Source organism: Allomuricauda sp. R78024 (assembly GCF_044596045.1).
GTDB lineage: Bacteria > Bacteroidota > Bacteroidia > Flavobacteriales > Flavobacteriaceae > Flagellimonas.
Genome location: NZ_CP138995.1, coordinates 3018568 through 3076238 on the forward strand (window position 1 = coordinate 3018568; position 57671 = coordinate 3076238).

Here is a 57671-nt window from a genome sequence, read left to right on the forward strand (position 1 = left end):
CGGCCAGTGCTGCGAACTTTTTAGGGTATTGTGTGGCCAATTCCCAAGACGCACTTCCTCCCCTACTTAAGCCGCTTAGGTAAATTCGTTTTTTATCAACGTTGTTGGTTTCTACAATAGAATCTAGCAGTTTCATAATTGCCTCAGTATTCCACCACTTTCTCCTGTAAGGATTTTGGGGCGCTAGTACTAAAAAGGGGAACTGTTTCCCTTCGACCAAAAGTTTTGGAGGACCGTTCTTTTTTATTTCTTCGAGCTCAGCGCCCGACTCGCCTCCGCCATGTAAGAAAAGCAATAGCCCAAATCCTTCTTCTTTATCTGATTCATAACCTTCGGGATAGTATAAATAATACTTTAGGTTTTCAGTTGTCACGGTTTGCAGCTCATCCTCAATAAGTTGGGACTGTGCTGAACAAGATTCAAAGAGAAATAAAGTACAACAGAAAAGGGCTTTTAGCAAAAAATAGGGCTTTTTCATGTCCTAAGTTACAAAAGTTTGTCTGCTATTTCTCTCCAAGAATTTGCGCGGTCAAATCCTTGGGTGTTAACATTGTGTGGGGATGTAAATATGATGGTCTTGCCTTTAAAACTATCCAAATTATAACTGCGGTCATCAATGAGTACGTCTCCTTTTAAAATATGCTTATCTCCGCATAGTATTCTTTTTTGCCAAGGGATAAAGGGAAAGAACTCATCCAGCCAATCAGACTTTTCCCTGAGCGAGTTTGGAAATTGAGTGGCAGCTGAGGCGATATAAACTTCATGTTTTTTGCTTAGTTCCGCCATTACTTCTTGACTGTCTGGAATGACTTTAAGGTCTTGAAAAAAACCTATTTGCCATGCATGATTTTTAATACTTTTCTGATGTGCTTCTGGTACACATTGCCATGCCTCTTTACCGAGGCATTCTTCTATTCTAAGTGCTGCGTTGAACTCTTTGTTATACAATTCTATATGTGCTCCATACGTATCAGCAAGCACTTCGTCCATATCTACAAATAAGGTCATTTAAAAAATTTTAAGTTCCGAAGGAATGAAAAATGAATGTATTTACAAACTGTAAAAGGAAAAGATAATTGTAAGTTAATCTTTAATCATAACGAAATGAGGGCCTGTCTTTTAATAAGACGATGAATTTCCCAGAATCTTTTTTGTTGAATCTCGTTCTATTAAACTGGTTTTTACAAGTTTTGTGGTGTAGGGCATATCTCCTTCTTTCTCAATACGATCAATAAGTATATTTGCCGCTTGTTCACCTATATACTGACCATGTTGACTTACCATAGTCAAGGCTGGTGAAACATACTTTGAGAGACGTCCATTGGTAAATCCAACAATAGATATTTCTTTAGGTACTTCAATGCCTTTAGATTTTAAAATATTAAGGGTATTCACCGCGGTAATTTCATCCAAGGCTATTATTGCATCAATTTCTTTATTATCCAACAGTAAGGATATCAATAATTGTAAATCGTCATTTTTTCTTACCTCAACAATAAGTCTTTCATCATATTCTACACCATTTTCCTTGAGTGCTTTCTTGTAACCATCAACTCTCAATTTTCCAACACTAGAATTATATATAGCAGAAACTATTACAATTCTTTTACATCCCGTTTTTAACAAATGCTTAGTTGTCTTATAACCTGCTTCAAAATCATCAACAACGACCTTATCGCAATCTACCTCTTCTGAAACTCTATCAAACATCACTAGAGGAATTTGATTCTCAATCAAATTTTGAAGGTGTTCGACATTTCCTTTGGCCTGTGTTTCTTCAGATAAAGATAGAATAAGGCCTTCTACTGTTCCTGTACTCAACAACTCTACTGTCTTTAGTTCTTTCAAGTAAGATTCATCCGAAATACAACTTATAATGCTGTAGCCTCTAGAATTTGCCGTCTTTTCAATTCCGTAAAAAACTTGTGTGAAAAAATAATTAAGAATATTGGGCACTATTACCCCAATGGTCTTTGTGCTTTTTTTTAGCAAACTAAGGGCAACATGATTTGGTCTGTAATGGTGTTCTTTGGCATATTTCTGAATTTTTTCCTTTAGCTCCTTACTGATTTCATGACTGTCATTGACAGCTTTTGAAACCGTAGAAATGGATACTCCAAAATTGGCTGCAATATCTTTTAAAGCTATCTTTTTCATAATTATTTATTGTTATACAATTTATCGTATAACTCTTCTGAAGACAGAATAAAAGGTGCTCTTGAGGTTCGCTCTCTCCACCTTCTACTTATAGTGTCACTTAATTGCAGGCGAGCATCAATTTTTTTAAAAGTTGGGTTTTGGAGCCACATAGGGTGGGAATCCCAATGGCAGTTAATATAATGCACAGCCTTTACCACGTCAAGATTAGTATTAATAGTATTGAAAAAAGGTAAAAACCACTCATCCCATGCCATTTGAGCCTGGCTAGGGTTTGACAATTGCATTTCTTTAGTGATTCCTTGGTTTTCTTTTGGGTCCCAGACTAAATCAGAAGATGTTGGTGTAGCTTCGGCTATAAATACTGGCTTCCCTTTAAATCTTGCAAATTCAATCATTTTTTGCTTTTTCCATCCATTGAAAAAAGAGAATCCCAACCAATCTACATAATCATCACCAGGGTACCATTTTTCCAAATGTTTCTGGTCTGGCGCCATGGTCCCGGCGGATTGCCATACATATGCAGTATTGTTAACTCCTCTTGCTCTTAATTTGTCAACAATATGCTTGTAAGCCGCAATGATGGACTTTCTATCATAATGGTTCCAAGGGCCGTCAAATTCGTAAGCGATACGCAAGAATACTGGTCTATTCCCTAAAGAAATTAAAAAATCTCCAAGTTTATCAATATACTTATCATGGGTGCCGTCCGCTACCCTTTTTTCATGGTTCACAAATTGCAGACCAATGGCTAAAGCCATATTGGAATAATCAGGGTCAGTATGCTGTAACATGGCATTATAGTCATTATCCCCCCAATCATGCGTTTCCCAAAGTCCATCCAATCCACGTTGTCTTCGGTAAAAAGAATATTCTCCTGGGTTTATATTTGTGTAAGTAGTCCAACCTGCAGGTTTATCAAAATGGTCCAAATATCCATCATTATATTTCTCTAGCCCCCCAACAGCCTCCAGTTCTTGACCAACAAATAGCAGAACTCCTTCTTTTGGTTCAAATTTGGCCAACTTACGTTTTCCAATTTCCGCAGGAGTCACAGAAATTTCTTGCTGTTTGATGGGCTTGCAGGTGACCATCAGAAAAAGAACCAAAATGGATATAAGTGTATTTTTCATAATTCGTTTTATCCAGTGAAGTATGATAAAACCAAAACGACTATCACAATCAAAAATACTGAAAGTATAATGTCAATAGTTGATATACTTTCTTTGTTCAATTGTTTGTCTTGGGCGCTTAACGTGCCAAAAGAAAGCCCTTTAATAAGCGAGTAATCCGGTGGATTGGTAGCAAGACTAACACTGATACAGATAACAACCGAAAGGATAAACATAAAGATGGCCATATGCGCAAAATTGAGGGTTGCAAAAGTTAAAAGGGCACCTGATAAATCAGTTTGGTATATTTCTGCTAAAATCCTTAGTGCAGCCATCAATAATCCTGAGAACAGGGTTACAATCGCAGCTTTTGAATTTACCCTCTTCCATATCACTCCCAACAAGAAAACTGCTGTTATGGGAGGAGCTATATACGATTGAACACTCTGTAAATATTGGTACAATACCCCGCCCCCTATTTTTTCCATGATTGGAATCCAAATAATACCAAGAACCACCACAATAGAGGTTGCAATTTTACCAACATTCAAAAGCTTTTTCTCCTCGGTTAACGGTTTTAATTTTTTATAGATATCTATAGTGAAAATTGTAGAACAAGAGTTAAAAACCGATGCTAATGAACTCATTAAGGCAGCCATTAACCCTCCAGCAACCAATCCTTTTAAGCCAACAGGTAAAAGTGTTTTTACCAATACCGGGAATACTTCATCACTTTTCTCATAGGTAAGTACTCCTTGCTTGGCGAGGGCAAAAGCTATGATACCTGGTATTAAAAAGATGAAAATGGGCAGTAGTTTCAAATAGGCACCAAAAATGGCACCACGCCTACCGATTTTAATATTATTCGCCGCTAAGGTTCTTTGAACTATATATTGATCAGTACACCAATACCAAACCCCCACAATTGTTCCTCCTATGAGCATCCCTGTCCATGGAAAATCTGGATCCGATATTGGGCGCCACATATTAAAATGTTCACTACCGGCAACAAGTCGGAGTTCTTCCCAACCCCCTACTTTCTCTAACCCTAGGTAGGTTATAATCAAAGAGCCAGCAATCAGAATTATTGTTTGTAATGTTTCGGTATAAATAACTGCTTTCATTCCTCCAATAACAGTATACGCTCCTGTAAAAATCACAATACCTATTGCTCCATACCAAAAAGGAATTCCTAACAATTCCGAGACCACGATTCCACCTGCATAAATGGTTACGGAAACCTTGGTGATGACATAACCCACCAATGAGAATACCGAAAGAAACCATCTAGATCGGCTATCAAAACGTTTCTCTAAAAATTCGGGCATAGTAAAGGCCTTACTTCTAAAATAGAAAGGAAGGAACAACCAACCCAAAAGCAATACAATCCAAGCATGCAGCTCGTAATGTGCCATTGGCATGCCAGATTCCGCACCTGTACCTGCAAGCCCTACAACATGTTCAGAACCAATATTAGAAGCAAAAATGGAAGCACCGATGACAAACCAGCCAACATTTCTGCCGGCTAAAAAATAGTCTTCTGTATTCTTGTTCTTTTGAAGTACCACCCAAACAGCTACCCCAATAAGGGCTGCAAGATATGCACCCAAAACCCACCAATCAGCTGTTTCTAGTATTGATTCCATGTTTAAGGTTTATGAATATTGGTTTAAAATATTCTCAAACAATTCTTGTTTTCCACTGATTTGTTTTGGTTCACCATTTTTACCTGCATACTCATACAAATCCGTTAGTGATAATTTTCCCTGAGCAAATTCTGAACCTTTTCCCTTTGTAAACGAGGAATATCTATTATCTAACAAAGACTGATAAGGTGAATTTTCCAATACGGCATTCGCAATTAAAAGTGCTCTTGCAAATGTATCTGCGCCGCCAATATGTGCATGAAAAATGTCTTCTAAATCTGTTGAATTTCGTCTTGTCTTAGCATCAAAATTTACACCACCTCCTTGCAGCCCTCCAGATTTCAGAAAAACAAGCATGGCTTCAGCAGTTTCCATAACATTATTCGGGAATTGATCCGTGTCCCAGCCATTTTGATAATCCCCTCTATTAGCATCAATACTTCCGAGCATACCTGCATTAGCTGCTACCTGAAGTTCATGCTGGAAAGTATGTTGTGCAAGGGTGGCATGATTTACCTCGATGTTTAGTTTGAAATCATTTTCGAGCCCATACGCTCTAAGCGAATTGATTGAAGTCGCAGCATCAAAATCATATTGATGTTTTGTAGGTTCCATAGGTTTTGGTTCCACAAAAAACACTCCCTTAAACCCTTGGCTTCTGGCATAATCTTTTGCCATGTTCAAGAAACGTCCGATATTGTCTTGCTCCAATTTCATGTCGGTGTTCAAGAGAGACATATAGCCTTCCCGCCCTCCCCAGAAAACATAATTTTCTCCTCCAAGGGCAATTGTGGCATCCAAGGCAATTTTAATTTGTGCACCTGCTCTTGCCACCACATCAAAATTTGGATTGGAAGCCGCGCCGTTCATATATCTAGGATTAGAAAAGCAATTAGCAGTTCCCCAGAGTAATTTAACTCCTGAGACTTCCTGTTTTTGTTTGAGGTATTCCACGGTTTTTTGAACCCTCTTTTCAGATTCTGCAAGTGTAGCTCCTTCATCTACGAGGTCATGATCATGGAAACAATAATAATCAAAACCCATTTTCGTAATAAACTCAAAAGCGGCATCAGCCTTATCTTCTGCAGCTTTTATAGGGTCAGAAGCTGTTGACCAAGGAAAAACCTTAGTTCCAGGACCAAAAGGATCTCCGCCAGTACCGCATAAGGTGTGCCAATACGCTACCGCAAATTTGAAATGCTCACGCATGGTTTTACCAGCTACAACTTGGTCTGGATTATAAAATTTAAATGCCATGGGGTTATCAGAGTTCTTGCCCTCATATTTTATTTCTCCTATCCCTTTGAAAAATTCCTTATCTCCTAAAAGTGCCATTCTAAATACTATTTGTTTATTATTAATCCGAGTTCTTTTTTCCAGTCATTATATGCCTTCTGGTATTGTTCTCTATCCTTAAAAGGCATATAGGTCATTACATGGTCGTTTTTCATTAAAGATGAAAAAGTATCATATCCATTTGATGCTATTGTACATGCTCTAGCCGCTCCAACCGCGCCAGTGGTATTATATATTTCAATTTCTTGTTGAATTAGGGTAGCAATGGTATTTGCAAATATTTCAGAACGGAACAGATTATCATTTCCAGCCCTGATTACTTTAGCTTCAATACCATCAGATTTCATAAGCTCAATACCATAGACAAATGAGAAGGCTATGCCCTCCAATGCCGCCCTACATATATGTGCTTTTGAATGTCTATTTAGATTAAGGTTGACGATTCTGGTTCCAATGTCTTGGTTTAAGAGCATTCGTTCGGCTCCGTTACCAAATGGAATAAGGCAAACACCATCAGATCCAATTTCAATTTCAGAAGCCAACATATTCATTTCTTCATAAGAAGTCACTGCCAAGTTATTTAATAACCATCTATACTGAATTCCTGCGCCGTTGATACAAAGTAGTTTACCAATATTCTTTGCAATGTTTTTTTGATAGTTGACATGCGCAAAGTTGTTCACGCGAGAACTCTCTTTGACTGAAAGGTTATTGGTTATGGCATATACTACTCCAGATGTGCCTCCTGTTGCTGCCACTTCACCTGGATGGAACACATTTAATGAAAGGGCATTGTTGGGTTGGTCTCCTGCTCTATACAAAATCGGGGTCCCTTCTAACAATCCGCTTTCTTCAGCACCTTTTGCCGAAACTCTTCCTTGATTGCCAAAAGTATCAACAACCTCTGGAACTAAACTCTGTGGTATTTGAAAGTGATTTAATATATCTTCTGAAATAGCATCCTTTTTAAAATCCCAAAAAATACCTTCTGATAATCCTGAGATAGTCGTGTTTATGGCATTAGAAAAGCGATAGGCAAGGTAATCGCCAGGTAACATGAATTTGGATACCTGTTTAAAAATTTCCAGTTCATGTTCTTTTACCCAACCCAATTTTGATGCAGTAAAATTGGATGGGGAATTCAACAAATGTTCATCACATGCAAGCTCTCCTATTTCTTGATAGGCCTTATTGCCAATTTCAACTGCCCGACTATCACACCAAATTATGGATTTACGCAAAGGCTCCCCGTTTTCATCAACAATAACCAAACCATGCATTTGATAAGCAATGCCTATTCCAACAATATCCTTTTTTGAAACATTATGCGTTTTTTTAATTTTTTTGATTCCCTTACAGACAAAGTCCCACCAATCTTCTGGTTTTTGTTCGGCCCATCCTTTTTGAAGAGCATACATGGACATTTCTTCTTCAGGCTCTTGAACAACTCCTATGTTCTTTCCGCTACTGCGTTCCACCAAAGCTACCTTAACTGATGAGCTGCCTAAATCTATTCCTAAATAATACATGGATTCCGAAATTATTGGACTTACTCAAATTTAAAGAATGCTTATTCTAAAAAGGGAATTGAGGTCGTAATTTAATCAGGAAGGAGGCTAAGCAGTAACTCGTTAAGTATATTCAAAATATCATAACTATTTTATAATCATACAGTTATAAACAATTTTAGAAAACGAAACCTTTTCGAAAAGGTTTTCGTGAATTACGCTAATTACAGACATGATATCACTACTTCATTGTTATCATATCTAGATTTCCGAAATCAATAGACCTTACTGCTCCTTTAAATCAAAATTGCGGTCATCAGTTAATCATCAATCTTAAACCTGAATTGTTTTGAAAAATGTATTTGTAATTCTATTCACATTAATTATCTGTCAACTAACTATTTCTCAAGAAGACATTCCCACGCGAGAAGGTTTTAAATATATAATTTCTAGCACTTCCCAATCCATTAAAATTGATGGTATTGAAAGTGAAGGAGAATGGGAATCCCACAACCTGATTGATCAATTGTACAATCACAACCCAAGTGATAAAGGATTCGCAAAAAATAAGACCGAAATAAAACTCACTCATAATGATCAGATGCTATTTATAAGTGCAAAGATGTATGATGAGGGAAAACGGATAATACAATCCCTGCAACGAGATTCTGATAATGCTCATTGGAACAGCGATTCATTTACAATCGTTATTGACCCCATAAATAGAAAGCAAAATGGTGTAATGTTCGGTGTAAATGCCGGAGGTGCTGAAATTGATGGAAACCTTAGTATTGAAGTTTCTCAAACTTTCTATTCTGAAACCTGGAATGAACGATGGTATTCTGCTGTTAAAGAATATGATGATTATTGGTACGCGGAATTTGCCATACCCTTTAGTAGTTTACGCTATAACAAGAACAATATGGAATGGGGAATCAATTTTATTAGGACCGATAAAATTGAGAATTTTTACTACACCTGGACACCTTTCCCAATAAACTTTAACGCCATTGATGTCAACTATATGGGTACTTTAGAGTGGACAGATATCCCAAACGTAAAAACCAATACCATGTTCATTAAACCCTACTCCACTACCTCATCGTTTAAAAACAGAATAGGTGATGATTTTACTACTGAAGAAAAAATTGATGTTGGTGTAGACATCAAGGTTCCGATTACAAAGTCTCTTTATGGTGATATCACTGTTAATCCAGATTTTTCCAATGCAGATGTGGATCAAGAAGTAGTGAACATTACTCGATTTGATATTTCACTGCCAGAGCGAAGAGACTTCTTTCTGGAGAACAATGACATCTTTACCAATTTTGGAAATGAAAACTTCAGACCTTTCTTTTCGCGTCGAATAGGTTTGGCCAATAGTATGAGCATTCCCATTCTTTTTGGCGCAAAAGTTACGGGTAACCTCGGCAACAATTTAAGAATTGGGGTCATGAATGTGCAAAGTAAACAAGCTAAAGAAAGACCAGCTGAAAACAATACCATTGCAGCCTTTAATTATAAAGTGTTGAAACGATCTCTCTTTAAAGGATTGTTTATAAACAGAAATACTACAGGAGATACCACAATAGATGATTATAGCCAGAATTTTGGCGGAGAGTTCTCCTATGTTTCAGAGAAAGGAAACTTCAACAATACGATAACCTACCATTCAAGTATTGCCAAAGATTTTTCCGATGGACACTTTTTTGGAACAGAAGGAAGCTATAACACTCGAAAATTTGGAACAGGATGGGTCTTCAACACCATCAATGACCATTATAGAGCAGATTTAGGGTTTGCTCCAAGAATCTTTAATTTCAATGCTGCTACGGGTGACTTGGTAAGACAGGGATACACCTTTGTTAACCCATGGGTCAAGTACACCTTTATTCCAGAAAAAGAGAATTCTGTAATTATCCGACACGGTGCTAGAACATGGCATTATCTATACTACTCTGATAAAAGCTTATTTGAAAGGCAAAACAATCTGGCCTATGACGTATTTTTTAGAAATACCAGTGCATTAACTTTTACTGGAAACAATAGGGAAATCGATCTCCAGTTCCCTACCAACTTTTTAGGCGATGAGTTTGATAACCTACCAGTTCAGAATTATAATTTTTGGAATGGTTCTTTAAGCTATAATTCAGATATAAGAAAACGATTGACGTATTCTATGGGCGGTACCATAGGTTCCTTTTATAACGGAAATATTGCAAGTCTGTATTCTTCAGCAAACTTTCGTTTTGGTTATTGGGGAAATTTCAGCCTATCCTATGATTACAATAATATAGATTTACCCAATAATTTTGGGGATTTAGAAATTCATCTGGTCAAATTTAATGGTTCCCTTAGTTTTACCAATAAACTTTTCCTTAGCAATACTGTCCAGTATAATTCACTGAGGGAGAACTTTAGTGTTTTTTCAAGATTGCAATGGAGGTATTCTCCTTTGTCTGACATATTCCTAATCTACAATCAAAACAATACTACAGAAGGGTTTGATCTTAACAACAGATCCATTATTTTGAAAGCTACTTATCGGCTAGGCGTATAAAGGATTCCTGTTTTAATCTATACCTTTCTCGTTTTCTATCATCTGATGTTGATATTCGGTAGGATTCATTCCTGTGACCTTTTTAAATGCTGCATAAAAAGTGGATGGAGTATTGAATCCGACAGCATAGGCCAAACCTTCAATTTTTTGGTATTCTTGACTGTTTTGGGACAGTTCCTGAATCGCTTCCTGAATTCTTAAATGATTGATCAACTCAGAGAACGACTTTTCAAATTCAGTCTTAATCGTCCTAGATACCAAATAAGATGGATGCCCCAACTCTTTGGCAAATTGATCTAATGTTAATGAGGGTTGTCTATATATTTTTTCTACATCGATAGCTCTTTGAACTTTCTTTATAACCTGGGGATCACTCTTCCTGTTTTTTTGTTTTTTGGGAAAAAGCACTGGTGTTTTTAGGGCGAAATATAACAGTATATAGAACGTAGCTGATGCAAATGCAGCTCCAATGGTATAATTGACAATATAATCGGTATGATATTGTGCTAGGAATATTCCACAAAAAACGGTTATTGAAGTTAATAACATTTGGTTCCAAGTTCTAAGATCCTTGTTGCTCTTCTTCTGGAATTGTAAAAACCTTCTCCAGGCCATTGCCACATAAAACAATAAAAGATATGTAGTATACAAATACAATTCAGCTGCAAACTCTCTTCCAAAAACAGTAATGGCAAAAAAACCAATAATGGTGACTATAAAATGAAAGTAATCTTTTGTTTTTATCCGGCTAACTCCAACGTTGTTTGCATAATTCACATAAATCCAAAGTAATGGCCCTATGCTAGCCAAACCCAAAAAACCCAAAGCCATGCCAAAATTGGGCATTCCTAGAGAAAAACATAAAAAGGATTTGGAGCAACGTAAAGATAATGCTACAAAAAGTGCAGAAAGAAGGTTGACTTTTAGGCGATGCTCCTTCCTGATATAGAAAAAATAGGCTGCTACCAAAAAACCGCCTGGAATTGATATTCCGGAGAAAAAAGACAACATGATCATTGTATTCATAATAAAAACATCTCTGGATTTTCGAAATCAACATAAAACAGAGTCCTGTCGAACCTATTTTTGGAAAGTTAGTTGATAATCAGCTATAGTAGTTATATAAATAAATGTTAAAAAGTAGTTAACCCTAATTGAAAACGATGACTAGACTTCCCATTATTATATGCCTTTTTATTTACAGTATTATTTTTTCACAGGAAAGCACAGATAAATACGAAGGAAAAACCGCTACAATAGACAGTACCATAAAAACCTTGTATAGTGTTATTTCAGGTGAAAAAGGTGAAGAGCGCGATTGGGATTTAATGCGATATATATATCACCCTAAAGCCAAATTGGTGGCAACGGGCAAAAATCCAAAAGGTATGGTTGGTGCCATTTTCGTGACACCTCAGGAGTATGTAGAAAATTCTGGAAAGTGGTTGATCGAAAATGGCTTTTTTGAGGAAGAAATCCATAGAGAGGTTCAAGTGTTCGGTAATATTGCTCAAGTATTCAGTACCTATCAGTGCTTTAAAACCAAAACAGACAGCGAACCCTTTATGAGAGGCATCAACAGTATTCAATTGCTCAATGATGGAAACAGATGGCGGGTCGTAAATATTTTTTGGGCACAAGAAAGCGATGAAAATCCAATTCCAGTGGAGTTTTTGCTCAAAAGCTGATTTTTCTCTAAATGCTTTTTAATTTATTCCGTAGCGGCCGATGCTAAAAAAAATACTATTTAATCAGCGGGGAGAACTTAGGGTACTAGCAAAGCTAGTATCCTTTGTTCTTCTTTTTCAGATTATAGGCTTTACGGCGCTCAAGATTGGTGTTCCATTTTTTAAGGATAGTGCTTTCCATCTGTCTTTTATGGTAAATGTTGTTTCGGCTTTTGCGGTTGTCTTGGCCTTGTACATCTACTCCAAATACTTAGATAAAAGTTCATTGGCTAAGTATGGATTACATCTTGGGCTCAAAATTTGGAAGAATTTCATCCTTGGCATTATCATAAGTTTTGGTATAATCATATTGGTCTTGATCATACAAGGAAGTAATATTGTACTCGATTTTTCTCCAGGTACTGCTTTCCCAACCCATAAGCCTTGGCTTGTGTTTCTAAGTCAATTTTTGCGCTATTTCACAGGAAGTTTGTTTGAAGAGCTTTTGGCAACCTCCTTTCTTTTTATTCTAACTTTTTACTCATTTAAACCCAGCAATCGATTATACCCATACAGATACTTTTTTTCCATATGTATTTCTGCTTTGCCATTTGGCTTAATCCATGGCGCAAACGAAAATGCAACTTTTTTGGGAGTCTTTAACCTAATCTTGTTTGGTGCCATTACCACCTCCAATTTTGCTTATACGAGAAATCTGGGCTACGCTATTGCTTTTCATTGCATGTGGAATTTTGGTCAAAATATAATATTCGGTTTGCCTAATAGTGGTAAAGAGTCTCAGGCATGGTTGATAAAAACAACTGTAAAATCCTCAGACTTGATTTCAGGAGGAATATTTGGACTTGAAGGTAGTATCATTACAACAGTATTCTTCCTTTTAGTATTAACAAGCAACATTCGTATCTTAAAAAAGAGACTTTCAAAAAAACATTCATGAAAAACCGAGGCTTTAATTTATTGTTCCTATTTACTATTACACTATTTCCAATCGCCGAGGTATATGGCCAAAATGATGATACTCCAAAAACTGCTCTAACAGATTTTAATGACATTCAACAGGAAGTGTTCAAGGTAGAAAAGGCATTTCAGCAAATGACTCAAGAAAAAGGAATTGCCACGGCTTTCAAATTTTTTGCCGCTGAGAATGCAGCATTAAATAGAAATGGTAGATTAATAGAAGGGCAGGAAGAAATCTATGATTTCTATAATACCCCCATGTATCAAAAAGCTGCCGTAGATTGGAATCCTGACAAAATAGAATTGTCCTCCAGCAATGATATGGCCTATACTTATGGCAAATACGTATGGAAAATCCCTAATACGGAAGGTGAGCTACAAGAATATAGGGGCATTTATTTAACCATTTGGAAAAAGCAAGCCGATAACACCTGGAAATACGTTTGGGATTAATATTAAAGAAAATTGATATGATGAAAAAAGCAATTACATATGGACTTATACTTAGCTTGGTTTGTATCCTTTACTTTACAATCTTTAATTTTTTTGGAATTTCGGGTGAAAATCTAGTAGGTTGGTTGAGTTACCTTCCCTACCCTATTATAATCTATTTGGGTCTGCATAACAATAAGTCGTCTATATCCACCTATAAAAACAAATTCTTGTTTGGGCTATTTGTAAGTATAATCGGTGCATTATTAGGCTCCCTTTTCATGTATTTTTATTTAATCCATATTGATGACCTAATGATTAGAACCGCTGTAGAGAATCAAATTAATAGTCTTGACCCAAGTGGTGTGGATTACTATGAAACCATTCAAAAAATAAGAAGCATGGTCACCCCGTCTTTTTATCTAAAGTTTGGGACGGTAAGCGGAATAATCATTGGTGCGGTTATTTCAGCAGTTGCACCACTTTTTGTAAACACAAAATCCTTATAAAACTGTTTCCAACAATATATTTTCACACATGAAAAAATTATTCTTTCTAACTATTCTATTTGTTTCAGTGCTTTGTTTTGGGCAAGAGCCCAAAAGGGCTTTAAAAATGGTCACTTTTTCCGGTTCTGGCTATGATTTGGGGCTACAGCACGGTAAACAATTAAAAGATGGCATTGCCGCTATTATCTCAAAATGGAAAACAAATACTACCCGGCAGCTTGGTAAAGAGGCAGATAGCATTTTAAAAGAATTCTTGGAATATGCCAATTTTACTGAAAGCATTAAAAAATGGACTCCTGATTTATATGAGGAAGTTAAAGGTATTGCCGAAGGGTCAGGCCAAAAATTCAACGATATTTTTGTACTCAACCTTCTTGACGAATTTTGGGTATACGTAAACAATGTACATAACCATCACTGCAGCGGAATTGGAGTCCCTGCAATGAATGGAAATCCAGGATATCTCTCGCAGAACATGGATCTTGAGAATTACACAGACGGTTTTCAGGTATTAATGCGTTTGGAGCGCACCATAGATAGGCCCGAACAATTAATTTTAACTCATCCTGGCTTAATTGCTTTAAACGGTTTAAATGAAGAAGGTATCGGCGTATGTGTAAATACCCTAATACCATTAAATGCCTCATCAAATGGTTTGCCTGTGGCTTTTATCATTCGGCGCATCATCAATTCAACAAACAAGAAAAAACTACTCGATTTTGTAAAAAATGTCAATCACGCTTCCGGTCAAAACTATATTATTGGTATTCAGGGAGAGGTTTATGATTTTGAGGCATCTGCAAACAAGGTAGTTCGGTTTAATCCAAAGAACACTAATGGAGCGGTTTACCATACCAATCATCCGATAGTTAATGATGATGTAAAACCATGGTTTGAAAAATACAATCCTAAAAGCACTGATGCCTACAAACTAAATACCGATAGCCACCAAAGGTTCTATAGTGTAAAAGAAAGAATTGCATCACAACAGAAGCTCACGGACCAAGTGCTCATGAACACGCTTAAATCTAAAGACAGCAAAGAAGGGTCTGTTTGCAAGGCCAACCAAAATGATGGAATGGGTTTTACATTTGCATCCGTTGTAATGACCATTTCCGAAAAACCTTATCTCCAGATTGTTGCCGGCCCTCCGGACGAAGATGAATTCATTAGGGTTGATTTTAGTCTTAAAAAATGACTTTTTTATGTTTAAAACACTATCCTATTTGTGTACAATGTACCGAAGTGATATTTCTTCATATTTAATCAGAAAATCTATTTGTGATTAGTAATTTATAACTATGCAGCATCAAAAAACAAAATTCCTCAATACGTTTTTCCTAATTCTTGTCTTGACAGTTGGTTGTTCTTTTGGACAACAAGCTACTGACAAGGATCCTCTTTCAAAATATGCTGGAGCCAAATCTCCAGTAAAGCTGTTTCCTGGTGAAATATCCACGAGCAGTTTGCAATGGAACAATGCTTTTGCCCAAAAAAATAACTTAATTTTCTATTGTAAACGGCTGCTTAATCGAGAACAATTGGTCTTTCAAAAATATGATGGAGAACACTTTTCAGAACCGGAACCTATCCCATTTGACTCCATTTATAATTATTCAGATCCCTATGTCAATCCTAAAGGTGACCATCTAATTTTTATGTCCAACCTACCTTATCAGGTTAACCAAGATAGTATCACCACAAACTTTCAACTGTGGCAATCCCACAAACATAATAATGATTGGAGCAAACCGAAAATTGTGTTTCCAAATCCTGGCGGGGTAGGCTATCCTTGGCGCACCAAGGATGGAACACTATTCTTTTCCATGCTGCCCCAGGACGGTAGTAGAAGTTCCAACATTTATTTTGCATCCTATAACAATGGGAAATACGCTAAACCTATTGCCCTTCCTGACAACATAAACTCCAAGAACAGATTTGAAGGAGATGCTTTTGCTTCTCCCAATAAAGAGTTTTTAATTTTTGCAGCCTTTGATCGTGAAGGAAACATGGGCTTTTCTGATTTGTATATTACCTTCCATAAAGGTGATAACGTCTGGAGCGATCCAAAATCATTGGGGTCAAAAATAAATTCAAACGGATATGACGGAAGCCCTTATGTGACCAAAGATGAAAAATATTTAATCTTTACCAGTAGCAGGAATAGTCCGGGAGCCAATAGTTTCTTTAACCACTATATTGTAAAATTCAACAAAGAGGACTATAGAGATTAGTAAAGTCTCCTCTTAAAGCTGAAGGATTTTACACATTTACTCAACGAAAAGATTAATCAACATTGGAGTGCAAATTGACACCCCAATGCTGAAAAAACCACTTCCTAAGGGCAAGAGGCCCCAGGGTCCTTAATTAAAATAAGACTGGCATCGTCTAAATCACAAATTTCTTGTGGAATAACCGTTATTTGGTTTTCTTCTATATTTAATTCAACTAAACCGCTGAGCATACCCAATTCAGAGGGTAGTTCGGTAAGTAAGTTTTTTTGAAGTTTTAATGATAAAAGACTACTAAGGTTACCTATTTCTTTTGGGATAGCTGTCAATTGATTTTCATCTATGCGCAAATCAACCAGCTTGGTTAAATTCCCAATCTCATCTGGAATACTGGAAAGGTTGCAATATCCCAAGCTTAGATTTAAAAGTTCCGTAAGATTACCTATTTCAATTGGAATAGATGCCAAATTACGGCTACCATAAACAGAAAGACTTTTAAGCTTGGTAAGTGTGCCAATTTCCTCTGGTATTGCATTCAGGTCGTTGAATGTTAAATCTAATTCTATTAATTCAGTAAGATTCCCAATTGTAGGTGGAATTTGAGTCAAATCGTTATTGTGGAATACCAAATACTCCATGGCGGATAGATTGCCTATTCCCACTGGCAATGCAGTAAGTTCGTTATCTATCATTCGTAGTGCCCTCAATTTATTCAAATTTCCTATTTCCTCAGGAATTGACTGTATACCATTACTATACAATTGCAGGGTAGTCATTTCTGTAAGATGTTGAATCAGGGGTGTGATTATTGCCATTTTTTCACCTCCTAAAGCTATAGCCGTTACCCTTCCATTTTCTACCGTAACACCTTCCCAAGTTTCTATACTTTCTGAAAAATCCCAACTTAAGGTGTTATCAGGATTTGCATTGTACCAAGCAATAAGAACATCCCTATCCGTAATTGCTGCATTTGTAACAGAAATTGTATACTCTTCTGTAGTTCCATCTACAGCAGTTACTGTATAGACTTTATCATTTGTGAAATCAACAACAACCTTATCTTTTGGATTTACCTCAGCACCAGATGATATGGTAAGTGTAGGTGCCAATGCGGTCAAAGCTGTATTGTAAGGAAGCTCAGTTATAATGGTCTTATTGGTTTCATCAATTGTACCTGTTACATCTGCTGATAGCACACCATTTTCTTCTGCTAAAAAAACAAAGGATGTAATTTCCTTTTCATCCGAATTTGGAACTGTTACCGTAACCGTATAATTGGAAGTGGATTCATCCTCGGCAGTTACCGTGTAAATAACAGGGTTTGAAAAATCTTTTTCAACTTGACTATTAGGGCTTACTGTTGCCTTTTCAGAGATTTCAATAGTCGATTTTAGGCTAGTAACATCTATTACTTCTGAGAAAGCCAGAGTAATGGTCTTTTTTTCTTTATCTATGGTACCTTTAATATCTTCAGATAAGGCAGCATTATCTTCCACTAAAAAAGAGAATGCTATAATTTCTTTTTCATCACTTACAGTTGCATCATCATCATTGGTGCAAGAGATTAAGGTCAGAAATAAGGTGACTGTGAAAATTATTTTATTTTTCATGATTTGGGGTTTTAAACGTTCACTTCAAACTAAACTAACATCAAAAATAATTAGTTCTTACCCAAAAGCATTTGTCAAAAAATCAATTTTTTTAGTATTAAAGTTTGTTGGAAACAACGGAGAAAACCATGCTTTGTAAGCCCCAAAAATTGAGTCACCTGATAAGTACTCGTAGACCAATTAAAGACTTGCACTACTACTTTTGCTAAATACGAAAATACGAGGGGGGATGCCCATATGCTTTTTTAAAGACTTTACTAAAAACACTTTGGTCGCCAAAACCAAACAAATCTGATACTTCACTTACCGAAAAATCACCATTCTCAACATATTCCTTCGCTTTGGACAGTTTTAGTCTATTGATGTATTGATGGGGCGTTTTTCCAAAAGCCTTTTTGAAAGAATCGTACAAATGAAATTTGGATAAAGAGGAAACATGGGATAATTGGTCCATAGATATTTGATTCTGAACATTGTCATGAATAAATTCATAAGCAATAAGTAACCTTTTTAGTGTCTCTTCTTTTGTGGAGAGCTTCTTTGCATCAATCTTATTGGTAATCTTGTTTCCCAATAACTGTTCTTTACATATGGATTGTAGTACTTCTATAGTAAGTTCTTCAGGGCATAAAAATTCATACCTGTATGTATTACTTTGATCATAAATATTTTTAAGTAGTTTCCCTGATGAATAGTAATCCGAGTTTAAAGGTTTTTCTAAAAAAGAAAATGACTCCTGACCAAAATGTGAAGGGTCATCCAATAATTGCTGATTATGATCCTTCAAAAAATGAATACACTGACTGCTTAGACTGTTTGGTATTCCAAAACTCAAAACATCTATATAGTCATTGTTTTCATTTAAATATTCCCAACCTTCGTTCGGGTTCAATACAAGAAAGGAATTGTCCTTTGCCTTAAGCCTTGTATTTTTATGCTGAAACTCTCCATTGCCTTCCTTAAAAAAAATGACCGTCAAACAGTTTTCCAAAAACTCGTAGTGTTCAAAACGAGCTTTGTATCTCATTAAAAAACTTTCTTGTTGTGAATAATGAGGGGGCAACTCAAATTCTTTCTTTTCAAAGTGGTTGTAATATTTATCTTTAAACTTATTCTTCATTATCAATGTACATCTCTCCTTTATGAAGGCTTAAACATTAAAGCAGTATTTATCAAATTGGATATAAAAGATTCAAATGGTAGAAATAGTTGCGCGAAAAATATTTTATTGCCTTTCAATATTAAAAACTTCAAGTAAACTTCATATCTAACAAAATCATAAAATAAACTTTGCTTCCTTGATAGATTTTATTTTCTACTTTTAGGGTCTGTATATTAATTTTTACATATCAATTTTGTCTTTTCAGAAGACATTCTCCTAGTTAGAATGAACATGTTATTGGGTTTTCCTAAATCTTGTGCAATAGGATAGCTATGTCCACTCTTTTGTAAATCACATCATTTTTAAAAACACCAAAAGCGGTCGACAATTTAAATCGACCCTCTTTCGCATTAGCCATTACTGGCTTTATGATGTGAGAGGTAATTACTTCAATAGAATGCAAAAAAAACAATTGATAAGTAGGGATATAGAAATCTTTTACAATAAGGCTTCAGAAGAAACCAGACTGGACAAAGGAATGGGAATATTCGAGTTCGAAAGGATTAAAATGCTAATTGATAAATATTTACCATTTCAATCGGCTAAAATAATAGATGTGGGTGGTGGTACTGGTAAATATGCCGAGTGGCTCTCCCAAAAAGGTCATTCGGTTTTTCTGGTGGATCCTGTTCCTAAACATATTGACCAAGCCATGGCAAGAGCCAATAAATTGAAAAACAAGTTTAGTGCTCATCTAGGAGAAGCGAGAGCGCTAAGTTTTCCTAATAATTTTGCCGATGTTGTGATTTTACACGGCCCTCTTTACCATTTACAAAGCAAACGTGATAGAGAAAAAGCCATCAAAGAAGCCAAAAGAGTTACGAAATCGAGAGGTGTTATTTTAGGGTTTTCAATTAATTATACAGCATCAACCCTAGTTGGTCTGTTGCAGGGGTTAATTCACAAAAAAACGTTTTTTGAAATGTGCAAAGAAGAGCTTACGACCGGGGTACATAATCCTCCAAATGATTTTCCATGGCTTCTTGCCGAAGCCTATTACCATAAACCTGAAGAACTAAAAGAAGAATTTCAAGGACAGGATTTGATTTATTTAAACACCTATGCCATTGAAGGTATTGCTTGGTTAGATAAGAATTATTTCATAAGTATATCGAATGAAAGGACTAAAAAAACACTAATGGATTTGATAGACATTACTGAGAATGACACTAATCTCCTAGCCTTTAGCCCGCATATGATGATAGCCTCAAAAAAGCAGTAAGTAGTATATCTATAAAAGCAATAGTGGTCCAAAATTAATCTTGGCCATTATTGCTTTTTTCTAATTTATACTAGATTAAGATGGACTTAAGTTGAAATTGATTTTTATCATTTTCTAAACAAAAGTGAGAGTATATTTTAGCTGTCTACTTCCTCAAATTTAAAAATCGTGGATTGGTCGAAATCAAAAATAAGAACGACGGTTTTAGCATATATCTACTTGCTGGCCGTAACAATTCAAAGCTGTACTATGGTAAACGTATCTGTTAGCAACAAAAGAAATCCTGCTCTCCAAACTTTGGAATTTGGTAAAAACCTGAAGGTTACCACTTGGGGAGCCATAAAGGTGAACAAAGCCGACTTTTTTCCTTCTAGTTTTCAAATCCTATCTAAAGGAATTGTACTATATATAGATCCTGTAGAAACGGACATTTCGGAAAAGGCCGATTATATATTCATTACTCATGGGCATCCCGATCATTTTTCTATAAAAACGATTGAGAAAATCGTTAAACCAGAAACTATTATCATATGCCCTAAAAGTGTTTCAAAAAAACTATTAAAAAAAGATTACAACATAAAGGAGGTGGGGCCAGGACAACTTGTTGACTTGGCTGGCATCCAATGTAAATCAGTGCATGCGTATAATACCAAAAACGTTTTTCTATGGATAAAAGCGCACCCCAAATCAAAAAAAAATGTAGGTTACGTCTTAACACTTACGGATAATACCAGAATTTACCATACAGGAGATACAGACTATATTCCTGAAATGGAAAATATCAATGATATTGATATTGTTATGGTACCAATTGGAGGAGACAACTTGACCATGAACATTGATGAGGCAGCAAAAATGGTGAACAGAATAAGACCACAAATTGCTATACCCATGCATTATGAGCTTAAAAACAAAGCAATTTTATCGCAATTCCGCAACTTGGTAAATGAAGAGGTAAAAGTAAAATCCTTGGAATAGATTTAGTTTAATCCACCTAAACTAGCTATTTAACAGGCAGTAATATGAAATATTCTTTAGAATTATTCAGCCTGTTAACTTTTCATAGGGTTCTCATTTGCAACTTTGATTGCTTGATATCCTACCGTTGCCAAGGCAACCAACATTGTTCCCATACCGCTCATTACAAAAACAGACCAAGAAATATTAATACGGTACGCATATTATCATAAACTTTCCAAGGTTTGATGAAAAGCGAACTTTAAAAACATTATGTGGTCGTTTCCTTTTTTCTCATAATGTTATATTTTTATTATTAATCAATAGTAATACTATTATTATTCAATAGTTTAACTATTAATTATGAATAGTAATAGTATTAATCTAAACTATGTGATCTAATTTCGCCATGTATAATTTAAATATCATGGTTATGAAAACAATTTTGAGTGCCACAAGTATTTTTTTAGCATTGACAACATTGGGTTTTTCGCAAACAAACTATAGTTTAGAAACTTCCAGTGAAACAATAGAAATTGATAGAAGCCGTATTCTAGTGGAAAGTGTATTGACCAAGGAAGAACAAGCAGCACTTACACCTGATGATGTCTACAATAGTTTAGCTGCCGGTAATGAAAGATTTGTTCGAAGTGACTTAACAGCAAGGGACCATTCCATACAGATACGGGAAAGTTCCGATGCCCAATACCCCAAAGCCATTGTACTTTCGTGTGTTGATAGTAGAATTCCGGTAGAAGACGTATTTGATAAGGGAATAGGCGATATTTTCGTTGCACGGGTTGCAGGTAATTTTATCAATGACGATATTCTTGGAAGCATGGAATTTGCCACCAAGGTAGCGGGAGCAAAACTTATTCTAGTAATGGGACATGAGAATTGCGGGGCCATTCATTCGGCCATTGATGGTGCCAAATTAGGGCACGTCACCAAAATGCTCAAAAATATCCAGCCAGCAATTGAACGATCCACTAAGTCCGAAGGGCCAAAATCATCCAAAAACAGATTGTTCGTTCACGAGGTGAGTGAGAACAATGTTCGACATGCCATGGAAATGATAGTCGAGGAGAGTGATCTGTTAAGAACAATGCTGGAAAAAGGAGAGATTGGTATTAAAGGAGCTGTTTATGATATGGATACCGGAGTGGTGAATTTTATCAAATAGTCTTTTAACTTAATCTAAAACATGGTCTAGGATAGTATCCTAGACCATGTTTTTTTAAATGATGCGTTTATATCACTAAAACAATTTAAAGAAGTAAATTCAAACAACCATTCAGCGAGATTTAGTTTCATAAAACGAACATTTTTAATACTCCATAGATTTTCTAAACTGGATTCGTTAAACGGCCTTTATTAGGGTACTACTCCGTCCGTAAACTTTTCACAGGGTCAGAAATGGCGGCTCGAATCACTTGGAAACTTACGGTCAGTACGGTTATAATGAAAGCGGACATTCCGGCAATAGCAAAAATCCACCAACTTATTTTTATTCGATACGCATAACTTTCTAACCATTGGCTCATAAAGTACCAAGCGATTGGAGTAGCTACAAAAACCGATATTAGGACTAAACCAATAAAGTCTTTGGAAAGCATGGCCCATAAATTCATAACCGATGCGCCTAACACTTTACGTATTCCGATTTCTTTTGTGCGTTGTTCTGCCATAAAAGATGCAAGACCGATGAGACCCAAACAGCTAATAAAAATCGCTAGTAAAGAAAAAATCCCCGAGAGTTTTCCGATGCGTTCCATTTCGACAAATTTCTTGGCATAGTTTTGATTTACAAATTGATACTCAAAAGGGACTTCTGGCACATATTTCGTAAATACATCTTTAACAATTGCCAACGCTTCGGATGCGCTCTTGTCCGTATTCAACTTTAATTCAATGTAATTTGCATTGTAAATGTAGTCTATCATATAGATGGCATGTTTGACCGATTCGTAAGGCGACTCCGATAGCATATTCCTCACGACACCAATTATCTTATGTTCGCTATTGCCCCACTTCATTATTTTGCCAACAGGGTTCTCAAGACCCATATATTTTACGGCGGCCTCATTGATAATGTAGGCTGTAGAATCAGTTGAAAATTCTCTTGAAAAGTCTCGTCCTTCAACAATTTCCCAATCTACTGTCTTCCCATAGTCATGTGTGATGTAAAAATTAGCAAATTCATCATTGAAGCCTGGGTCTTTTCCCTCCCATGAAAATCCATCATTGCTGTTGAATGCAGCCGTAAGTGGACTTGATGATTCCGACATTTCCACGATTGCATTCCGGTTCTTTAATTCGTTTCGTAGCAAATTGTACTTACCCTCATAGTCAGAAGTCGAGATTTCCATTATAATCAGCCCTTCTTTATCGTAACCCAGCGGTCGTTCTTTTGAATGTTCAATCTGTTCCCTGACGACTATGGTGCCAACAATAAGAATCACGGAAACCGTAAATTGCCATACTACAAGAACTTTTCTAAAAGCCGATGCGGAACGACCAGCCTTAAAACTTCCCTTCAATACTTTAACAGGTTTGAAAGAAGATAAATAAAGAGCTGGATAGCTTCCGGCCAAAAGCCCAACCAACAGTATGCTTGATAGACATATTAGCCAAAACACAAAACTATTGTAGGGGAATACTATCTGTTTACCGGCCAATTCATTAAAAAAGGGAAGAACAATCAAAACCATTAAAAGAGCCACACAGAATGATATGAAAACGACAACAATGGACTCGCTCAAAAACTGATTGACTAATTGCCCTTTGTTTGAACCCAAAGACTTTCGTACACCTATTTCTATATTCCTTTTCACGGAATTCGCGGTACTCAGGTTCATAAAATTTACACATGCCAATAAAAGGATAAAAAAGCCGATGATACCGAACAACCAGACGTAACGTATGAAACCACCTGTTTGAACACCGTTTTTCCAAGAGGATTTCAAATGCCAGTCGGCCATAGGATGAAGAAAGATTTCAGTCTTTAGAGCTTTTTGAGATGCGTCTAGTTTATCATATTTGATATTCTTGATTTTTCTGTTAATCGTTTCGAAGTTCGTATTGGCGGCAACTTGAGCATACAGTTGATAGGAATTGTCGTCCCATCGTGGATTTTCGATTGCGGATTTGACCCAATCAACAGATGATGTATAAAGCTTCCAAGGTGCAATGAACATAATTTCTGAAAACTCCGAACTAATGGGCAAATCCTCATACACTCCGGTTACCACAACATTAAGTTCATTATCTAATTCTACTACTTTTCCAATCGGATCTTGATTTCCAAAAAAAGAGTTTGCGAGCGATTCTGAAAGAAGAATAGAATTAAGTTCTTTCAAACCATCGCGGCTACCTTTCAACATTTTTAAGGAAAGTATTTCTGGAGCGCCCACATCCATATAGTTTCCTTTTTCCGTAAGCTTTTTGTCATCTTTTGAAAGGATATGCTCCCAAGTGAAAGAGGACATGACTACATGCTCAAAACTACCTCCAAAGCTATTCTCCAATTCTGGCCCCATAGGGGCAGGAATTGAATTTTGAGTTACTCTTTTACCACTGTTTGTTTGGTGCTGCCATACTTGAGCTATGCGTTCATAATTATCGTGATATGTATTAAATGAGAGCTCAGCGGTAATCCAAAGCCCGATAAGCATTACCACCATCATTCCGACCGCCAAACCACCAATATTGATAATGGAGTAACCTTTGTTGCGTTTCAGATTTCGCCAAGCGATTTTCAGATTGTTCTTGAACATGATTCTCGTTTTTAAATTGATGGCTTAGCAAACTTGCCCAATGATGGAAAACAAGTACTTACTTGGCACCTAAAGTGTTGTGGATTTTTTACAACTATATTTATGCCAAAAATTTAAATGATTGAATATCAATTATCTAAATTAAAAAATCAATAATTTCTTAGCCACCACTGTAAAATAACTATACATACATTGTACAAATAGTTTACATCATACAGAGAAGTTTTATAGAAAGTATAATTTCAACATTCAATAGTACATTAGAGTATTTTAAAATAAACAGTTTTTAGGATTATTTGATCTTAGCTTCAAAATACATCTCCTGCTTAAAAACAAGTTATTTTCTAATTCCGTTAAGATTTAATTACATGTTCTTTAAGAAAGAACGAAGAATGAAAGTATAGCTTTACGCAGTTACATCAATCGCGTATGAAAATAAAACTACGATTCTTAACTCTCATTTTAGTACTACTCTTTTCCTTTTCGTATTCTGGGTTTGGTCAAGAAACGATTGTGACCGTAAATGGAAAAGTTAAGAGTTTGAGCAATGACGTCTCAGATGTATTGGTGGTTAACCTAAGCTCACAAAAATCCACAATTACCAATAATGAGGGAGCTTTTTTTATTGAAGCCAAATTAAACGACTCCATACAATTTACCGCTGTTCAATACTTGACCAAAAAAATTATGGTTACAAATACCATTTTAAACACCTCTTTGATGCTCATTCATTTAGTGGATAATATCGTTAAATTGGATGAGGTAACTGTTATGCCCTATAGTTTATCAGGAAACATTGACCTTGATATTAAAAGAATCGGTAACGGCCCCGTTGCTACTGCATCATCCTTAAAACTGCCTAATTCAAATGTTCAAGTTATCACACATAATGAAAGACTGCTATTAGAGGCAGATAGAGGAAAATTTATCAAAGGGGGCATTCAATTGGATACTCTTTTCTTTTTCCCCATTGTTGGTCTTTACATGGACCTAAATGTGCACAAAACGCTCAACTACATTTCTGGAAGGACAAAGAAACTGAAAGAAATTGTATCTGTAGATGAGGGCATTAAAATGGAAAAAAAAATCATCAATATGTTCTCAAAAAAAACCATATCGGAAGAATCTGGAATTCCTCTTGAAAATATTGATGGCTTTCTTACTTTTTGTATCTCACAGGAAGACTTTTCTAACTTATCCAGTGCGGGGAATTCCTTTGAAGTTTGGAAATACCTTATGGCCAAAAGTGAAGAGTTCAAAAGAAGCCGGTAGTTTTAGAAAAACTGCTTTTTACTTAGTTTTTTTATCCTCCCTTTTTCAAACTGATTTAAATCAAAAGCTCAACAATCAACAGTTCATATCTTTGCTTGAAGTTGTTTTTCCCACTAATGTTATTTATCGCCATAATAATTATTTACTTTATACTAGCGCTAGTCTTGGTCATTGGACTACTGTTAAACGGTGTTAGACCAAGTAAGACCTTAGCATGGCTTTTAGCAATTTTCACTATACCAATTGGTGGTGTTTTACTATATCTATTGCTGGGCAGGAATCGAAGAAAAAACAAGCTTTTCAATTTAAAAAGCGATTATTTAACTGATATACACTCCCCGTTAAATCAAGAATCGGTTAAGCGGCATCCTGACAATAGAAAAATCATAAAACTTATTAGTAAAACCAGTAACTACCCTTTAACGCATCAAAATCAAGTAAAGATTCTTAAGGATGGAAAAGAAACCTTTGAATCTATATTTTCAGCCTTAGAAAATGCCAAACATCATATACACATCCAATATTATATTTATGAGGATGGAATACTAGCAAATAAATTGTTGCAACTATTTAAAAAAAAGGTAGAAGAAGGGGTTAAGATTCGTCTTTTATATGATGGTATTGGCAGCTATTCATTAAGCAAAAAACATATCAAAAACCTTCAGAAAATTGGTGTTGAAGTACATCAGTTTCTACCCTTTAGATTTGGAAGGCTTTTATCATCAATAAATTATAGGAACCATAGAAAAATCATTGTAATAGATGGTTACGTGGGATTTACAGGCGGCATCAATGTCTCTGATAAATACCTTATTGGTGATGAAGCTTTAGGAAATTGGCATGATATCCATTCAAGAATACAAGGAAAAGCAGCTAATTATTTAGATAGGATTTTTGTTGCGGATTGGTGTTTGGCAGGTGGTGAAAAGGTAGAATCTCTAAAACATTCCAAGACAATATCAACAGAAAAAAACGGCATGGAAGTACAAATAGTCCCCAGTGGACCTGATGATGACTTCGCCACAATGGAACAGGTTTATTTTTCCATTATAAACAATGCAGAGAAGTACGTCTATATTATCAATCCTTATATCATTCCCAATCATGCAATTCTGCAAAGTTTACAGACCGCGGCCTTGAGCGGTATAGATGTGCGGATATTGATGTCTACAAGTACCGATATAAAAGTGGTTGATTGGTGCGTTAGGGCATATTTTGAATCTTATTTAAAAGCGGGTATAAAACTCTATTTATATCCTGATGGTTTTTTACACAGTAAAGTGGTAATCAGTGATGACCAGATTGTAAGCGTGGGAACAGCCAATCTTGATGAACGAAGTTTACAGCAAAACTATGAGGTCAATGCCATTATTTATAATAATGAGCTATGCAGGAATATGAAAGAAGATTTTCTGATGGATTGTTCCAAATCTATCTTACTTGATCTAGAAACACATCAAAAAAGGCCCTGGTCTACAAAGATTCTTGAAGGGTCAGCAAAATTATTGAGCCCTTTATTATGAAACAAATGTTTCATAACCCAATTCGTTTCTACATCCCTTTCCTTCATACCAGCAGTCAATATTGTAAATGGTGGTCTCTGCAATTTTCTTTAATGCCTCTTTGGTAACGAAAGCTTGATGAGGAGTTAGCAATACATTTGGCAGAGAAATCAACTCCTTCAATTGTTCATCTTTAATTCCCTTTTTACTATTGTCTCTAAAAAAAACTCCTTTTTCCGTCTCATAAACATCTGTGGCATATCCACTTAAAGACTTCGTTTTAATTGCCTTTATTAAATCTATTGTTTTCACTACCGCGCCTCTGGCGGTATTGACCAATAAAACTTTTGGTTTCATTATATCAAACAAGGATTTTTTGAACAAATGGTGCGTTTCATACGTAAGTGGAACATTGATACTAATAATATCTGCCTGTTTACAGAGATTTTCTAAATCCATATACTCTAAATCATACTGACTTTCTAGATAAGGGTTGTTTTTCAGATCGTTGGCAATCACCCTGCATCCAAATGCATGAAATAGCTGAACTAGAATGGAACCTATTTTACCTGTACCTACAATTCCCACCGTTTTTCCGTTTAAATTATGACCAACTAAATCATCCAAAAGAAAATTGTATTGACGCACTTGTTCATTAGCTTGAATCAGTTTCCTGTTTAATGCCAAGAGTAAGCATATTGCATGTTCCGCAATAGCATGTGGAGAGTAGTCCGGGGCATTGGCAATTCTTAAACCAATACGCTTTGCCGATTTAATACTTACATTGTTGTACCCTGCAGATCTAAGTGTAATAAATTTTACACCAAGATCTTTTAAAATTTCGAGAACTACCAATGAGGCATCATCACCGGAAAAAATAGAAATGGCTTCATACCCTGCAGCCAAAACAGCAGTGGTACTATCCAAGGCTTGCGTTACAAAGGTTAATTTGTATTTCTCTTTATTGGCATTGTTAAGGGTTTCTATCTCAAACTCTTTGGCACTATAAACTAGTAACTTCATCTCTATGTTCTTTACGGAAAATTAAATCTTGTTCCTTTAGTGCAAAAACCACCAGTTTTATATAATCATTAATGGTTTTATCAATATTTATAGGGTCGATTATATCAATATTACCCCTCCAAATAAGTTCCCGTTCCTTTCCTACACATATGCAATACAAGGAGGTCTCTGCATGATAAATGGTAAACTCCTCGTAATAATCGTCTTCGTAGAAAATGGGCTGATACTCCAAATAATCATCGTTAAAACTATTTAATGACCAATCCAAATTGGACATTCGCTTTCTAAACGTCTCTTTATTTTCCGAACCTATGATTTTGGTAAAAAGGATAGCATCAAAATCTTTATTCAGAAGCTGCTGCTCCACCTCCGAAAGTTCTTCTTCTGATTGTTCTGAGGAGGTAAACTCCACATCAAAAAGATCAATGCTTCTTATCGACTCTACATTTCGTTTAGAGAATTCATCTTTAAGTTTAGTTTCAAACTGTACTCTTGCTTCTTCATTCGAGGTCATTCCAACAAGCAATACCTTATTGGCATCAAACAGCACTATATCTGGATTTTTCCAATTGGTAACTAAGCTAGTTGAGGAACAACCTGCCGAAAACAAAATCATTAGAGTTATTATTTTTCTCATCTTCCTTTTATTAATAGTATCAAAGGGTATTAACAGGATAAAAATCCACAGGGCTAACTAAGCAATCTTTTTTGCTTTTTTTTCTTCATCACATTGGAAATGATTTTGAAAATTTTTGTTTTGGATGCTCTATAGTCAACAAAATAATCCTGTATCTCTTTTTTTAACTCGGCATGGGTTTCTAAATATGCATTCTCCATGTTTATCTGGTCAACCTCATCTACCATTATTAGTATTTGATTTTCGTGCAACTGCACTTTTTTAAAGATTTCAACCAGGTTTTTTTCTGCCTGGCTCAACGAATCCACAACCCTTTTTACCTCATCAAAAATCTTAACATCAATCAAGTCCAAAGTATAATCCTGTATCATAGTATTTAAGAACTTTTGCTCGTCTTTGGCAAATTTCAATTCTGATGACCATTTTTTGGATTCTCTGTGCATTTCATCTGCACTTAACCATTCTGTATATGCTTTTTTTATAGTGTTATTTTTCATAGCTAGTTTGAATTTAGGACGGTGAATGAAGCTTCATTCACCGTCCTTTATAAGATTAAACAACCTCAATAACACGTTTTGATTTTTCCTTAGCTTCTTCTGCTTTAACAAGGTTCAATTTTAAAATACCGTTTTTGTAAGTTGCCTTAACATCTTGGTTTTGATCAACAGTATTTGGTAATTGCATAGTTCTTTTAAAACAATTGTAGCTGAACTCCTTACGTGTGTAGTCTTCATCTTTTTCCGTTTCTTCCTTAGTTTTTTGTGCAGAAACTTCTAAAATGTCATCCTTCATGGTGATTTCAAAATCCTTTTTGTCAAAACTTGGGGCGGCAAGTTCAATTTCAAAATCATCATCATGTTCTTTAATGTTCATTGCCGGCAACGACTTTTCCAAGCTGAAAAAATCATCATTTACAAATGCGTCGCGATTAAAAAAATCCGCTAAATTCTCGTTCCATGGAAATCGGGTTCCATTAAATTTAATTAATGACATAGTTATATATTTAAGATTAATGAATACTATTTACTACCAATGTAAAAAGCTGCCTTTTGCCAAAAAATGATTTGAATCAACTCTCAAAGCACTTAAATTCAAAACAATGGTTTTTTTCTTTTTAAAACAGACCCTGCATAATTGTAGACTTCGGCCTTAAGTTTAAGGTAGTCATCATAGTGTTGCGTTACCTTTAAATCCAGATTTACATGTTTTTTGTAATAAGCCAGATCACATATTGCCGTTGTGCATTCCAAAATACCTCCCATGTTGTTTTCATGTTTGGAAATCAATCGTTTTAAACTTTCTTTTTCCTTTTTTGACTTTAAAAACTTCTGCTTGAAGATTTCTAGTTTTTCAAATAGGTTAGGCGTTCTTGGTTCAAAAACATATGACTTTAAAAGCCCTTCTATAAAAAGCATTTCATCTTGAATAAACTGGATTTGGGATTTCCATTTTTGAAGTTCCCAGTGGAGTTCTTCCATTTTTTTTTCTTGATGAAATTCTTTTTTTTTCGACACCTTCAAATCATTTGATTGAAAATGAAGGTAAACAACAACAATTGACCATAAAATGATCTAAGTCAATTTGACGATAAATCAAATGCCAAAAACACTTCTGGCAAGTGCTTTAAATTGATTGTCGGTCATACTATCCGCTTTGTCCAAAGCTTTAACTTTTAGTGCAAGCCTATGATGGTCTTTTTCCAAATAGGCCAAAAATTTATCCGCTGTTTCTGCCGGACCAAATATGGCAAGTTGATCTGCAATTTTCACAGAGGTTACTAAATTTTCAAAATACCTTTTTAGTTGATGTTTTTCCCGTTCAAGGTATTTGCTGTCCTGCACAACATCTTGTGGCCCCCATCTTGTCTTGGACCTAGACCCTCCCTTTGGATTAAAAAATTCCATATTTGAAGGAATGGTAAAGAATTTTTCAACTCCATTTTCAAATACTACACAATCAGCTTGTTGCTTGTCCAACCATATTCCAATTTGTTTCATACTAGTAGGTTTTTAATTATCATTGAGTTCCAATATTGGTATTTTTGGGTCGTAACCAATTTCCTTGACCATAGGGTTAGAAAGAATACTGCCAAAGAACAAGTGTTTTCTATTTAAAAAAGCAATTATGTCGCAATCGTTATTTTCTATAAAAGTATTGATCCCATCACTTACATTTGTTGCAGACAGGAAGCGGATTTCATAATCGGTCCCATCCAGAATATCTTGCAAGAGTTGTTTGTTGGTCTCTTCTTTCCGATTGAGTTTCCCATCTTTGTTTTTATCAATATGAACAACATTTATTTTTGAATCATGAAGTTGAGCGATTTCAATAAGATACTGTAACTCCTTCCTTTTATAATCAGATTTAAAATCAGTAGGAAAAACAATTTCCTTTGGAACTGAATAAGAATATCCTTCAGGCACGGCAATAACTGGGCATTCCTTTATTTTTTCCATTAAAGTTACCGTGTTCGTGCCAAAAATTTTTGCTTTTGAACTGTTGGTTCCCTTGGTTCCCATGACTATTATATCTATATCCTTTTTAGCAATTATACCTTTTACAGCCTCAATTAAACTATTGAATGTGCAGATGGTATGGAATTTATGTTTTGGATTATCTGGGTGTAATCTTATCATTTCCATTAATCGGGTCATTCCCTCTTCAGAGGTTCTTTTGGCGGTATCATAAAACTGCTCACCGGATTCGGGAACCATCATGTTATCCAGTGTGTAAGAAGATACCCGAAATACGTTTAAAACATAAAAGTCGCATTGAACATCCCTATATAGCTCAAGGGCATATCTTATGGCATTCAGTGCATTTTTTGAATAATCTGTAGGAAGTAAAATTCGTTTGTCCATTTTTATTGACTTTTGTTTTAAAACTAATTCATGGAAAAGTGAACTACTATGACTTTCGTCAATTTGCCTATTTGAATTCCTTAAAAAGTGTATTTGTGGTATTTCTTAAGATTTGGGGTGATATGGTAACACCAAAAAAGGCACTAAACTGCGCAAACCAATGTTCCGTATTATGGGCTCTACAAAAAGTCGCTCCAAGAAAGTATGTTTATTATGAACCATAGCTAGCAGTTGTATGTCATGTTGACTTTGAAAGTTATTAATAGCTCCTATCACCTCTTGATCTGGTTCATCATAAAAATAATGATTGGAAGTTGCCACTATTCTCTCGAGGATAGTTTTATTTGAACTTTGCTCTTTGGAAAGTCCATACGGTGATGAAACATGCATTATATGAATTTTAGACTTGCGCTGCTTGGCCAAATTCAACAAATAATCAAGGCCTGATAATTTGTAATCAATTTCAAAATCTGTTGGAAATAAAATATGATCCAAGGGTCTAAACTTGCTTTTTTTAGGGATGATCAGAACAGGTACGGTAGCTATTCTTAATACATGCACAGTGTTAGACCCCAAAAATATTCCCTTTGCTCCAGTTGCTCCCTGCGTGCCCATAATTACAATATCAATATTCTCATTTTTAACTGTATTTTGTACCTCATCAACCAAATTATTGAAGGCAGCGTGCGTAACAAAAGTGTGTCTAGGGTTTTTGAATTTTGAGACCAGGTTTTTTCTTATTTCCTCCAATTGTGTCTGCGCAACCTGTTGATGACCATCTGGAAGTCCCACTTTACCTGGACTGCCCAACATATAATCAACCCTGTAAATTGCTGGAGTATACGCATGCATTAAATAAAACACACAGGTACTGTCTTCAAACAGCTCGATACCATGGCAAATGGCATCAAAAGCATTCTCTGAAAAATCCGTTGGTAAAAGAATATTCATCATAGTGGCAATTTTAAATAGCTTACAATATTTTCAAAACTAGAACAGGAAGGTCTTCCATACTATGATTTAGATCAATTGCAATCCATTTCAAGTTTTTTAAATTGCACTATTAAACAATGAAATTGTGAAAGGAAATTTTAATGAAATCATTAACTCAGAACAACTTATTTTGGTTGATTTTTTTGCGGATTGGTGTGGTCCATGCAAAGTGTTGGCTCCCATTCTTAAAGAAGTTAAAGATGAAATGGGCGAGACCCTCAAAATTGTAAAGATAGACGTAGATAAAAATCAATCAATTGCAGGCAAGTATCAGGTGCGCGGGGTACCTACAATGATTCTGTTCAAGGAAGGGAAAACACTTTGGAGGCAATCCGGTGTGGTACAGAAATCTGAAATAGTGAAAACCGCAACGTCTTTTCTATAGTCACACAAGTAACTTTTCAAGAAGAATTTTTTTCTAAAATACCGCCGCATGACTTTTCTCATTTCAGCGGTAGACACACTTCTCTATTTTTCCTAAAAATTAACGGAAAAATGGAAAAATCAATAGAATCCTCAACACATAGTTCAATCAAAAGGAAAAATCTTAAAACTATCCTAGTGATGTACAACCATCAATTAACCAAGATGAAAGCGCAATTGGATGGGCTTTTCACAAATTCTTACGCGGTTGAAAATTTAGATGAGATACGAGAGATCGCAATGTTACTTCAAGAAATACGGCGTAAGATAAATATGTCGGAAAAAGAACTTTCAATGGGATTGGATTACAATGACATACCCATTCAAACAAAAAATAAGCTGAACACTCTAGACAAGGACTTCATAATTCTCAACAATGCTTTCTTGGCAATTGGCAGAATCAATAGGGAACAATCAGCTTAAGGTAAAAATGAAAGGAAATTAACCAGTAGGTCTTTTTTTAGTCGTAAAGATGCATTACCAAAAATGGAACTTGGGTATTGAAAGCAACTTTTTTTATTACGCTTTCATTGATTATTGTTTCAAAAAAACTGTGCCAATAGTTTATCATGCATACAATGCCAATATCATTGTTTTCTTCAACAAGCTCTTTTATTGTAATGTTGATAGGCTTTTCTTTTTTTAAAATTACAAGCTCATGATTCACCCCTTTAAGACGTTTTTGAATTAATTCATGAGCGGTTTTTTGATGTGGTTCAAGTGTATTTATATCACCTAAATATAGCACTCTTATTTTGGCATTAAGGATTTTTGCAATGTCAATCATGGGTTTTATTTCATAAGTATGGTAAGCATGTTCCAACCCCGTAATAAAGAGAATTGTTTCAATAGTATCATGTTTAAAATCATCTGGCACTGCTATAATCGGACAGAGATCAACATTTTTTATGGTTTTGTATGTATTGCTGCCCATAAAAACTTCTTTTAGCCCTGTTGCTCCCTTGGTTCCCATAATGATATAATCGATATCCTTATCGAATACAACTTGGCGTATTGCGTTGGTCAAAGTACTTATTCGTATAAGAGTATTGAATTTATGTTTAGGGTTTTCATAACTTTCTTCAATGCGTTTCAATGTCTTTTCCAATCCCCTTTTTGATTCTTCTTTGGTTATCTCGTAAAGCCTTGTTTCATTGGCCCTGTTTATTGTGGTAACAAGTCCTGAGGAACCCAATTGAAAAACATTCAAAATAAAAAATTCACATTCTTCGTTTTTGAAAAGTGATAGCGCAAACACGATTGCATTCCATGCGTTTTCAGAAAAATCTGTTGGAAATAATATCCTTTGCATAATGTATATACCATTTATTGATTACCCTTCAAAGTCTGGAAGGACCATTAGAGGGATACTGGTTTTAAATCCTACTTTCTTCACTACAGGTTCTTGCGTTAACCGTTCCAAAAATGTATGGGAGTAATTGGTAAGAACAATTAGGTCTGCAGCCTGTTCTTTGGAAAAATCTCGGATGGCTTTTGAAACAGTCGATTTTATAGTCACTTTGTAAAAAGAATATGGGTATCCTTCCAATCTTTTTTTTAAAATTTTCCTGTTATAACGTTGTAGGCTGCTCAGTCTAAATTCCTGGGCCACATGAAATATTTTAATCTCAGATTTCCATACATCTATTAATTCCAAAAATGGCTTCAATATCCCTTTCGGAAAAAAGTGCGCATATTCAGTAGGAAAAACTATGGTCTTCATTAATTGAAAATCAAATGTTTTTGGTACAACAATCAATGAGCAATTTTTTACCGCTTTTAAGACCTTAACCGTATTGCTTCCCATAAAAATCTCTTTTGCGCCCGTAGCCCCTTTTGTGCCCATCATAATGACATCAATATCATATTTTGGGATAAGTTCCTTGATAACAGTTACAACATTTCCTTTGACTGAAATTGTTTTGAAAGTATGATTTTGAATACCATGGTTTTGCTTAAGGTAGGTTGTGATTTTTTTCAGTTCTTTTTCTGAATAGTCTGATAATGATTGATAGACTTCACCTGCCCTAACAGAGCTTTTAAACCCAGCAATATTTTGTGATTTGGGTTCATAGACGTGCAGTAGATAAAATACACATTCAAAATCTGCGTAAAGCTTTATTGCGGTGAAAAGCGCATTCCAGGCATTTTCTGAAAAATCTGTGGGTAAAAGAATCTGTTTCATAGCACCTTATTTAATTATTTCTGATGTATCATGTAGCACCAGGAAAGGCACTGTACTGCTATAACCAATAGAATCCACGTTCTGTTTTAACAGCAAACGCTCAAGAAATGAGTGTTTTTTGTTCATCATAACAATTAAATCCATATCGTTCTTTTCTACATAACTGTGCACCACATTAGGCATATATGCATCCGTGATATCTTGAAAGACCACTGACAAACCTTTTAGCAAAACCTTCAAGTGTTCCTGGTTCTCTAATTGAATTGGAGTTAAATCATCTTCTTCAACAGCATGTACCACATGCAATAAGGCCTTGTTTTTTGATACTATCTCTAACAATGGTTCCAACTCGTTGAGATTGTATTTTGATGCATAATCCGTAGGTAAAAGAACTTGTGTTATTTTTCTGAAATCATATTCCACGGGTACTGCCAACACAGGACGTTTTGATTTTCTGATAACATGCACCGTATTGGAACCCAAGAACAGTTCTTTTGCACCTGAAGCTCCCTGTGTGCCCATAACAACCATATCTATGTCTTTGGTCTCGCAAACCTCCTTTATTTCATCTGTTGGGGTGTTGAAGGCGGAAAGTGTTTCAAATTGATGTTTAGGGTTCTTATATTTTTTTTCAATTCTTAACAGCGTATGTTCCAATCCACCCAATGATAAATCCACACCTACATCTGGTATGGCACTATGAACCGGCCCCCCGACCATGTAATCTACTCTATAGAATGATGGGGTATACGTGTTTAAAACATAGAACAAACACGCTTCATTTTCAAAAAATTGAAGTGCGTAATCAATAGCGTTCCAAGCGTTTTTAGAGAAATCGGTGGGTAAGAGTATCTTTTTCATTTTTCTAACTATTTATCTAGGTAAATTCTGCATGACCAGAAAAGGAATTTTAATCTTTAGACCTAATTCATCAACAGAAGAACGGTACAGCATATCTTCAAAAAATGAATGTCTTGAATTGACCATTGCCAACATACCAACATTGTTTTGGGTTATGTATTCCAATATGGCCTCAACCCTATTTTGAGTAGGAATCATTTTAAAGGAGAGATAGGCTTTTGAAAGTGTGCGTTTTAAGAATAACTTGTTGTCTTCCTGTCTATGGCTCAACACTTCAAAATCTGAAATATGGACACAATGAATTTCTGATTTGAACTCTCCTGCTAAATTGCCCAAAAGCTTTAATTCCCTTCTTTTATAAGGCAACATATAATCTGTAGGAAACATAATAACTTTGGGTTGTCTGTGTTCAAAATCTTGGGGGATTGCCAAAACCGGGCATTTAACGTATTTAAAAACCTCAATGGTAAAACTTCCAAAAGTTGTTTTATGGTTGCTGGTTTCTCCCTTAGTCCCCATTACTATCAAATCTAGGTTGAGCTGATCTACAAAGTCATTTACGCCATCCACCAAACTGTCAAAAGATGCAACTGCGTGGAAAACGTGCAAAGGGTTTGGGGGCATCCCAATTACTGATTGGATCAATACATCCAATTCTTTTTCAACTTCCAGTCTAATATCTCTTTCCGCCTTTTTCCTTTCACTAACAGTTGAATTATTAAACCTTCCATAGACTTTATCGGCAAAGGCATTCATAATATAGAACTCAGTCCTTGTGTTCTTATAAAGCTCTTGCGCATATTTTAGAGCATGTAGCGCATTTTCTGAGAAATCTGTTGGGACAAGGATAACATTCATAGTCAAAAACTTTGACTAAAAGTATACTAAGACCAAAAGGCATAAAATGATATTGGTCAATTAATGAGTTGTATCACCCTAGTTATTCATGGATAACATAAAACGGGTTTTTAGTATGGAAGCTAATTTTTTCTACAATCGAGTCGAAAAGAATCTGTTGTATAAAATTAAGGTTTTTTGCTACCATTATAATCATATCAATATCCCTGCTTTCCACAAAACACTGTATGGCAGATTTTACATTTTTATTTGTTATTGTATGAAAACTAAATCCTTTTTGGAAAGATTCTTCAAAGAAATCGAACAAATATTCTTTGTTCTGTTCTTGATTAGAATTAAGTTTCTGATCTTGTTTGGACACATTCATTATCCTAATTCGCCCATCACTTAAATGAAGTATTTCTGTAATAGAACTTAGAATACTATGGGAATAAAAAATATTAAAGTCTGTGGGAAATGCCAATTCAGAGGGTTTTGAAAAAACAACTTCTTTGGGTATTACCAATGTGTTGCACTGCACTTTGGTAATAACATCCCCAGCATTACTGCCAACTACTTTTTCTCTTAACCCAGATACCCCTTTGGTTCCCATGGCAATAAGATCAATGCCTTTGTCTTCTATTTGTTTTTTTACAGATTCTATAAAGAAACCGTGTTCATTGATAGCAAAAAAAGAATGATTGTTATTTGTACTCTGCTGTCTGGTTTTATCCATCAGTTTGGATAATACATCTTTTGCACCGTTTACGGGTTTGCCTAATACAGTTTTCCTTTCAGAATTTAAAATTGTATTGACATGTAACAGATAAAAATTACAATCCATTGAATAAAACAAACCTTGGGCATATCTCAGTGCATTTTCAGAGTATTCTGAAAAATCTATGGGAATCAAAATATTTTTCATTGTTAATGAAATAACACAACTAAGTTAACGTCATGAATATCAATTATGAATGATAAATATCATTTTGACACAATGGTAAAAACCACTACAGATTTTAATTAATGTACTGTAAAGATTCTTGGTCTAAAATCCGGATTTTTCTATTTTCAACGCTAATCAATCCTTCATTTTTAAAATCGGACAAAGTTCTAATAAGGCTTTCTGTAGCAATACCGGCTACATTGGCAAGGTCTCCTCTGGTAATTTGTAAGGGTTTTTCCAGTCCTTGATTCATTGCTTTTTCAAACTGCAGCAAGGTTCTGGCGGTTTTTTTCCTAACAGAACTGTATGCCATTTGAAGAAGCTGCTCTTTTATCTGTGAAATATTACCGGCCATGACTTCCATAAGTTCTAAAGAGACCTTTTGGTTTTCTTCAAGAATGGTTTTAAGCTTAGATTTAGAAATACCAACAAGTTCAACATCTTCAATAGCAACTGCGCATTCTTGATAAGGTATATTTTCCATTAAAGAAGTAAATCCAAGAAATTCATCAGCTGCATACAAAGCAGTAATCAGTTCTTTTCCTTGTTCTTCCAACTTATAGCATTTTGCAACTCCTTTAAGTATTAAGTAGACGTTATTAGAGTGGTCTCCTTCATTATATATGGTCTCTTCTTTCTTAAAAGAGTATTGTTCTCCATGATCATCAAAAAAGTTTTTGAGCTCATGCAAAGACCGTATTTCGTTTTTGTTCTTAATTGCTTCAAAACGGGCAGAAAAAGCACTGTCCATAAGTTTTGCCTTTTCAAGCCTTGAATGAATGGCACTTAACAGTTCTTCTTCTTCAAAAGGTTTGGTGAGGTAATCATCGGCTCCCATATCCATTCCTCTTCTAACATCTTGGCGTTCGGTCTTGGCTGAAACAAAAATGAATGGAATATGCTTGGTCTCTTCATAAGATGATAACACTTCAAGTACGCCATAGCCATCCAGCTCTGGCATCATAATGTCACATAAAATAAGGTCAGGGCATTCCTTTTTTGCAATTTCAATGGCAATCATTCCGTTTGCAGCGTCAAATACCAGAAATCCAGATAAATCAAGAAGTTCCGCTATATTTTCGCGTAAGGACAAATCATCTTCAACTAAAAGAATTTTTTTCACCTTCTTATGTTTAAATTGGAATCTCTAGTATAAAAATAGAACCTTTTCCCAGTTCACTTTCAAATGTAACATTACCGCCAAGGTTAATCAAGTGTTGTCTTGCAATATTAAGTCCAATACCAGTGCCTTGGGTGGTTAAAACATTGCTTGCCCTAAAGTACCTTTCAAAAATAAATGGTTGCTCTTCTTTAGGAATACCAACACCCTGATCTACTACATGAATCATCATTGCATCTTGACTGCGCTTTACAATCAGTTCTATTGATGTATTCTCAGGAGAGTATTTTATGGCATTATGTACCAAATTAGATAATGCAAGGGCCATTACTTTCTCATCAAATTTTATGGAAATGTCATCAATGTTCTTAGGGTATAAAATACGTTGCCCCTCTTTTAATAGTGTATTTGCGCTATAAACAACTTCATTGATCAATTTGCTTAATGGGAATAGAGCTGGATTATATGTAACCTTGCCAGATTCTAACCTTTCAAGTGAAAGAAAGTCTGTAAGGATGTCATCCAAATGTTTGACTTTGGATTTGATTGTTTCAATATGCTTATTCCGTTTTTCTTGCTGATCGGTCTCGGTATATTTGGACAATAGCGCCGTAGAAGTCAAAATACTGGTCAAAGGGGTTTTAAATTCATGGGATACTAAAGATAAAAATTTGGTCTTTAGTTCATTTAGTTTTTTCTCTGCTTTTAATGCCTCGCTAAGTTGCTCTGTGCGTTCTTCGACCTTTTTTTCAAGATTCTGTGTGTACCCTTTTCTTTCGGTTATGTCAAGAACAATGGCTACGCCAACCCGTTTTTTTCCGATTTTTGATAATTGCAGGTGAACTTCCACAGGATATGTGGAACCATCTTTTCGCTGGTGCATGGTTTCAAACTCAATCTTTTCCTTTTTATTCTTTAGAAGAGGTCTAAGAAGCCTGGTAAAACTTTCTTTTGAAAGCTCTGGTTTTATATCCAATATGGACATTTGTTCCAATTCTTCAATTGAATAGCCAAGATTCAATTGTGCGCCGTGATTAACATTTAAGAAAGTAAATGTATTATAATCAAAAACGAATATTTCATTTAGGGATTCATTAAAAATCCGGAACCAATGGTTAATCGCCTGTTCTGCTTTTTTACGTTCAGAAATATCGATTACCAAGGCCATCACATAATCTTTCCTCAATAATTTGAATGAATTTAGGCCGATTTCAACAGGGAACCCAGCACCATCTTTTCTAATGCCCTCAAGGTCCAAACCCAAACCCATACTTCTTTTTCCGCCCTCTTTTATAAATTCACCAAAATGTCCTTCGTGACAGCTTCTAGATTTCTTGGGCAATAAAGTTTCTAAAGATTTTCCATTAAGTTCTTCCTTAGCATACCCAAACATTTTATTTGCCACGGCATTACTGGCAACGATAAGCTGTCTGTCATTTACTATGAGAATTCCCTCAGAAATTGCTTCTGAAAGGATTTTAAAAATATTATTTTCTTCAAATAGTTTCACAACTTAAAGGTAACTCTTATTACTGATTTTGGTCATAGAAAAAAGATTTCATGACTGTTACTTTTGATTGAACATTAATATTAGCGGTATGTTAGATTCTAAAGAAGAAATGGGAAAAGTGTTTTACCAAAACCTGGGCAAACTTTTTTATGCAGTTGCACAAGCGGATCATAGTGTGCATGTTAAGGAAATTGATAGATTGAAAGAAACAGTAAGGGAAAGCTGGTTGAAAGTAGGCGATATTGAGGATGAATATGGCACAGATGCAGCTTTTCAGATTGAAAGTGTCTTTGATTGGTTACTGGAATATGAAAAGAATGGTGAAGAGTGTTATGAGGAATTTGAAGCCTTTTATACTGAACATCGTAAATTGTTCAGTGAAGAAATAAAGTATTTAATTAAATCTACATCAAAAGCCATAGCATCTGCATTTGCAGGGAGAAATAAATCTGAACTCATCTTGCTGGGCAGACTGGAATTACTTTTTAGAGGGTAATCAAATTTTAATCGTCATTATTGGGGTATTTGCCTGGTTGGCCACACTTTCTCCTATGCTTCCCATAAAAAAATGAGCCAAACCTATTCTACCATGGGTTGGTATAGCCACAATATCTGCAGATATATCATTGGCATAATTGAATATTCCTTGTTCAATGGAATAATCATTATAAATTTTGATAGGTATTTCTTCTCCTATCAAGGATGTAAATGCGTCTATTTTCTCTTGTATTTGAGAATTGCTCATAAAATTAATACCAATGGTATTGATATACACAAGATGAAGCCTTGCAGAAAATGTCAAGGCAAAATCTTTAACCTTGTTGAAAGCACTACAGTTTTCAGGTTTTAAATCACATGCAAAAACAATGTTATTAATGTCAAAACTTGAGCGTTTCTTTTTTATTACAATTACCGGCACCTCTGCAGTTCGTATTACTTTTTCGGTATTCGAGCCCACAAAGAAGGTTTTTAAACCACTAATGCCATGAGAGCCCATAACTATTAAGTCGATATTTTGTTCTTTGGCCACTAAATTAACCTCACTAAAAATCTTGAAGTTTTGGAGTACCGTTTTAACCACTACGTTTTTTAGATAGGGTTTATCCGTAAACGTTTTTATTTTGTCTTTAGCTAATTTGATGTAGTATTTAGCCTCTTCTTGTTCCTCAAGTTCAGATTTGGAAAGAACAGACTCAGAAAGACCAATCATATGAAAAATAACAATACTAGCATTTTGTTCTTTTGCAATTTGGGCCGCCACTTCCAAGGCATATTCTGAATATTCAGAAAAATCAACTGGTACCAATATTTTTTTCATTGACTCTTTATATGAGAAATTGAATGTAAAAGTAAATGGCGAATTTACCCCGAACCATGACCTATGTCATTTTGTATCTAATTACCTACTCCAACCTTTGTGGTAATCACTAAATAAAAAGTATGGCACTTAATTTTAACAAATATGCCGCGGAAGGAAATAAGTTCATGAATGACTACACCAAGAAAATGAATCTTGGAGATAATAAAGAGAAATCAGGACGCATTTTGAGTGCAATTCTTCATGCCTTGCGCGATATCATCCCAATACAGGAATCATTTCAGTTTATGGCACAATTGCCCATGTTTCTTAAAGCGGTTTACGTTCATGGCTGGAGCTTTCATGCTAAGAAAATTAAAACTAAGCATATGGCGGATTTTATTGATTTGGTTCGCCAACATGGCGGCCCGGCCGCAATCAACGATTATGAGTACAGTGATGAAGTTGCCGAAAGATATATCCAAACAACCTTTATCTTTTTAAGGAGGTATGTATCACTGGGTGAACTGGAAGATATAAGGGATTCATTGCCCAAGGAATTAAAAAACATGGTGTATTCCAATATTATGTTTTAAAAATAGTAAGAAAGCAAAAAAATAAGAGATGAAAACAATAATAACAATACTAGTAATTTTTTTGAGTGCGACCTTAACCGCGCAATTACCAAAAGCTTTGGATGAAGTTGCTCCATTCAGTGAAGGTCTTGCAGGAATTAGGAAGGGAAATCAATGGGCATTTATTGACGACCTGGGCAATATTATCATTGACTTTAGGGGAGATGTTTATTGGAACCCAAATGCGAATGATTCATCAGAGGGTGTAAAAGCAATTAGATACCCAAAATTCACCAATGGGCGCTGTATCGTAAGAAAATATGTTGATGAAATTCCCATATATGGTTTTATTGACACAAAGGGCGAGTTAGTAATTGAATATCAATTTTTAAACGTAAACCTTTTTAAAGATGGAGTTACCACAGGGATAATACATGAGAAAATTTTTAGGGGACGGAATGAATTCAAACTTAACATTTATGAAGACAAGTTTCATGAAGTATTAATGGATACTTCAGGTGAAATCATAGAATTTTTAGGAAGAAGGTATAATATACAATTGAAGAAAAGCAGGTACGAACTTCCTCGTATTACATCAAAAATACTCAATGATAAATTAGTTGCAATAAGAGTTGAAGACAATTGGGAAATTAGAAAATTAAACTTTTAGAGGTTGGTTACCAGTATCCTTTTTTTTGAGCTTAGTAACCTTTGTTACTGTAATTGTAATACAGATTTTAGTACTTCATCACATCAAAAAGTTATCATATAAAACATCTTATTTATGAAAGTAGAACAGATATACACAGGTTGCTTGGCACAAGGTGCCTATTATATTGAAAGTAATGGCGAAGCAGCCATTATAGATCCCTTACGCGAAGTAGACCCATACATTGAAATGGCCAATGAACGTAATGCTAAAATCAAATATGTTTTTGAAACGCATTTTCATGCAGATTTTGTTTCAGGGCATATTGATCTGGCCAAAAAAACCGGAGCTAAAATAGTTTATGGTCCTACATCGATGGAAACAGGTTTTGATTTTTTGTCGGCAAAAGATGGGCAAGAATTTCAATTAGGAAATGCTACGGTAAGGTTAATTCATACCCCTGGCCATACCATGGAAAGTAGTTGTTATCTATTAATTGACGAAAACGGAAAGGAAACTTCCTTGTTTTCAGGTGACACTCTTTTTATTGGTGATGTGGGCAGACCGGATTTGGCACAAAAGGTAATTGCAGAACTAACGCAAGAGAAATTGGCAGGACATTTATTTGATTCTTTAAGAAACAAAATAATGCCCTTAAATGATGACATTATCGTGTATCCTGGCCATGGAGCAGGCAGCGCATGCGGCAAAATGATGAGTGATGAAACTACAGATACGCTTGGACATCAAAAAAAGACAAATTATGCTTTGAATCTCAATCTATCCAAAGAAGCCTTTATTGATAGTATTTTAACAGGCTTAACCCCACCTCCAGGGTATTTTCCACAAAATGTCCTTTTGAACATTAAGGGTTACGAAGCAGTTGACCACGTTATTGCTAAAGGTACTACCCCACTAAGCGTTGCGGCTTTTGAAACCGCTATGGAAGAAACTTCTGCCATAATCATAGATACCCGTGATGCACAAGAATTTGCACGAGGATATATTCCAAACTCTTTCAACATTGGGTTAGATGGCAGTTTTGCCAATTGGGTAGGCACAATGATAGTTGATGTAGCACAACCACTATTGATTATTGCCGAAAAAGGCAAAGAAGAAGAGGTAGTCACTCGTTTGGCCAGAATTGGTTTTGACAATACCCTTGGCTATTTAGAAGGTGGTGTTAAAGCATGGCAACAGACAGGTAAACAATTGTACACCGTAAAATCGATTGGAGCAGAAAGGCTCGCATCAATAATGGAAGAGAAACATGTAAATGTTTTAGATGTAAGAAGAAAGAGCGAATACAATAGCGAGCATATGTTGCATGCTATCAACCTCCCGTTGGATTATCTTCAAAACAACCTATCAGAAATTGACAAAAATAAAATCTATTATGTCCATTGCAGAAGTGGCTATAGGTCTATGGTATTCATTTCAATTCTCCGTTCAATGGGTTATGAGAACATGATTGATATTAAAGGCGGATTCAAAGCGATGAAAGAAACTGGAAAGTTTGATATTTCTGATTACGCTGAGCCCACTACCATGTTATAAAATGAAAAGTCGATATCAAATATTGATTGTTGGAGGTGGAACGGCTGGCCTGATAGTTGCAAGCAGTTTGCTCAAAAAGAACCCAAAATTGCATATTGGTATTATAGAGCCTTCTGAAAGTCACTGGTATCAACCTGCTTGGACCTTGGTTGGTGGGGGCACCTATAATTATAAAAGAACCATGAGGCCCATGAAAACTGTGATTCCCAAAAAAGCTGATTGGGTCAAGTATGAGGTTATATCCATAGAGGCTAAAAATAACACTGTCACTATATCAAACGGTAAGCAAATCACATATGAGTACCTTGTTATAGCACCAGGGTTAAAACTTGCACCTTCATTAACAGAGGGCTTGGAAGAAGTACTTGACAAAGGGGTTGTCTGTAGCAATTATACCAATCCCAATCATACTTGGCAGGTCATCAAAAACTTTAAAGGAGGCACGGCACTATTTATACAACCACCCAAACCATATAAATGCGGAGGAGCTCCTCAGAAAATAATGTACTTGGCAGACGATTATTTTAGAAAGCATGGGATCAAGAAAAACACCAAAGTGGTATTTGCGTCAGCTAGTGACATCATATTTTCAGTGAAGAAAATAGCCGATACCCTTTGGAAAGTTGTCAATAGGAAAAGTATCAATGTCAAATTTAAGCATGAATTAAAAAAAGTAGATGGTGCAAACCAGATTGCTTGGTTCAACGTTTCGCCTGATTTTGTGGAGCATAATCCAATTCAACTTGAAATATTAGAAGAAAATGACTTGGTCGGAATTAAATATGATATGCTGCATGTAGTCCCAATCAATGTTCCTCCGGACTTCGTAGCCCAATCAAATCTGGGGGATGAAAAGGGATGGGTCGATATTGATAGCAAAACACTTCAGCACAAGCAGTTTCCAAATATTTTTAGTCTTGGTGATGCTAGCAATCTACCTACCTCAAAAACAGGCGCCGCCGTAAGAAAGCAGGCTCCTGTGGTCGTTAATAATATCTTACATCTTATAAAGGCCAAGGAACTAGGTAGTAAAACTTATGATGGTTACACTTCCTGCCCTTTTATAACCGGATATGGTAAAATGGCTTTGGCCGAGTTTGATTATGACAAAAATTTTATGCCAGATCCCAAATTGAAACGAATGTTCATCAAGGACTCTTCCAAAGAACATTGGCGTTTATGGATTTTAAAAAAGTACATTTTGCCCTATCTATACTGGAACAAGCTGTTAAAGGGCAAAGAGATTTAAAAACAAAAACTGGAGGCGATTTTACCATCGCCTCCAGTTTTTTCATGAACAAATTCTTTTTTAAGCCATTGTTTCTTCCTTGCTCTTATTTTTTGCAATTCGCTCAATTAAATCCGGTACTTTTTCAAATACTGCTGCCAATCCATGGGTTTTACCGGCCGCCAAGAATGATATTTCGTCTTCTCTACTTACCAAAAAACCGATAGGTTCTATACCGATTCCAGCACCAGCTCCCATTCCTTCTCCTCTACGTGCTTTACCTTCCGTGCCTTCACCTCCACCGGAGCCAAATCCCATGCCAACTTTAATAACAGGGACACATTTAAATTCTCCCAGTTGAAATTGTTCTCCAACAATAGTTTCCGTTTTTGCCTCGGACTTTATGAAGTCCGTAATCTGTTTCAATAATTCTTCAAAGTGTAAATCCATAACATTACGTTTTACTATTAATAAATGATTTAATAAGGTTTATTGGGCGGTTATGTAGGTGTATCAATAAAAAGTTCCTTTCTTCAAAGTTGACGTTAAAATGCGCCACATAATGGTTCAGAAAAGCAAAAAGGGGGAATAGTTTTGCATTGGTCAGGCAATCACCCGTATCAATGTCCAACACAAACTTCTTGACTTTAAAAGATTTCAGTAGCGCAAGTATTTTTTTTACTGAAATACCATTTCCCTTGGTCTTCTCCCTATTCCTGATTTTTTTCTGCTTTTTGGGAAATCGCCTTCTAAAGGGGTAGAAATAATGGTGAAAAAAGAAAGTCTTCAGTTTTAACTTTAGAATCTCTTCTTGGTCATGCTCCATACTTATAGTTGCCAAACCTCTTAGCCTAAGATAATATTGATCACTATCTGTATTGATATAAAAATCAATTGGAACCAATAGAAAACCAATGATCAACAACGCAAAAACCACCAATACAACCAAAGCAGCCATTTTCTGTTTTTACAACAAAAGAAATTGAATTAAAACCGATCTGCAATGACCTGTGTCATTACAAATTGTACCATATCAAAATACCTTTGAGAACAGTAAACAAAAAAATCAATGAAGATGAAAAAGACTTTGTTTTTAATTGCGTTCACGGTTCTAGGAACCATGACGCTTTATGCTCAGAAAGAGAATGGGAGTTCTGATAAAACTTCCAATTATGGGAAAATGTTCAACCCAAAGACCATTGAAACTTTTGATGCATCCGTAGCATCAATATTGACAATCTACGAAGCGCAAAAATCTACCTATGGGATACATCTAGAGGTGAAAAGTAACCAAGGAGTTATCCCTGTACATCTTGGTCCGTCTTGGTATATAGACAACCAAAATGTTTTGTTTTCTATAGGAGATACTTTATCTATTACAGGCTCAAGAATTACTTACGAAGGTGCTCCTGCCATTATAGCCATGGAGGTGCAAAAAAATGAAAATGTTCTGCTGCTTCGTGATAAAAATGGTTTTCCTCATTGGAGAGGATGGCAAAAAAAGAACAAAAGAAACAAAAAGTTTAAGTCATAGTAGAATATTCATAAAATATCATGGTGAAACATTTCCTTTTTTTCGCTCTTTTTTTTGGATTATTTGGGTGTAACAATAAAACGGATAAAATATTTCCAGAAAAAATCACTGTAACAGAATCTGTATATGCTTCTGCTACAGTTCAACCAGATAGCTTGTACCAAGCATATTCTTCAGTAGTGGGAATCTTAGATAGAAATCTGGTTGAGGAAGGTGATTTGGTGCGCAAGGATGAGAGTATTGTACAGATTATCAATACCTCTCCAAAATTAGGTGTTGCAAATGCCAAACTATCCTTTGAATTGGCAAGGGAAAATTATAATGGAAATGCTGCTGTGCTAAAAGGTATTATGGATGAAATAGAGGCATCTGAACTACAATTGAAAAATGATTCTATTAATTACTTCCGTCAAAAAAATCTTTGGAAACAAAACATAGGTTCCAAACTGGAATATGACAATAGAAAATTAGCTTACGAACTTTCACAAAACAAGGTAAGCCTCTTAAAAAGCAAATACGAGCGCACAAAGAAAGAATTGCAAACCCAAGTAAAACAAGCTGAAAACAATTATAAAACTTCGCAAACGCTTTCAGAAGATTTTACCATAGGTAGCAAAATTGATGGCAAGGTTTATGCGCTCTACAAAAACCCTGGTGAAATTGTAAATACCTTGGAGCCTATTGCAGCGGTTGGTCTGAGCGATAAATTTATGGTAGAATTATTAGTAGATGAAGTGGATATTGTAAAATTGAATTTGGGCCAAAGAATATTGGTAACCCTGGATGCTTACAATGCTGAAGTATTTGAAGCCAGACTACATAAAATATATCCCAGAAAAGATGAACGCTCACAAACCTTTAAGGTCGAAGCTGTTTTTGTTTCTCCTCCAAACAAATTGTACCCTGGCCTCTCTGGTGAAGGGAACATCATCATAGCAGAAAAAAAGGATGCTCTTACATTACCTAAGGAGTATCTTATTGCAGGAACCAAAGTACTGACGGAAGATGGAGAAGTAGAGGTTATTATAGGAGTTCAAAGTATGGATAGAGTGGAAATTCTAAGCGGGATTGATGAAAATATCGCCGTTTTAAAACCTAGGCAATGATTAATTGGAAGGTCATATTGAATATTGCCAAAACACATTTGGTCACCAAATTAAAATCTACGGTTACTGCTTCTTTGGGTGTCACTTTTGGTATTGGCGCTTACATAACCTTGGTGAGTTTTATGACAGGTGTCAACACCATGTTAGATGATCTGGTGCTCAACCAAACGCCTCACATACATCTTTACAATGAAATTGAACCTTCTGAAAATCAACCCATAGTACTTTATCCTGAATTTAAAGATGGTTTGAACCAAATACATTCCGTAAGACCTAAACTAAGCCAAAAGAAAATCCACAATGCATTGCCCATATTAAACTATTTAAAAGAAGATGATAATGTAAGAGGTGCTACTCCTCAAGTTAAAGCACAAATATTCTACCTCTCTGGTTCAATTGATTTAGGAGGCAATCTTACGGGAATAGACGTTATGGAAGAGGTCAGGTTATCAAATTTTCATGATTACATTACAGAAGGCACTCCTGAAGCTTTAAAAAACAACACCAATGGTATTTTGCTTGGGGCAGGTATAGCCAAGAAAATGTCACTTTCCATTGGTGACCGTGTTCAGATAAGTACGGTTAAAGGAACCCTTTTTCCATTGAAAATAGTGGGCATTTACCAAAGTGGAATTGCAGAGGTGGACAACATCCAAAGTTTTACCAATATAAACACAGTGCAAAAGATTCTCGGCGAGGCGGAAAACTATATTACGGATGTCAATGTAAAACTTTATGATATTGCTGATGCCCCCAATATGGCCAATCGTTTAGGAAAACAGTTTAATGTTAAGGCAATGGATATTAAAGAAGCTAATGCCCAATTTGAAACTGGAACCCAAATACGAAACTTGATAACATATTCAGTATCCGTGACCTTACTTATTGTTGCAGGCTTCGGAATTTACAATATTTTGAATATGCTCATTTATGAGAAAATGAAGGATATTGCCATTTTAAAGGCAACCGGGTTTTCTGGCACCGATGTTCAACTCATTTTCATGAGTCAAGCTATAATAATAGGAACCGTTGGGGGAGGTGCAGGACTTCTTATTGGATTTGGGTTCTCGCAATTGATAGATAATCTACCCTGGGAAACCGAGGCACTTCCAACAATAACCACTTATCCCATAAACCATGACCCAATGTTTTATGCCATTGGGATATCATTTGCTTTGATTTCCACCTTCATTGCCGGGTATTTACCATCTAACAAAGCAAAAAAAGTAGATCCAGTAGAAATCATCAGAGGAACCTAAGCCATGACTATTCATAAAGTTTTAGAAGCAAAAAACGTAAATAAATACTTTAAAAAACCTGTCTTGTTCCATGTATTAAAAGATATAAGTTTTGAAGTAAAAAGGGGAGAGTTTGCATCTATTATGGGCAAATCAGGTTCAGGAAAGTCTACATTGTTATATATCCTTTCGACTATGGATACTGACTATGAAGGTGATTTATACCTCAATGAAGAATATGTTACAGGAAGATCAAGAAACGAACTTTCCCAACTTAGGAACAAACATATAGGTTTTGTATTCCAATTTCATTATCTGCTTTTAGAGTTCAGTGTTTTGGAGAATGTAATGCTTCCTGCTAAAAAATTGGCCCAATTGAGCCATGAGGAGATTGAGCATAACGCCATAGAAAAATTGAAAATGTTGCATATTGATCATCTAGCTAAAAAAAAGGCAAATAGAATTTCTGGAGGTGAAAAGCAACGCGTAGCCATTGCACGTGCGTTAATCAATAATCCTTCAATTTTAATGGGTGATGAGCCCACGGGAAATCTTGACAGTTACAACGCAAAGAATGTGTTCGATATTTTTAAACAACTAAAAGAGGAAGCAGGTTTATCCCTTTTGGTGGTTACACATGACAAGGATTTTGCTTCTAAAACAGACAGAATCATACAAATGGAGGATGGCTGTATTATTAACGGTTAGCTGAAATATTTTTATAAGTGTTTATGAGATCAAGAAAAGGTCCAACAAAAAGTTTCTTATAATAACTTGAGTTCCAAATTCATTCTTTAACAGCGAATCTAATTGCCCAAAGCTGGAATTAAGATGACCTAAGTCATTTAAAGTATCTATTTACTGTATTAATTTTAGCCATAGTGGCTTCTAAATGAAAATAACCAAGAAAGTTGACAAAGACCTCTTTTAATTATACAATTATAAATCGTGTTACAGACCTGCTTGCTTGTACAAAATCTCCAAGATGAAAAAACGGCCAATCTCTTAAAGCAGAAATTGGAGAAACTAGGATTTGTTGCTAATGTTAGCATCAACCTTGCTGCACGTACTATCAATTTTGAGTATGCAACATTTAGGGATATGGATTCGGTGAGAAGAGAGTTGTGTAACATGGGCCACGCTCCAGTACTTCCAAAAAAAGCGCTGACAAGAAAGAGAAAACCAGTTCGCGTTCAAACCAGTTGAAACTATCTGACCTCCGTTTATTCAATTCGATAATCTATAATATCACAGTTGAAATATTCAAAATCTCCGTTCTTTAAATTCCAAATGGCTTTCATTTTAGTGGGGATAGAGAGACCGCATTTGGTTTGATAGTTCTCTATTTTGCCCGTAAAATCCTCCAGAGTTTCAGCTTTGTACCTTTTTGACTCAAAACGGTCTATCAATCCATTCTCATCAAAATGAAAAATCCCGTTCGTTGCAGTGCTTCCAACAATGATTGTAGCTTTCACTAAATTTTTGTCTATCTCCTTCCATTCTATAGTATTATTCAAAAAACCCACTGGATAAAAAACCAGTTCCCCTAGACATCTTCCCAAAGCACTTTCATCTGTCTCTTTGGATTGATGAACCGCTATTGATTTTAGTCCTAAGAAGCTGATATTAACTTCCCCTTTACCTTCTGTGCTTTTGTCTTTAACAAAAATGGGAAACGCTTTTGCTGCCCAAATAAATCCTGGGGGATTAGCGGTCATAAACTGTTTTGCCATAAAATGCATCCATTTTCCATCTTGTCTTTGTTTTATTTGACCCGATTGTTTGATAATGGCATGGCAATCTCTACATTTTCCAATAACACCTACTCTGATTAAGTAGCTCTTCATTTTATCAGGTAGATGAACCAAATCTTCTTTGGTCACCAGTTTCTCGGAGTTTCCAGTTAGATTAAAAAGTTGTTCTTTATCTTTTTCAACCTGTGCATTAAAATGATAATATCCATAGAAAATACAGAGTACCAATACAAGAACAAATACTACTATAACCAAAGCTATCATTTTTCCAAACTATTAAATTAAATAGTATTACCAAGAGCTTTCATTAAACGATATGTTTGTTATTATCGTCACGATAACAATGCCCATGTTCGCATAGTTAAGTTTTTACATTCAAACCTAGTATGAAAAAAAAGCAGTAGAAATGATTTTCATCATTAATCGATTTTCTTAATACATGAAATACGTTGTGGATACATCCTTATTTTGAGGGGTTGTTTGCATTTTAACCTCAAATACATCTATAACATTAAATAATCAGTGTTTTATTCATACCAATACTTTTAAATCAAACTGAAATAATACTAATAAAAAAAGTCCCATAGAAAAAGCATTCTATAGGACTGGTTCAATTAAAATATATAGGGATTTGATTCTTAGAAACCCTTAATACTAAACCTTTTTACTTCGTCTTTTTTGTATTCTCATTATCAAGCCAATAAATTAAATATGGAATGTTATAAGCATGCGTCCAACCAAAAACCCGGAGTCCCTGGTTAATTTCCCAATTGGTAAAACGTCCCGCACTCTTTGGTAGATTGGAGACTTTTAGCAATGCCTCGTTGTATGAATCTACAGTGTTGTATTCATCACTGCTTTTAGGCAATCTCCCTACTTCAAGTAGTTCAGCACGAATTATTGCTTCTTCAAAAAATGCTTTATGTCCACTAAACTCATAACCAATTAATAAAGGATAAATAGTAGCCAAGTAAGATTCCATTTCATGATTCAATGGGGGTACATCCCTTATCCAATAGGCATGATTCAGTAGCGCTTTCTTTATCTCTTTTTTACCGGTAATCTGATAGTATTTGTACAAGCCTTGCGCAACATATGTTTGACTGTATCCATACCTATCTAACAGTAAATTCCCTCCCTGTTCTTCTTGTAGCTGAAGCATTAGTCCAACCCTTTCATCCAACTCTTTTTTGTATTTATCAAGTTTGGTAGCATCATACAATTCAACAAGATTTAGTACAGACAAATACAACCTTCTTCCTCTTAAATCGTGCTCTCCCCATATACGTTTTAAATAGGTGTCTCCCGTCATTTTAGCAACTTCTAAAGCACGATGATCACCACTAATGTAGTATGATGCAATCCATCCCTGAATCCAGACATGTGCACTAAGCAAGGCATACCAATGTTCGTTGGCATGTCTCCTACCAATTCCTAAATAAGGTGTTGATTCTGGTTCTTCTCTATAATCCCAAAAGTCTATGGCATCATTTATCTGCCCCAAATAGTTTCGTTTTTTTGGCCAATGTACATTATCCACATCCATAGTATGTCTGCTCATGGCCTGTGCCATATGGAAGTATTTTGCATTGCCAGTTCTCATAAAATTGGTCCATAACATAAAATCAATTGTTGGCTCATTATTTGTCCATTGAAACCATTTTTTATTGTAGAAATATGTTTTCCCGTCGCCATAATCAAACATTCCATACCAAGGTTCATTGTCTTGGTTAAATGACCACCAGTCGTATTTGTACTGCAGAGCGTTTTCAAATTGAGGATACTTATCTGAAAATGGCGCCATATTGCCATATACCTTGGAATTTGAATACCATTCCGGAGTTGCATGAGCTATTGGACTATTGAGTACGTAATCCATTTTCTGATTTATGGTATTATCCGTTTGGTTATCATGAAAATAATAAAGGAATTCCGTGGTTTTAGTGATTCCCTGAGCAAAATTGTCTAGCATTCCACCGTCTGACTCTGTGTTATCACGAGCAAAACTCATAGGTCCATTTTCCAAAGGCCAAATATTCCCAAAGAGCGTTTTGGTGCTCGGATCAACCTCAATTCCTTTAGGATATTCCTTTAAAAAATTTTTGATTCCAATACTTACTCCTTTTTCACCATCAGAAACATCAATCCAACCTTTTGCTCTTTGTGTTTGATTTACAACCTGTTTGCCTTTTGTTACAACTGCTTTAAATATAGATTCATCACCTGTTAGCATGTTGTCACTTTCTCCATTTTTGGATTTACTCGTATATAAACTTCTCAAGCTCTGCCCATTATTTCTTTCAGGGCCTTTTTGTAAAAGACTTATCTTTTTATTCCCATCAAAATCGATCTTCTTAACTTCTTCTTCTAGGAATTTGGAATCCCAATTTCCAGTATAAAGCGGCAAAGAAACCTCTGCCTCATCACCAAGATGATATTTAAGCTGAAGCCCACAAGCCGCTATCTGATCATTTGGTTGTGTCCATCCAGCATCATTTGAGGTGTCTTCCGATATTATTTTCTTATTCTGGGTGGCAATATTTGCATGTTCTCCATCCTGCTTTTTATGTTTATCAGGAACACCTGTGTATGTCATCGTATGCAAAACCTTTACATATGTTTTTCCAGCATAAGTGTGTAACCTAATGGTAAATGGCGATAGGTTATTATCCTCTCTTCCATACATGTAGGTCCCTTCTACTCTAAAAATCATATGCATGGGGCCAGAACCTTTTTCTCTAAAAACTTCATTTATGATTGCCTTTGATGCATCAATACCTGAATCATCCAAAATATCCAGAAAGGTTCCTCTTTTATTTTCAGGAGCGGATGCTATCAGCTCATTTTCATCAAATTTTCCATTTTGATCAGAATCAAGATAAACTTCATCTAGAAATCCGTTTCCCAGTTTATTTATGGAAAAGGACAATGGTCCTGTATTTACCTTTATACCACCTCTAGGTCTCATATTGTTTGTGGAAACTATCCTTTCTTTAGACCTCATCGGCTCAACACCTTCACCGTATTCTAGAGTATAATCAGGAGCTACTTCAGAAAAAAAGAATACCCATATCCATTTGATGCTTTCATCTGCTGGCTCCCATGAAGTCACTTCTGTTGTCTGACAAGCTATTTCTTTTCCTTTGGAGTTCAATAACCTAACATTCCCTACAGAGTATAGTTCTCCTTTTGGAAACGGAATACCAATGGTTATAGGAGCCCCTTCCACATTGTTTTCAATGGTAATATTGAGTTTTTTGGTTTCAATAGCAAAAGTCTTTAGGCCCATGCAAATCAATAATACCAGTAATGTGTTCTTCATTTTATATATTTTTTATTTGGTACTATATTCCCAAATGGGACTACAGTGTTTCAGAATAATTATTCTTGTATTGTTTCCTCTAATTTTTGAAAGCATAAACTTGCGGCTCCCAAAATGGCAGATTCTGCCAACTCTGATGTTTCTATTTTTAAATTTTTTATCTGCTCTGGATAGGCAAATAAATTTATCTTTTGATCCATAGATTCCTTAAAAAAAGAATACGCTTTGCGTATTGATCCTCCAAGGATAATAGCTTCAGGGGCAAATAGGTATAAAATCGTATTAATTGCCTCTCCCAAGTGTGTGCCAAATTCTGCGAAAGCGGTTAAGGCCAAATCATCACCTTGTAATGCCCTATCATGAATCTCTTTTGCGCTCAGCCCATAATTATCAGCAAAAAAAAAGCTGCTTGTGTACTGTTCCAAAATGCTGTTTTTATACGCTATCATTCCTATCTCTCCAGCTCCTGATAGAACTCCATTGTAAATTTCATTGTTGATGATTATTCCCATGCCCAGTCCAGTGCCTATAGAGAGTCCAATAAAATTTTGAAAACCTTTTCCTTTTCCATATAACTTTTCTCCCATTGCAAAACAATTGGCGTCATTGTTTATGTAAGCAGGAATGTTATATCTATTTTCCAGGATATTTATCAAATGAACTTCTTTCCATGCGGGTATATTCTGTACATCATATACAATTCCTTTTAAAGAATCAACTATGGCCGGTACACCTACGCCTATAGCCTTGGTGTTATTGGTAATCAATCCATCAATACAATTGAACAAAAACTCCAGTGTTTGCTTCTCAGAATCCTCTGCATTTACAGACACATAAGACTGACCGGTAATTGCTCCTTCTTTAACAATGCCCGCATTGATGTTGGTACCACCTATATCTACCCCAAGAACCTCCATAACCCTAGTTAATTACTTGGCTTATTTTTTAATTGAATGGTTTTATTATTAACCAAGGGTTTTGCCAGGAAGCCTATGGATAGTACAAAAGCCAAGGGAATCAGTAAAAAAAACATCCCCATTTTAAGGCTTGAAACTTCGCCCAAAGCCCCGACCAAAAATGGAATAATCGCTCCTCCTGCTATGCCAGTGCACAATATTCCTGAAAGTGAACCATGATTTTCTTTTACAGAATTAAGTGCAAGAGAAAAAATAATGGACCACATAACCGAGATAAAGAAACCTATTGCCGGAAAAGCAAAAAGGGCGACTTTTTCACTTCCTGTTAAGGCCAGAACCAAGAATATCATTGTAATAGCAGTAGCTCCAATTAAGAGTTTTCTGCTATCCATAATTTTCAGCAACAGTAACCCAAGTAAACAACCTACGGTTAGCATAGCCCAAAAATAGGCTACAGTATCGGCGCCAACTGTCTGAGCATCCAAACCATGATATTGATAAAGAAATTGGGAAATCCAATTGCCTACACCTTGCTCTGTTCCCACATAGCAAAAGATTCCCAGAAAGAATAAAACGGTCCATTTATTTTTTAAAAGGCTGAAATACGAGCTTGAATCGCCAGCTACCTCATCTTCATTCTTTTCATATTTTGGATATCGAGTAAGAAATACAACAACCAACAATACAACAGCAATTATAGAAAAAATCATATATAACCCTACCCATGGTAGATTTTCAGGAACCAATTCTCTTATATAACCAGCCAGTCCAAATTCATTCGAATCCTTATCAACTACATATTTGTATAAAAAAGGACTCAGGAACGAAGCCAAACCAAACACCAGCTGGGCCAGAACAGAATTGAACGCAAAATGTTCCTCTCCTCCGGCAACCCTAAGCATTGGGTTTATAATGACTTGCAAAACTGCCATACATGAACCCAAGGCAAACAGTGTTATACTGAATACAACATAACTAGGAAAGAAAGCAAACCCCATGGAAGCCAAAGCCATAAATAGAAATGACCATGACAATAAGGTCTTATCGCTATACTTTTCGGATAAAAACCCCGCAGGAATAGACATTACGCCATATGCAATAAAGAAAGCAAAAGGTAGTAATCCCGTCAACGTTAGACTAAGGTCAAAACTATTCTTTACATCAACAATTATAGAATTCAGTATGTTGGTTATAAAAGATATTACAAAGAATATCAGCATCACCAAAGCTATTATATGGTAATATCTTTTTGAGGTCATTTTTTCGCTAGCCATTGGTTTATTGGTTTATCAGGTTGAGGTTTACTTTTTGCCAAGCATAGGAAAGAGTTGTTTTATTTCCTCGTCGGTCGGCTGTTTTCCATATTCGCATATTTCAAAAAACTCAACATGTTTGGCGTCGGTGGCAGTCATGTTTGGGTACCATTTCTTTATGGCGCTAGCTTCCGTAGCATCCCAAGTTTTTTCTCTTGCCCATCTTTGTTTTAGCCAATTAATTCGTT

General features: G+C 35.7%; 58 protein-coding genes and 1 pseudogene (2 of these 59 only partly in view). 24 read left to right on the plus strand and 35 right to left on the minus strand.

Annotated elements, in window-relative coordinates; translation table 11 throughout:
* The 7 genes from SJY44_RS13570 to SJY44_RS13600 form a co-directional block, all read right to left on the minus strand.
* Nucleotides 1-478: the 5' portion of a prolyl oligopeptidase family serine peptidase gene (locus SJY44_RS13570; protein ID WP_396590142.1), read on the minus strand. 248 nt of this gene lie to the left of the window's left edge; the window shows 478 of its 726 coding nt (coding positions 1-478); the start codon lies at nucleotides 476-478; its stop codon lies beyond the left edge, outside the window.
* 8 nt (nucleotides 479-486) lie between these two features.
* Nucleotides 487-1008, minus strand: a complete 522-nt coding sequence (locus SJY44_RS13575) for a 5'(3')-deoxyribonucleotidase (protein ID WP_147744789.1) — start codon at nucleotides 1006-1008, stop codon at nucleotides 487-489.
* Nucleotides 1009-1119: 111 nt separating this feature from the next.
* On the minus strand, nucleotides 1120-2157 hold the full coding sequence (locus tag SJY44_RS13580) for a LacI family DNA-binding transcriptional regulator (protein WP_396590143.1): 1038 nt from the start codon (nucleotides 2155-2157) through the stop codon (nucleotides 1120-1122).
* 2 nt (nucleotides 2158-2159) lie between these two features.
* Nucleotides 2160-3290 (minus strand): glycoside hydrolase family 26 protein, encoded by a 1131-nt coding sequence (locus SJY44_RS13585; RefSeq protein WP_396590144.1) that lies wholly within the window; start codon nucleotides 3288-3290, stop codon nucleotides 2160-2162.
* A gap of 8 nt (nucleotides 3291-3298) precedes the next feature.
* A complete protein-coding gene (locus SJY44_RS13590) occupies nucleotides 3299-4915 on the minus strand; it encodes a sodium:solute symporter (RefSeq protein WP_396590145.1) in 1617 nt (538 codons plus the stop codon).
* A gap of 9 nt (nucleotides 4916-4924) precedes the next feature.
* Nucleotides 4925-6250, minus strand: a complete 1326-nt coding sequence (gene xylA / locus SJY44_RS13595) for a xylose isomerase (protein ID WP_298927348.1) — start codon at nucleotides 6248-6250, stop codon at nucleotides 4925-4927.
* A gap of 8 nt (nucleotides 6251-6258) precedes the next feature.
* Nucleotides 6259-7740: a xylulokinase gene (locus SJY44_RS13600; protein WP_396590146.1), complete on the minus strand. Its 1482-nt coding sequence runs from the start codon at nucleotides 7738-7740 to the stop codon at nucleotides 6259-6261.
* A 328-nt stretch (nucleotides 7741-8068) separates the two neighbouring features.
* On the opposite strand from SJY44_RS13600, the gene SJY44_RS13605 reads away from it, so the two are divergent.
* Entirely contained in the window at nucleotides 8069-10279 is a 2211-nt protein-coding gene (locus tag SJY44_RS13605; protein ID WP_396590147.1) for a DUF5916 domain-containing protein, read from the plus strand.
* Between the two features lie 12 nt (nucleotides 10280-10291).
* Here the strand turns inward: SJY44_RS13605 and SJY44_RS13610 are convergent, their stop codons facing one another.
* Nucleotides 10292-11305, minus strand: a complete 1014-nt coding sequence (locus tag SJY44_RS13610) for a helix-turn-helix domain-containing protein (protein WP_396590148.1) — start codon at nucleotides 11303-11305, stop codon at nucleotides 10292-10294.
* A 137-nt stretch (nucleotides 11306-11442) separates the two neighbouring features.
* Here SJY44_RS13610 and SJY44_RS13615 point away from each other — a divergent pair, with 137 nt between their 5' ends.
* The 6 genes from SJY44_RS13615 (at nucleotide 11443) to SJY44_RS13640 (ending at nucleotide 16099) form a co-directional block, all read left to right on the plus strand.
* Entirely contained in the window at nucleotides 11443-11967 is a 525-nt protein-coding gene (locus SJY44_RS13615; protein ID WP_396590149.1) for a hypothetical protein, read from the plus strand.
* 40 nt (nucleotides 11968-12007) lie between these two features.
* Nucleotides 12008-12904 carry a CPBP family intramembrane glutamic endopeptidase gene (locus tag SJY44_RS13620; RefSeq protein WP_396590150.1) on the plus strand — a complete coding sequence of 299 codons (897 nt, stop codon included), beginning with the start codon at nucleotides 12008-12010 and terminating at the stop codon, nucleotides 12902-12904.
* Nucleotides 12901-13377, plus strand: coding sequence for a YybH family protein (locus SJY44_RS13625; RefSeq protein ID WP_396590151.1), 477 nt, complete (start codon nucleotides 12901-12903; stop codon nucleotides 13375-13377). Before SJY44_RS13620 ends, SJY44_RS13625 begins: the two co-directional genes overlap by 4 nt.
* A gap of 17 nt (nucleotides 13378-13394) precedes the next feature.
* The gene (locus SJY44_RS13630; protein ID WP_396590152.1) at nucleotides 13395-13865 is read left to right on the plus strand and encodes a DUF4199 domain-containing protein; all 471 of its coding nucleotides are present in this window, start codon (nucleotides 13395-13397) and stop codon (nucleotides 13863-13865) included.
* A gap of 28 nt (nucleotides 13866-13893) precedes the next feature.
* Nucleotides 13894-15063 carry a C45 family autoproteolytic acyltransferase/hydolase gene (locus SJY44_RS13635; protein WP_396590153.1) on the plus strand — a complete coding sequence of 390 codons (1170 nt, stop codon included), beginning with the start codon at nucleotides 13894-13896 and terminating at the stop codon, nucleotides 15061-15063.
* A gap of 103 nt (nucleotides 15064-15166) precedes the next feature.
* On the plus strand, nucleotides 15167-16099 hold the full coding sequence (locus tag SJY44_RS13640) for a hypothetical protein (RefSeq protein WP_396590154.1): 933 nt from the start codon (nucleotides 15167-15169) through the stop codon (nucleotides 16097-16099).
* Between the two features lie 104 nt (nucleotides 16100-16203).
* On the opposite strand, the gene SJY44_RS13645 is transcribed toward SJY44_RS13640, so the two are convergent.
* A complete protein-coding gene (locus SJY44_RS13645) occupies nucleotides 16204-17706 on the minus strand; it encodes a DUF5018 domain-containing protein (protein ID WP_396590155.1) in 1503 nt (500 codons plus the stop codon).
* Nucleotides 17707-17911: 205 nt separating this feature from the next.
* Nucleotides 17912-18733 (minus strand): helix-turn-helix domain-containing protein, encoded by an 822-nt coding sequence (locus SJY44_RS13650; RefSeq protein WP_396590156.1) that lies wholly within the window; start codon nucleotides 18731-18733, stop codon nucleotides 17912-17914.
* Nucleotides 18734-19265: 532 nt separating this feature from the next.
* On the opposite strand from SJY44_RS13650, the gene SJY44_RS13655 reads away from it, so the two are divergent.
* The 3 genes from SJY44_RS13655 to SJY44_RS13665 all read left to right on the plus strand — a co-directional run bounded on the left by SJY44_RS13655 (nucleotide 19266) and on the right by SJY44_RS13665 (nucleotide 22230).
* On the plus strand, nucleotides 19266-20090 hold the full coding sequence (locus tag SJY44_RS13655; protein WP_396590157.1) for a class I SAM-dependent methyltransferase: 825 nt from the start codon (nucleotides 19266-19268) through the stop codon (nucleotides 20088-20090).
* 249 nt (nucleotides 20091-20339) lie between these two features.
* Nucleotides 20340-21068 carry an MBL fold metallo-hydrolase gene (locus SJY44_RS13660; RefSeq protein WP_396590158.1) on the plus strand — a complete coding sequence of 243 codons (729 nt, stop codon included), beginning with the start codon at nucleotides 20340-20342 and terminating at the stop codon, nucleotides 21066-21068.
* Between the two features lie 412 nt (nucleotides 21069-21480).
* On the plus strand, nucleotides 21481-22230 hold the full coding sequence (locus SJY44_RS13665) for a carbonic anhydrase family protein (protein WP_396590159.1): 750 nt from the start codon (nucleotides 21481-21483) through the stop codon (nucleotides 22228-22230).
* A 199-nt stretch (nucleotides 22231-22429) separates the two neighbouring features.
* Here SJY44_RS13665 and SJY44_RS13670 read toward each other — a convergent pair whose 3' ends face one another.
* Nucleotides 22430-24823, minus strand: a complete 2394-nt coding sequence (locus tag SJY44_RS13670) for an ABC transporter permease (protein ID WP_396590160.1) — start codon at nucleotides 24821-24823, stop codon at nucleotides 22430-22432.
* Nucleotides 24824-25252: 429 nt separating this feature from the next.
* Here SJY44_RS13670 and SJY44_RS13675 point away from each other — a divergent pair, with 429 nt between their 5' ends.
* Nucleotides 25253-26095: a hypothetical protein gene (locus SJY44_RS13675; protein ID WP_396590161.1), complete on the plus strand. Its 843-nt coding sequence runs from the start codon at nucleotides 25253-25255 to the stop codon at nucleotides 26093-26095.
* Nucleotides 26096-26211: 116 nt separating this feature from the next.
* A complete protein-coding gene (gene cls, locus SJY44_RS13680) occupies nucleotides 26212-27618 on the plus strand; it encodes a cardiolipin synthase (protein WP_396590162.1) in 1407 nt (468 codons plus the stop codon).
* Here cls and SJY44_RS13685 read toward each other — a convergent pair.
* The 8 genes from SJY44_RS13685 to SJY44_RS13720 all read right to left on the minus strand — a co-directional run bounded on the left by SJY44_RS13685 (nucleotide 27613) and on the right by SJY44_RS13720 (nucleotide 33072).
* Nucleotides 27613-28620 (minus strand): 2-hydroxyacid dehydrogenase, encoded by a 1008-nt coding sequence (locus SJY44_RS13685; RefSeq protein ID WP_396590163.1) that lies wholly within the window; start codon nucleotides 28618-28620, stop codon nucleotides 27613-27615. The two genes, cls and SJY44_RS13685, sit on opposite strands and share 6 nt — an antisense overlap.
* Nucleotides 28601-29257 carry a hypothetical protein gene (locus tag SJY44_RS13690; protein WP_396590164.1) on the minus strand — a complete coding sequence of 219 codons (657 nt, stop codon included), beginning with the start codon at nucleotides 29255-29257 and terminating at the stop codon, nucleotides 28601-28603. Before SJY44_RS13690 ends, SJY44_RS13685 begins: the two co-directional genes overlap by 20 nt.
* Before the next feature lie 53 nt (nucleotides 29258-29310).
* A complete protein-coding gene (locus SJY44_RS13695) occupies nucleotides 29311-29754 on the minus strand; it encodes a hypothetical protein (protein WP_396590165.1) in 444 nt (147 codons plus the stop codon).
* 55 nt (nucleotides 29755-29809) lie between these two features.
* Complete coding sequence (locus SJY44_RS13700; RefSeq protein ID WP_396590166.1) at nucleotides 29810-30250, minus strand: Hsp20/alpha crystallin family protein; 441 nt, start codon at nucleotides 30248-30250, stop codon at nucleotides 29810-29812.
* A 98-nt stretch (nucleotides 30251-30348) separates the two neighbouring features.
* Complete coding sequence (locus SJY44_RS13705) at nucleotides 30349-30735, minus strand: hypothetical protein (protein WP_396590167.1); 387 nt, start codon at nucleotides 30733-30735, stop codon at nucleotides 30349-30351.
* A 114-nt stretch (nucleotides 30736-30849) separates the two neighbouring features.
* Complete coding sequence (locus tag SJY44_RS13710; protein ID WP_396590168.1) at nucleotides 30850-31254, minus strand: hypothetical protein; 405 nt, start codon at nucleotides 31252-31254, stop codon at nucleotides 30850-30852.
* Nucleotides 31255-31266: 12 nt separating this feature from the next.
* The gene (locus SJY44_RS13715; RefSeq protein ID WP_396590169.1) at nucleotides 31267-32118 is read right to left on the minus strand and encodes a universal stress protein; all 852 of its coding nucleotides are present in this window, start codon (nucleotides 32116-32118) and stop codon (nucleotides 31267-31269) included.
* A 105-nt stretch (nucleotides 32119-32223) separates the two neighbouring features.
* A complete protein-coding gene (locus SJY44_RS13720; protein ID WP_396590170.1) occupies nucleotides 32224-33072 on the minus strand; it encodes a universal stress protein in 849 nt (282 codons plus the stop codon).
* A gap of 124 nt (nucleotides 33073-33196) precedes the next feature.
* Here SJY44_RS13720 and trxA point away from each other — a divergent pair, with 124 nt between their 5' ends.
* Entirely contained in the window at nucleotides 33197-33496 is a 300-nt protein-coding gene (gene trxA, locus SJY44_RS13725; protein WP_298927394.1) for a thioredoxin, read from the plus strand.
* A 110-nt stretch (nucleotides 33497-33606) separates the two neighbouring features.
* Nucleotides 33607-33957, plus strand: a complete 351-nt coding sequence (locus tag SJY44_RS13730) for a hypothetical protein (protein WP_396590171.1) — start codon at nucleotides 33607-33609, stop codon at nucleotides 33955-33957.
* Between the two features lie 37 nt (nucleotides 33958-33994).
* Here SJY44_RS13730 and SJY44_RS13735 read toward each other — a convergent pair whose 3' ends face one another.
* The 7 genes from SJY44_RS13735 to SJY44_RS13765 all read right to left on the minus strand — a co-directional run bounded on the left by SJY44_RS13735 (nucleotide 33995) and on the right by SJY44_RS13765 (nucleotide 40993).
* Nucleotides 33995-34846: a universal stress protein gene (locus SJY44_RS13735; protein ID WP_396590172.1), complete on the minus strand. Its 852-nt coding sequence runs from the start codon at nucleotides 34844-34846 to the stop codon at nucleotides 33995-33997.
* Between the two features lie 21 nt (nucleotides 34847-34867).
* Complete coding sequence (locus SJY44_RS13740; RefSeq protein ID WP_396590173.1) at nucleotides 34868-35719, minus strand: universal stress protein; 852 nt, start codon at nucleotides 35717-35719, stop codon at nucleotides 34868-34870.
* A gap of 6 nt (nucleotides 35720-35725) precedes the next feature.
* Nucleotides 35726-36580 (minus strand): universal stress protein, encoded by an 855-nt coding sequence (locus SJY44_RS13745; protein ID WP_396590174.1) that lies wholly within the window; start codon nucleotides 36578-36580, stop codon nucleotides 35726-35728.
* Nucleotides 36581-36592: 12 nt separating this feature from the next.
* The gene (locus tag SJY44_RS13750; protein ID WP_396590175.1) at nucleotides 36593-37438 is read right to left on the minus strand and encodes a universal stress protein; all 846 of its coding nucleotides are present in this window, start codon (nucleotides 37436-37438) and stop codon (nucleotides 36593-36595) included.
* An 82-nt stretch (nucleotides 37439-37520) separates the two neighbouring features.
* A complete protein-coding gene (locus SJY44_RS13755; RefSeq protein WP_396590176.1) occupies nucleotides 37521-38342 on the minus strand; it encodes a universal stress protein in 822 nt (273 codons plus the stop codon).
* Nucleotides 38343-38436: 94 nt separating this feature from the next.
* Nucleotides 38437-39486 (minus strand): response regulator, encoded by a 1050-nt coding sequence (locus SJY44_RS13760; RefSeq protein WP_396590177.1) that lies wholly within the window; start codon nucleotides 39484-39486, stop codon nucleotides 38437-38439.
* 10 nt (nucleotides 39487-39496) lie between these two features.
* A complete protein-coding gene (locus tag SJY44_RS13765; protein ID WP_396590178.1) occupies nucleotides 39497-40993 on the minus strand; it encodes a PAS domain S-box protein in 1497 nt (498 codons plus the stop codon).
* Between the two features lie 88 nt (nucleotides 40994-41081).
* Between SJY44_RS13765 and SJY44_RS13770 the strand changes: the two genes are divergently transcribed.
* A complete protein-coding gene (locus SJY44_RS13770) occupies nucleotides 41082-41489 on the plus strand; it encodes a hypothetical protein (RefSeq protein ID WP_396590179.1) in 408 nt (135 codons plus the stop codon).
* Here SJY44_RS13770 and SJY44_RS13775 read toward each other — a convergent pair whose 3' ends face one another.
* Nucleotides 41490-42311 (minus strand): universal stress protein, encoded by an 822-nt coding sequence (locus SJY44_RS13775; RefSeq protein WP_396590180.1) that lies wholly within the window; start codon nucleotides 42309-42311, stop codon nucleotides 41490-41492.
* 122 nt (nucleotides 42312-42433) lie between these two features.
* Between SJY44_RS13775 and SJY44_RS13780 the strand changes: the two genes are divergently transcribed.
* The 4 genes from SJY44_RS13780 to SJY44_RS13795 all read left to right on the plus strand — a co-directional run bounded on the left by SJY44_RS13780 (nucleotide 42434) and on the right by SJY44_RS13795 (nucleotide 46320).
* Nucleotides 42434-42886, plus strand: coding sequence for a DUF2267 domain-containing protein (locus SJY44_RS13780; protein WP_298927426.1), 453 nt, complete (start codon nucleotides 42434-42436; stop codon nucleotides 42884-42886).
* A 28-nt stretch (nucleotides 42887-42914) separates the two neighbouring features.
* Entirely contained in the window at nucleotides 42915-43535 is a 621-nt protein-coding gene (locus tag SJY44_RS13785) for a WG repeat-containing protein (protein ID WP_396590181.1), read from the plus strand.
* Nucleotides 43536-43649: 114 nt separating this feature from the next.
* On the plus strand, nucleotides 43650-45071 hold the full coding sequence (locus SJY44_RS13790; protein ID WP_396590182.1) for a rhodanese-like domain-containing protein: 1422 nt from the start codon (nucleotides 43650-43652) through the stop codon (nucleotides 45069-45071).
* Nucleotide 45072: 1 nt separating this feature from the next.
* Nucleotides 45073-46320, plus strand: coding sequence for an FAD/NAD(P)-binding oxidoreductase (locus SJY44_RS13795; protein WP_396590183.1), 1248 nt, complete (start codon nucleotides 45073-45075; stop codon nucleotides 46318-46320).
* A 60-nt stretch (nucleotides 46321-46380) separates the two neighbouring features.
* On the opposite strand, the gene SJY44_RS13800 is transcribed toward SJY44_RS13795, so the two are convergent.
* Both SJY44_RS13800 and SJY44_RS13805 read right to left on the minus strand, forming a co-directional pair.
* Nucleotides 46381-46749: a spore germination protein GerW family protein gene (locus SJY44_RS13800; RefSeq protein ID WP_298927437.1), complete on the minus strand. Its 369-nt coding sequence runs from the start codon at nucleotides 46747-46749 to the stop codon at nucleotides 46381-46383.
* A gap of 4 nt (nucleotides 46750-46753) precedes the next feature.
* On the minus strand, nucleotides 46754-47257 hold the full coding sequence (locus SJY44_RS13805) for a hypothetical protein (protein WP_396590184.1): 504 nt from the start codon (nucleotides 47255-47257) through the stop codon (nucleotides 46754-46756).
* Nucleotides 47258-47374: 117 nt separating this feature from the next.
* Here SJY44_RS13805 and SJY44_RS13810 point away from each other — a divergent pair, with 117 nt between their 5' ends.
* The 5 genes from SJY44_RS13810 to SJY44_RS13830 all read left to right on the plus strand — a co-directional run bounded on the left by SJY44_RS13810 (nucleotide 47375) and on the right by SJY44_RS13830 (nucleotide 51383).
* Complete coding sequence (locus tag SJY44_RS13810) at nucleotides 47375-47833, plus strand: hypothetical protein (protein ID WP_396590185.1); 459 nt, start codon at nucleotides 47375-47377, stop codon at nucleotides 47831-47833.
* Between the two features lie 20 nt (nucleotides 47834-47853).
* Complete coding sequence (locus SJY44_RS13815; protein WP_396590186.1) at nucleotides 47854-48939, plus strand: efflux RND transporter periplasmic adaptor subunit; 1086 nt, start codon at nucleotides 47854-47856, stop codon at nucleotides 48937-48939.
* Nucleotides 48936-50198 carry an FtsX-like permease family protein gene (locus SJY44_RS13820; RefSeq protein WP_298927447.1) on the plus strand — a complete coding sequence of 421 codons (1263 nt, stop codon included), beginning with the start codon at nucleotides 48936-48938 and terminating at the stop codon, nucleotides 50196-50198. Before SJY44_RS13815 ends, SJY44_RS13820 begins: the two co-directional genes overlap by 4 nt.
* Before the next feature lie 3 nt (nucleotides 50199-50201).
* Entirely contained in the window at nucleotides 50202-50885 is a 684-nt protein-coding gene (locus SJY44_RS13825; protein ID WP_396590187.1) for an ABC transporter ATP-binding protein, read from the plus strand.
* A gap of 240 nt (nucleotides 50886-51125) precedes the next feature.
* A complete protein-coding gene (locus tag SJY44_RS13830; RefSeq protein WP_396590188.1) occupies nucleotides 51126-51383 on the plus strand; it encodes a hypothetical protein in 258 nt (85 codons plus the stop codon).
* Between the two features lie 17 nt (nucleotides 51384-51400).
* On the opposite strand, the gene SJY44_RS13835 is transcribed toward SJY44_RS13830, so the two are convergent.
* From SJY44_RS13835 to SJY44_RS13860, 6 genes and pseudogenes are all read right to left on the minus strand, one after another.
* Nucleotides 51401-52195 carry a DUF6544 family protein gene (locus tag SJY44_RS13835; RefSeq protein WP_396590189.1) on the minus strand — a complete coding sequence of 265 codons (795 nt, stop codon included), beginning with the start codon at nucleotides 52193-52195 and terminating at the stop codon, nucleotides 51401-51403.
* A gap of 400 nt (nucleotides 52196-52595) precedes the next feature.
* Entirely contained in the window at nucleotides 52596-54527 is a 1932-nt protein-coding gene (locus tag SJY44_RS13840; protein WP_396592093.1) for a hypothetical protein, read from the minus strand.
* Nucleotides 54516-55253 (minus strand): annotated as a pseudogene (locus SJY44_RS13845) (hypothetical protein); the annotation flags it as partial. The pseudogene SJY44_RS13845 and the gene SJY44_RS13840, both read right to left, overlap by 12 nt.
* A gap of 59 nt (nucleotides 55254-55312) precedes the next feature.
* On the minus strand, nucleotides 55313-56170 hold the full coding sequence (locus tag SJY44_RS13850; RefSeq protein WP_396590190.1) for an ROK family protein: 858 nt from the start codon (nucleotides 56168-56170) through the stop codon (nucleotides 55313-55315).
* An 8-nt stretch (nucleotides 56171-56178) separates the two neighbouring features.
* A complete protein-coding gene (locus SJY44_RS13855; protein WP_396590191.1) occupies nucleotides 56179-57444 on the minus strand; it encodes an MFS transporter in 1266 nt (421 codons plus the stop codon).
* 27 nt (nucleotides 57445-57471) lie between these two features.
* On the minus strand, nucleotides 57472-57671 hold the final stretch of the coding sequence (locus SJY44_RS13860) for a PIG-L deacetylase family protein (protein WP_396590192.1). It continues 685 nt past the right edge of the window; only the last 200 of its 885 coding nucleotides appear in the window; its start codon lies off the right edge, out of view; its stop codon occupies nucleotides 57472-57474.

Excerpts from the sequence above, each read along its gene's own strand:
- SJY44_RS13720 (WP_396590170.1), bottom strand. The coding sequence starts at position 33,072 with ATGATGAATATTCTTTTACCAACGGATTTTTCAGAGAATGCTTTTGAT.
- SJY44_RS13715 (WP_396590169.1), bottom strand. The coding sequence starts at position 32,118 with ATGGACAAACGAATTTTACTTCCTACAGATTATTCAAAAAATGCACTG.
- SJY44_RS13585 (WP_396590144.1), bottom strand. The coding sequence starts at position 3,290 with ATGAAAAATACACTTATATCCATTTTGGTTCTTTTTCTGATGGTCACC.
- SJY44_RS13675 (WP_396590161.1), top strand. The coding sequence starts at position 25,253 with ATGAAAATAAAACTACGATTCTTAACTCTCATTTTAGTACTACTCTTT.
- SJY44_RS13780 (WP_298927426.1), top strand. The coding sequence starts at position 42,434 with ATGGCACTTAATTTTAACAAATATGCCGCGGAAGGAAATAAGTTCATG.
- SJY44_RS13775 (WP_396590180.1), bottom strand. The coding sequence starts at position 42,311 with ATGAAAAAAATATTGGTACCAGTTGATTTTTCTGAATATTCAGAATAT.
- SJY44_RS13660 (WP_396590158.1), top strand. The coding sequence starts at position 20,340 with ATGGTAAACGTATCTGTTAGCAACAAAAGAAATCCTGCTCTCCAAACT.
- SJY44_RS13700 (WP_396590166.1), bottom strand. The coding sequence starts at position 30,250 with ATGTCATTAATTAAATTTAATGGAACCCGATTTCCATGGAACGAGAAT.
- SJY44_RS13750 (WP_396590175.1), bottom strand. The coding sequence starts at position 37,438 with ATGAATGTTATCCTTGTCCCAACAGATTTCTCAGAAAATGCGCTACAT.
- SJY44_RS13645 (WP_396590155.1), bottom strand. The coding sequence starts at position 17,706 with ATGAAAAATAAAATAATTTTCACAGTCACCTTATTTCTGACCTTAATC.
- SJY44_RS13745 (WP_396590174.1), bottom strand. The coding sequence starts at position 36,580 with ATGAAAAAGATACTCTTACCCACCGATTTCTCTAAAAACGCTTGGAAC.
- SJY44_RS13600 (WP_396590146.1), bottom strand. The coding sequence starts at position 7,740 with ATGTATTATTTAGGAATAGATTTAGGCAGCTCATCAGTTAAGGTAGCT.
- SJY44_RS13850 (WP_396590190.1), bottom strand. The coding sequence starts at position 56,170 with ATGGAGGTTCTTGGGGTAGATATAGGTGGTACCAACATCAATGCGGGC.
- SJY44_RS13625 (WP_396590151.1), top strand. The coding sequence starts at position 12,901 with ATGAAAAACCGAGGCTTTAATTTATTGTTCCTATTTACTATTACACTA.
- SJY44_RS13710 (WP_396590168.1), bottom strand. The coding sequence starts at position 31,254 with ATGAAACAAATTGGAATATGGTTGGACAAGCAACAAGCTGATTGTGTA.
- SJY44_RS13620 (WP_396590150.1), top strand. The coding sequence starts at position 12,008 with ATGCTAAAAAAAATACTATTTAATCAGCGGGGAGAACTTAGGGTACTA.
- SJY44_RS13610 (WP_396590148.1), bottom strand. The coding sequence starts at position 11,305 with ATGAATACAATGATCATGTTGTCTTTTTTCTCCGGAATATCAATTCCA.
- SJY44_RS13800 (WP_298927437.1), bottom strand. The coding sequence starts at position 46,749 with ATGGATTTACACTTTGAAGAATTATTGAAACAGATTACGGACTTCATA.
- SJY44_RS13815 (WP_396590186.1), top strand. The coding sequence starts at position 47,854 with ATGGTGAAACATTTCCTTTTTTTCGCTCTTTTTTTTGGATTATTTGGG.
- SJY44_RS13810 (WP_396590185.1), top strand. The coding sequence starts at position 47,375 with ATGAAAAAGACTTTGTTTTTAATTGCGTTCACGGTTCTAGGAACCATG.
- SJY44_RS13840 (WP_396592093.1), bottom strand. The coding sequence starts at position 54,527 with ATGACATACACAGGTGTTCCTGATAAACATAAAAAGCAGGATGGAGAA.
- SJY44_RS13635 (WP_396590153.1), top strand. The coding sequence starts at position 13,894 with ATGAAAAAATTATTCTTTCTAACTATTCTATTTGTTTCAGTGCTTTGT.
- SJY44_RS13685 (WP_396590163.1), bottom strand. The coding sequence starts at position 28,620 with ATGAAGTTACTAGTTTATAGTGCCAAAGAGTTTGAGATAGAAACCCTT.
- SJY44_RS13825 (WP_396590187.1), top strand. The coding sequence starts at position 50,202 with ATGACTATTCATAAAGTTTTAGAAGCAAAAAACGTAAATAAATACTTT.
- SJY44_RS13670 (WP_396590160.1), bottom strand. The coding sequence starts at position 24,823 with ATGTTCAAGAACAATCTGAAAATCGCTTGGCGAAATCTGAAACGCAAC.
- SJY44_RS13575 (WP_147744789.1), bottom strand. The coding sequence starts at position 1,008 with ATGACCTTATTTGTAGATATGGACGAAGTGCTTGCTGATACGTATGGA.
- SJY44_RS13655 (WP_396590157.1), top strand. The coding sequence starts at position 19,266 with ATGCAAAAAAAACAATTGATAAGTAGGGATATAGAAATCTTTTACAAT.
- SJY44_RS13590 (WP_396590145.1), bottom strand. The coding sequence starts at position 4,915 with ATGGAATCAATACTAGAAACAGCTGATTGGTGGGTTTTGGGTGCATAT.
- SJY44_RS13580 (WP_396590143.1), bottom strand. The coding sequence starts at position 2,157 with ATGAAAAAGATAGCTTTAAAAGATATTGCAGCCAATTTTGGAGTATCC.
- SJY44_RS13740 (WP_396590173.1), bottom strand. The coding sequence starts at position 35,719 with ATGAAACAGATTCTTTTACCCACAGATTTTTCAGAAAATGCCTGGAAT.
- SJY44_RS13755 (WP_396590176.1), bottom strand. The coding sequence starts at position 38,342 with ATGAAAAATATTTTGATTCCCATAGATTTTTCAGAATACTCTGAAAAT.
- SJY44_RS13690 (WP_396590164.1), bottom strand. The coding sequence starts at position 29,257 with ATGAGAAAAATAATAACTCTAATGATTTTGTTTTCGGCAGGTTGTTCC.
- SJY44_RS13640 (WP_396590154.1), top strand. The coding sequence starts at position 15,167 with ATGCAGCATCAAAAAACAAAATTCCTCAATACGTTTTTCCTAATTCTT.
- SJY44_RS13630 (WP_396590152.1), top strand. The coding sequence starts at position 13,395 with ATGATGAAAAAAGCAATTACATATGGACTTATACTTAGCTTGGTTTGT.
- SJY44_RS13770 (WP_396590179.1), top strand. The coding sequence starts at position 41,082 with ATGTTAGATTCTAAAGAAGAAATGGGAAAAGTGTTTTACCAAAACCTG.
- SJY44_RS13855 (WP_396590191.1), bottom strand. The coding sequence starts at position 57,444 with ATGGCTAGCGAAAAAATGACCTCAAAAAGATATTACCATATAATAGCT.
- SJY44_RS13795 (WP_396590183.1), top strand. The coding sequence starts at position 45,073 with ATGAAAAGTCGATATCAAATATTGATTGTTGGAGGTGGAACGGCTGGC.
- SJY44_RS13790 (WP_396590182.1), top strand. The coding sequence starts at position 43,650 with ATGAAAGTAGAACAGATATACACAGGTTGCTTGGCACAAGGTGCCTAT.
- cls (WP_396590162.1), top strand. The coding sequence starts at position 26,212 with ATGTTATTTATCGCCATAATAATTATTTACTTTATACTAGCGCTAGTC.
- SJY44_RS13785 (WP_396590181.1), top strand. The coding sequence starts at position 42,915 with ATGAAAACAATAATAACAATACTAGTAATTTTTTTGAGTGCGACCTTA.
- SJY44_RS13820 (WP_298927447.1), top strand. The coding sequence starts at position 48,936 with ATGATTAATTGGAAGGTCATATTGAATATTGCCAAAACACATTTGGTC.
- SJY44_RS13730 (WP_396590171.1), top strand. The coding sequence starts at position 33,607 with ATGGAAAAATCAATAGAATCCTCAACACATAGTTCAATCAAAAGGAAA.
- SJY44_RS13615 (WP_396590149.1), top strand. The coding sequence starts at position 11,443 with ATGACTAGACTTCCCATTATTATATGCCTTTTTATTTACAGTATTATT.
- SJY44_RS13705 (WP_396590167.1), bottom strand. The coding sequence starts at position 30,735 with ATGGAAGAACTCCACTGGGAACTTCAAAAATGGAAATCCCAAATCCAG.
- SJY44_RS13835 (WP_396590189.1), bottom strand. The coding sequence starts at position 52,195 with ATGATAGCTTTGGTTATAGTAGTATTTGTTCTTGTATTGGTACTCTGT.
- SJY44_RS13650 (WP_396590156.1), bottom strand. The coding sequence starts at position 18,733 with ATGAGATACAAAGCTCGTTTTGAACACTACGAGTTTTTGGAAAACTGT.
- SJY44_RS13695 (WP_396590165.1), bottom strand. The coding sequence starts at position 29,754 with ATGAAAAATAACACTATAAAAAAAGCATATACAGAATGGTTAAGTGCA.
- SJY44_RS13665 (WP_396590159.1), top strand. The coding sequence starts at position 21,481 with ATGAAAACAATTTTGAGTGCCACAAGTATTTTTTTAGCATTGACAACA.
- SJY44_RS13805 (WP_396590184.1), bottom strand. The coding sequence starts at position 47,257 with ATGGCTGCTTTGGTTGTATTGGTGGTTTTTGCGTTGTTGATCATTGGT.
- xylA (WP_298927348.1), bottom strand. The coding sequence starts at position 6,250 with ATGGCACTTTTAGGAGATAAGGAATTTTTCAAAGGGATAGGAGAAATA.
- SJY44_RS13735 (WP_396590172.1), bottom strand. The coding sequence starts at position 34,846 with ATGCAAAGGATATTATTTCCAACAGATTTTTCTGAAAACGCATGGAAT.